The 42,825-nt window shown below is 69.3% G+C and carries 36 protein-coding genes and 1 pseudogene (1 of these 37 only partly in view); 20 read left to right on the top strand and 17 right to left on the bottom strand.

Translation table 11 applies throughout. The annotated features are described in order from the left end of the window. A protein-coding gene (locus E5K04_RS06140; RefSeq protein WP_136552019.1) for a YqgE/AlgH family protein crosses the window boundary here: on the bottom strand, positions 1 to 522 show its 5' portion. It extends 39 nt beyond the left edge of the window; 522 of the gene's 561 nt are visible here — the first part of the coding sequence; it begins with the start codon at positions 520 to 522; its stop codon lies beyond the left edge, outside the window. Between E5K04_RS06140 and smc the strand changes: the two genes are divergently transcribed. From smc to E5K04_RS06175, 7 genes are all read left to right on the top strand, one after another. After that, entirely contained in the window at positions 521 to 4,141 is a 3,621-nt protein-coding gene (gene smc / locus E5K04_RS06145; RefSeq protein WP_407920073.1) for a chromosome segregation protein SMC, read from the top strand. The two genes, E5K04_RS06140 and smc, sit on opposite strands and share 2 nt — an antisense overlap. A gap of 95 nt (positions 4,142 to 4,236) precedes the next feature. Next, the gene (locus E5K04_RS06150; RefSeq protein WP_136552021.1) at positions 4,237 to 5,607 is read left to right on the top strand and encodes an MFS transporter; all 1,371 of its coding nucleotides are present in this window, start codon (positions 4,237 to 4,239) and stop codon (positions 5,605 to 5,607) included. Then, on the top strand, positions 5,607 to 6,344 hold the full coding sequence (locus tag E5K04_RS06155) for an energy transducer TonB (protein ID WP_136552023.1): 738 nt from the start codon (positions 5,607 to 5,609) through the stop codon (positions 6,342 to 6,344). Before E5K04_RS06150 ends, E5K04_RS06155 begins: the two co-directional genes overlap by 1 nt. A 93-nt stretch (positions 6,345 to 6,437) precedes the next feature. Further along, complete coding sequence (locus tag E5K04_RS06160) at positions 6,438 to 7,595, top strand: cell division protein ZipA C-terminal FtsZ-binding domain-containing protein (protein WP_136552025.1); 1,158 nt, start codon at positions 6,438 to 6,440, stop codon at positions 7,593 to 7,595. 60 nt (positions 7,596 to 7,655) lie between these two features. Beyond that, positions 7,656 to 10,097: an NAD-dependent DNA ligase LigA gene (ligA, locus tag E5K04_RS06165; RefSeq protein ID WP_136552027.1), complete on the top strand. Its 2,442-nt coding sequence runs from the start codon at positions 7,656 to 7,658 to the stop codon at positions 10,095 to 10,097. An 89-nt stretch (positions 10,098 to 10,186) separates the two neighbouring features. Next, complete coding sequence (gene galU, locus E5K04_RS06170) at positions 10,187 to 11,062, top strand: UTP--glucose-1-phosphate uridylyltransferase GalU (RefSeq protein WP_136552029.1); 876 nt, start codon at positions 10,187 to 10,189, stop codon at positions 11,060 to 11,062. A 53-nt stretch (positions 11,063 to 11,115) separates the two neighbouring features. Further along, positions 11,116 to 11,658, top strand: a complete 543-nt coding sequence (locus E5K04_RS06175) for a hypoxanthine-guanine phosphoribosyltransferase (RefSeq protein ID WP_136552031.1) — start codon at positions 11,116 to 11,118, stop codon at positions 11,656 to 11,658. A gap of 70 nt (positions 11,659 to 11,728) precedes the next feature. Here E5K04_RS06175 and E5K04_RS06180 read toward each other — a convergent pair whose 3' ends face one another. The 8 genes from E5K04_RS06180 to E5K04_RS06215 all read right to left on the bottom strand — a co-directional run bounded on the left by E5K04_RS06180 (position 11,729) and on the right by E5K04_RS06215 (position 18,901). After that, a complete protein-coding gene (locus tag E5K04_RS06180) occupies positions 11,729 to 12,190 on the bottom strand; it encodes a DUF3592 domain-containing protein (RefSeq protein ID WP_136552033.1) in 462 nt (153 codons plus the stop codon). A gap of 1 nt (position 12,191) precedes the next feature. Continuing rightward, entirely contained in the window at positions 12,192 to 13,127 is a 936-nt protein-coding gene (ylqF, locus tag E5K04_RS06185) for a ribosome biogenesis GTPase YlqF (protein WP_136552035.1), read from the bottom strand. 2 nt (positions 13,128 to 13,129) lie between these two features. After that, positions 13,130 to 13,342, bottom strand: coding sequence for a DUF3820 family protein (locus E5K04_RS06190; RefSeq protein WP_136552037.1), 213 nt, complete (start codon positions 13,340 to 13,342; stop codon positions 13,130 to 13,132). A 219-nt stretch (positions 13,343 to 13,561) separates the two neighbouring features. After that, positions 13,562 to 13,900, bottom strand: coding sequence for a DUF4870 family protein (locus tag E5K04_RS06195; protein WP_136552039.1), 339 nt, complete (start codon positions 13,898 to 13,900; stop codon positions 13,562 to 13,564). Positions 13,901 to 13,920: 20 nt separating this feature from the next. After that, the gene (locus tag E5K04_RS06200) at positions 13,921 to 14,463 is read right to left on the bottom strand and encodes a hypothetical protein (protein ID WP_136552041.1); all 543 of its coding nucleotides are present in this window, start codon (positions 14,461 to 14,463) and stop codon (positions 13,921 to 13,923) included. Positions 14,464 to 14,766: 303 nt separating this feature from the next. Continuing rightward, complete coding sequence (locus E5K04_RS06205; protein WP_136552095.1) at positions 14,767 to 16,389, bottom strand: electron transfer flavoprotein-ubiquinone oxidoreductase; 1,623 nt, start codon at positions 16,387 to 16,389, stop codon at positions 14,767 to 14,769. A gap of 123 nt (positions 16,390 to 16,512) precedes the next feature. Beyond that, positions 16,513 to 17,703, bottom strand: coding sequence for a CaiB/BaiF CoA transferase family protein (locus E5K04_RS06210; protein WP_136552043.1), 1,191 nt, complete (start codon positions 17,701 to 17,703; stop codon positions 16,513 to 16,515). Between the two features lie 10 nt (positions 17,704 to 17,713). Beyond that, positions 17,714 to 18,901: an acyl-CoA dehydrogenase gene (locus E5K04_RS06215; RefSeq protein ID WP_136552045.1), complete on the bottom strand. Its 1,188-nt coding sequence runs from the start codon at positions 18,899 to 18,901 to the stop codon at positions 17,714 to 17,716. Between the two features lie 115 nt (positions 18,902 to 19,016). Here E5K04_RS06215 and E5K04_RS06220 point away from each other — a divergent pair, with 115 nt between their 5' ends. Further along, a complete protein-coding gene (locus tag E5K04_RS06220; protein ID WP_235844285.1) occupies positions 19,017 to 19,799 on the top strand; it encodes an IclR family transcriptional regulator in 783 nt (260 codons plus the stop codon). Between the two features lie 4 nt (positions 19,800 to 19,803). Here the strand turns inward: E5K04_RS06220 and E5K04_RS06225 are convergent, their stop codons facing one another. Continuing rightward, positions 19,804 to 20,253: a CBS domain-containing protein gene (locus tag E5K04_RS06225; protein WP_136552047.1), complete on the bottom strand. Its 450-nt coding sequence runs from the start codon at positions 20,251 to 20,253 to the stop codon at positions 19,804 to 19,806. Between the two features lie 88 nt (positions 20,254 to 20,341). Beyond that, a complete protein-coding gene (argB, locus tag E5K04_RS06230; protein WP_136552049.1) occupies positions 20,342 to 21,214 on the bottom strand; it encodes an acetylglutamate kinase in 873 nt (290 codons plus the stop codon). A gap of 134 nt (positions 21,215 to 21,348) precedes the next feature. Between argB and E5K04_RS06235 the strand changes: the two genes are divergently transcribed. The 7 genes from E5K04_RS06235 to E5K04_RS06265 all read left to right on the top strand — a co-directional run bounded on the left by E5K04_RS06235 (position 21,349) and on the right by E5K04_RS06265 (position 31,902). Beyond that, a complete protein-coding gene (locus E5K04_RS06235) occupies positions 21,349 to 22,017 on the top strand; it encodes a TetR/AcrR family transcriptional regulator (RefSeq protein ID WP_168929166.1) in 669 nt (222 codons plus the stop codon). Beyond that, positions 22,014 to 23,081, top strand: a complete 1,068-nt coding sequence (locus E5K04_RS06240; RefSeq protein ID WP_136552053.1) for an efflux RND transporter periplasmic adaptor subunit — start codon at positions 22,014 to 22,016, stop codon at positions 23,079 to 23,081. The genes E5K04_RS06235 and E5K04_RS06240 overlap by 4 nt, the downstream gene beginning before the upstream one ends. Before the next feature lie 9 nt (positions 23,082 to 23,090). Then, entirely contained in the window at positions 23,091 to 26,147 is a 3,057-nt protein-coding gene (locus E5K04_RS06245) for an efflux RND transporter permease subunit (RefSeq protein WP_136552055.1), read from the top strand. Positions 26,148 to 26,172: 25 nt separating this feature from the next. Further along, complete coding sequence (locus tag E5K04_RS06250; protein ID WP_136552057.1) at positions 26,173 to 27,489, top strand: TolC family outer membrane protein; 1,317 nt, start codon at positions 26,173 to 26,175, stop codon at positions 27,487 to 27,489. A 288-nt stretch (positions 27,490 to 27,777) separates the two neighbouring features. Beyond that, entirely contained in the window at positions 27,778 to 29,046 is a 1,269-nt protein-coding gene (gabT, locus tag E5K04_RS06255; protein WP_136552059.1) for a 4-aminobutyrate--2-oxoglutarate transaminase, read from the top strand. 25 nt (positions 29,047 to 29,071) lie between these two features. Continuing rightward, a complete protein-coding gene (gene gabD / locus E5K04_RS06260) occupies positions 29,072 to 30,532 on the top strand; it encodes an NADP-dependent succinate-semialdehyde dehydrogenase (protein ID WP_136552061.1) in 1,461 nt (486 codons plus the stop codon). A gap of 77 nt (positions 30,533 to 30,609) precedes the next feature. Beyond that, positions 30,610 to 31,902, top strand: coding sequence for an NAD(P)/FAD-dependent oxidoreductase (locus E5K04_RS06265; RefSeq protein WP_136552063.1), 1,293 nt, complete (start codon positions 30,610 to 30,612; stop codon positions 31,900 to 31,902). 1 nt (position 31,903) lies between these two features. Here E5K04_RS06265 and E5K04_RS06270 read toward each other — a convergent pair whose 3' ends face one another. The 5 genes from E5K04_RS06270 to E5K04_RS06290 all read right to left on the bottom strand — a co-directional run bounded on the left by E5K04_RS06270 (position 31,904) and on the right by E5K04_RS06290 (position 37,276). Next, the gene (locus E5K04_RS06270) at positions 31,904 to 34,219 is read right to left on the bottom strand and encodes a sensor domain-containing diguanylate cyclase (protein WP_136552065.1); all 2,316 of its coding nucleotides are present in this window, start codon (positions 34,217 to 34,219) and stop codon (positions 31,904 to 31,906) included. A 70-nt stretch (positions 34,220 to 34,289) separates the two neighbouring features. After that, complete coding sequence (locus E5K04_RS06275; protein ID WP_136552067.1) at positions 34,290 to 35,726, bottom strand: hypothetical protein; 1,437 nt, start codon at positions 35,724 to 35,726, stop codon at positions 34,290 to 34,292. A 67-nt stretch (positions 35,727 to 35,793) separates the two neighbouring features. Further along, the gene (locus E5K04_RS06280) at positions 35,794 to 36,249 is read right to left on the bottom strand and encodes a GNAT family N-acetyltransferase (protein ID WP_235844287.1); all 456 of its coding nucleotides are present in this window, start codon (positions 36,247 to 36,249) and stop codon (positions 35,794 to 35,796) included. Next, positions 36,243 to 36,641, bottom strand: a complete 399-nt coding sequence (locus tag E5K04_RS06285; protein WP_136552069.1) for a rhodanese-like domain-containing protein — start codon at positions 36,639 to 36,641, stop codon at positions 36,243 to 36,245. The genes E5K04_RS06280 and E5K04_RS06285 overlap by 7 nt, the downstream gene beginning before the upstream one ends. Next, the gene (locus tag E5K04_RS06290) at positions 36,638 to 37,276 is read right to left on the bottom strand and encodes an FMN-binding negative transcriptional regulator (RefSeq protein WP_136552071.1); all 639 of its coding nucleotides are present in this window, start codon (positions 37,274 to 37,276) and stop codon (positions 36,638 to 36,640) included. The genes E5K04_RS06285 and E5K04_RS06290 overlap by 4 nt, the downstream gene beginning before the upstream one ends. 81 nt (positions 37,277 to 37,357) lie before the next feature. Here E5K04_RS06290 and pdxR point away from each other — a divergent pair, with 81 nt between their 5' ends. The 5 genes from pdxR (at position 37,358) to E5K04_RS06315 (ending at position 42,148) form a co-directional block, all read left to right on the top strand. Further along, positions 37,358 to 38,824 (top strand): MocR-like pyridoxine biosynthesis transcription factor PdxR, encoded by a 1,467-nt coding sequence (pdxR, locus tag E5K04_RS06295; protein WP_136552073.1) that lies wholly within the window; start codon positions 37,358 to 37,360, stop codon positions 38,822 to 38,824. Between the two features lie 111 nt (positions 38,825 to 38,935). Beyond that, positions 38,936 to 39,769 (top strand): phosphate ABC transporter substrate-binding protein, encoded by an 834-nt coding sequence (locus E5K04_RS06300; RefSeq protein ID WP_136552075.1) that lies wholly within the window; start codon positions 38,936 to 38,938, stop codon positions 39,767 to 39,769. Then, complete coding sequence (locus tag E5K04_RS06305) at positions 39,769 to 40,605, top strand: PstC family ABC transporter permease (RefSeq protein ID WP_136552077.1); 837 nt, start codon at positions 39,769 to 39,771, stop codon at positions 40,603 to 40,605. Before E5K04_RS06300 ends, E5K04_RS06305 begins: the two co-directional genes overlap by 1 nt. Next, positions 40,602 to 41,462 (top strand): ABC transporter permease subunit, encoded by an 861-nt coding sequence (locus E5K04_RS06310; protein ID WP_136552079.1) that lies wholly within the window; start codon positions 40,602 to 40,604, stop codon positions 41,460 to 41,462. Before E5K04_RS06305 ends, E5K04_RS06310 begins: the two co-directional genes overlap by 4 nt. Then, positions 41,459 to 42,148 carry a phosphate ABC transporter ATP-binding protein gene (locus E5K04_RS06315; protein WP_168929167.1) on the top strand — a complete coding sequence of 230 codons (690 nt, stop codon included), beginning with the start codon at positions 41,459 to 41,461 and terminating at the stop codon, positions 42,146 to 42,148. The genes E5K04_RS06310 and E5K04_RS06315 overlap by 4 nt, the downstream gene beginning before the upstream one ends. Before the next feature lie 566 nt (positions 42,149 to 42,714). On the opposite strand, the pseudogene E5K04_RS06320 reads toward E5K04_RS06315, so the two are convergent. Further along, a pseudogene (locus E5K04_RS06320) lies at positions 42,715 to 42,825 on the bottom strand (IS110 family transposase); the annotation flags it as partial.

The following is a 42,825-nucleotide window of genomic DNA, read 5'->3' on the forward strand; positions in this document are numbered from 1 at the left end:
GAATCCCAACAGCGCGATGGCCGCGTCGTAGCGCGCGTCCGCCGGCAAGGAAAACAGCACCGCCGGGTCGGCGGCGACGGTCAGCCAGGCGTTGGCGGCCAGCTCTTCCTCGAGCTGACCCTTCTCCCACCCCGAGTAGCCAAGCGACACCAGCATGCGCTCGGGGCCGTTCGCTTCGGAGACGGCGACCAGCACGTCTTTCGAGGTGGTCAGCGCGAGTTCGTCGTCGACGACCAGGCTCGACTGCCACGAGCCGATCGGGCTGTGCAGCACGAAGCCGCGTTCGGTCTGCACCGGCCCGCCGAACAGCACCGGCTCGGCGGCGAGGCGGGTGTCGGGCAGCGGCAGTTCGAGCTGTTCGAACAGCTGCGCCATCAGCACGCCGGAGGGTTTGTTGACGATCACCCCCATCGCGCCGTGTTCGCCGTGGTCGCACAGGTAGATCAGCGAACGGGCAAACAGCGGGTCGACCATATTGGGCATGGCGATCAGGAAGTGGTGGGCAAGGTTTAGCGCGCTCATGTGCGCATTATGGGTACGCGGCGCACGCAAGGGCAAGGCCGGCCGGGCGGCGTCAGCCGCTTGCGTCCAAGTTCGGCGCGCGCACGCGCTTGCCGTTAGAATCGGCGTTTTGACTCGCCGCCGCGAAAGAAACACCTTGCGCCTCACCCATATCAAGCTTGCCGGCTTCAAATCCTTCGTCGACCCGACCACCATCCCGGTGCCCGGCCAGCTGGTCGCGGTGATCGGCCCCAACGGGTGCGGCAAGTCGAACGTGATCGACGCGGTGCGCTGGGTGCTCGGCGAGTCGAGCGCCAGGCAGCTGCGCGGCGAGTCGATGCAGGACGTGATCTTCAACGGTGCGACCACCCGCAAGCCGGTCAGCCGCGCGTCGGTCGAGCTGGTGTTCGACAACGCCGACCACGCCCTCGCCGGCAGCTGGGGGCAGTACGCCGAGGTCGCGATCAAGCGGGTGCTGACCCGCCAGGGCGAGTCGAGCTACTACATCAACGGCCAGCAGGTGCGCCGGCGCGACATCACCGACCTCTTCCTCGGCACCGGCGTCGGCGCGCGCGGCTACGCTGTGATCGAACAGGGCATGATCTCGCGCATCATCGAGGCGCGCCCGGAGGAGCTGCGCGCCTACCTGGAGGAAGCCGCCGGCGTGTCGCGCTACAAGGAGCGCCGCCGCGAGACCGAACACCGCCTGCGCGACACCCGCGACAACCTCGAGCGCATCGCCGACCTCGAGCAGGAACTCGCCCGCCAGGTCGAACACCTGTCGGCGCAGGCCGAGGTCGCCGGCCGCTACCACGACCTCAGGCACGCGCTGACCGACAAGCAGAACCTGCTCGCGCTCGCCCGCCGCGAGGAGGCCGCCGCGCAGGAAGCCGCCGCGCGCGCCGAACTTGCGCGCATCGAGACCGAGGAAGCCGCGCAGGAAGCCGAGCAGACGCATCTGGAGACCGCGCTCGACAGCAACCGCGAGGCGCACTTTTCCGCCGGCGAGGCGGTGCACGTCGCGCAGCAGGCGCTGTATGAGGCGAGCGCCCTGCTCTCCCGCCTGGAGGAACAGCAACGCCACCAGGGCGAGCAGCGCGCACGCGTCGAGCGCGAGACGCTAAAGCTGCAGGCCGAGCGCCAGCAACTGGCCGAAACGCGGGCCGAGCTCGCCGCAGGGCAGGACGAATGGCAGCACCGGCTGGAGGAGGCGCAGCTCGCCGAGGAAGAGGCGCAGCTCGCCGCGGAATCCGGCGCCGACGCCCTGCCCGACGCCGAGGCGCACTTTGCCGCGGCCGACGCCGCGCTCACCCAGCTTGCCAGCCGTGAAGCGGCGCTCACCCGCGCGCGCGACCTGGCCGGGCAAAGCCAGCGCCACCACGCCGACACGCTCACGCGCCTGGCGGCACGCCGCCGCGCGCTCGACGAGGAACACGCGGCGCTCGCGCTGCCCGAGCCCGAGGCGGTCGGCGCCGCGCAGGCCGCTGCCGACGCCGCGCGCGCGCATCTGGCGACCCAGCGCGCGCGGCTGGCCACCGAAGAAGAGAAGCTCGCCGCGCTCGCCCGCGAAGCCGAACAGCTCGCGCACGCGCTCGCCGACGCCAGCGCCCGCCACGCGCGCGCCGACGCCGAGGCCGGCGCGCTCGCAGCACTGATCGCACGCGAGGCGGCGGGCGACGCGCTGGAAGCGGCGCTCTCCCGGCACCCGCTGGGGGCGGCGCCGCAGCTGTGGCAGTCGCTGGAGGTCACCCCAAACTGGCAGCGCTCGGTGGAAGGGGCGCTGGGGCCGGCCAGGCTCGCTGCGCGCGTGGGCGCCTTGCCCGACTTCACCCCGCCGGCGCCGCTCGCCGTCGTCGACACCACCGCCGGCGCGCCAGGCACAGCGCCGGCCACCGCACTCGCCGCGCACGCGCGCGCCGACGCGCCGTTCGGGCCGGCGCTCGCCGCGTGGCTCACCGGCCTTTACTGCGCCGAGTCGCTTGATGACGCGCTGGCGCGCCGCGGCGAGCTCGCGCCGGGCGCCGCGTGGGTCACCCCGGAAGGGCACCGCGTCGACGCCCTGAGCGTGCATTACCACGGCAGCGACGCCGGCGGTTCGCTGCTCGAACGCAAGGCGGAACTTGCGGATGCGCGCGCGCGCGCCGACACCTGCCTGCCGGAAATGGCGTCGCTCACCCGCCGGCGCGACGCGCTCGCGGCCGAACAATCGCTGCGCGCCGAGGCGCTGCGTGCGCTCAAGGGCGCGCTGACCCGGCAGGAAGAGGCGCTCGCCAGTGCCAGCCTGGAAGCGGTACGCCTCGAACAGATGGCGCGTCAGGGCGCAGCGCGCGGCGACGCGATCGCGGCCGAGCGCGCGCGCATCCTGGACGAGACGCAGCACGCGCAAGGCGCGATCGACGAGGCGGCCATCGAAGCCGAAGAGGCCGCGCTCGCGCTGGAAGACGTGCTACTTGCGCTCTCCGCCGCGCGCGAGGCGCGCGAGGCGGCCGCCCGCGCGCAGGAAGCGGTGCGGGGCCGCGCGCGCGAAGACGAGCGGCGGCTGCACGCGTGCGCGCTCGCGCTGCAGGACGCCCGCCAGCGCTCGGCGGAACTGGCACGCCGCGCCGAAGAGGCGGCCGCGCGCGAAGAAGCACTCGCCGAGCGGCTGCAGACGCTGCTGGAAGAGGCCGAAACCGTCGAGGAGACCGTCGCGCCGGACGCGCTGTACGCGGCGCTCGCCGAACGCGAGGCGCGCGAGGCGGCGCTCGCCACCTGCCGCGACGCGCAGAACGCGCTGGCCACCCAGCAGCGTGAACTGGTCGCCGCCAGCCACGCACTCGCCACCCGTCTGCCCGAACTGCGCGAGGCGCGCAGCCAGTGGCTGCTCAGGCACCAGGAAGCAAGGCTCAACGTCGAGCGCTACGCCGGGGAGCTTCTTGAGGCCGGCGCCAACGAGGCGGCGCTGCGCGAAGCGCTCAGCGACGCGGTCAAGCCCGCCGCGCTCGCCGCCGAGATCGCCCGCCTCGCCCGCGCCATCGAGGCGCTGGGCGCGGTCAACCTCGCCGCGCTCGAGGAGCTGTCCGAGGCGCGTACCCGCGGCGACTATCTGGCCGCGCAGCGCGCGGACCTCACAGAGGCGATGGCGACGCTGGAAGAGGCGATCGCGCGCATCGACGAGGAGACGCGCGGCCTGCTCTCCACCACCTACGCGGCGGTCAACGCCAAGATGAGCGAGTTCTTCCCAACCCTGTTCGGCGGCGGCCGCGCCGAGCTGGTCCTCACCGGCGACGACCTCTTGGACGCCGGCCTGCAGATCATCGCGCAGCCGCCGGGCAAGAAGAACAGCACCATTCATCTCTTGTCCGGCGGCGAGAAGGCGCTGACCGCGATGAGCCTGGTGTTCGCGCTGTTCTCGCTGAACCCGGCGCCGTTCTGCCTGCTCGACGAGGTCGACGCGCCGCTGGACGACGCGAACACCGGCCGCTTCTGCGAGCTGGTCAAGCATATGTCGGCCAACACGCAATTCCTCTATATCAGCCATAACCGGCTGACCATGGAGATGGCCGAACAGCTGGTCGGCGTGACCATGCAGGAGAAGGGCGTCAGCCGCATCGTCGCCGTCGACATCGTCGAGGCGCTCCGGCTGCGCGAAACCTCCTGACGCGCAAGGCATACTTGATCTGCCGCAAGGCGGCCGCGCGGGCGATGGCCGGATAATCCGCCGCCCCGCTTCATGACATGGAGTAACAGACAGCAATGCCCGTCAGTATCCGGCGCTGGGAGCCGGAAAACATCGTCTTCTGGCGCGCGCGCGGCGAACCGATCGCGCGGCGCAACCTCGTGCTGTCCATCCTCGCGCTACACCTGAACTTCAACGTGTGGATGATGTGGAGCATGGTGGTCGTCAACCTGCCGGCGGTCGGCTTCGTGCTCTCCTCGCAGCAGCAGTTCCTGCTGGTCGCGATCCCGCCGTTGACCGGCGCACTGATGCGCATCGTCTATTCGTCGGTGTGGAGCTGGGTCGGCGGCGGCCGCTGGCTCGGCATCTCGACGCTGCTGCTGCTGATCCCGGCCGTCGGCGTCGCGCAGGTGGTGCAGGATTTGACCACCCCGTTCTGGCTGCTGCTCGCCATCGGCGCCAGTTGCGGCATCGGCGGCGGCGCGTCGAGCTCACATCTCTCCAACACCGCGCTGTTCTTCCCGAAGTCGGTCAAGGGGCTGGCGATGGGGCTGAACGCCGGCATCGGCAACCTCGGCGTGTCGGTCGCCCAGCTGCTGATCCCGCTGGCGATCTCGCTGCCGCTGTTCGGCGCGCTCGCAGGCGCGCCGCAGATCTGGGGCCAGGGCGCCGAAGTGCGCGAAGTGTGGTTGCAGAACGCGGGCTACCTGTGGGTGCTGCCCGTCATCGCGGTCGCCGTCCTCTGCTTCCTGTTCAGCCACGACCTGCCCAAGCTCAGGCTGACCCCGCTTGACCAGTGGCGGATGATGAAGGACGTCGACACCTGGCGGATCTGCCTGCTCTACATGGGCGCGTACGGCACCTTCCTCGGCTTCGCCGCGGCGTTCCCGCTGTTGGCGCGCACGCTGTTCCCGCTGGAGGACGCGACCCCCTACCTGTTCGTCGGCCCGATGCTGGCGGCGCTGGTGCGCCCGTTCGGCGGCTGGCTGGGCGACCGCGTCGGCGGCGGCGTCACCGCGATCGCCTGCTTTGTAGCGATGATCGTGGCCACCCTGGGCCTCTTCGCCTGTTTGCCGACCGAAGAAAGCGTCGGTTCGTTCTGGGGCTTTCTCGCGCTGTGCCAGGTGCTGTTCATCGCCGCCGGCGTCGGCAATGGCGCGACCTACCAGCTCTCGCCCAAGGTGTTCCTGCTCAAGGCCGGCCGCAGCGCGGGCGATGACGTCGCCGAGGCGTACCGGCGCGGCACCCGCGACGGCACCGCGGCGATGAGCGTGAGCTCGATCTTCGCCGCGGCCGCCGGCTTCGCGATCCCCGAGACCTTCGGCACCATGCTGCACCTGACCGGCAGCTTCCTGCCCGCCTTCGGCGTGTTCCTGCTGTTCTACGCCGCGTGCACCTGGGTCGCGTGGCGCCACTACGCGCGCGCTGGGGCGCCGCTGCGTTGCTGATGAAACGCCTCGCCCGACGCTGGCCGCTGGCCGCCTCGCTGACCCTGCACGCACTGGCAGCCGCGGCGCTCGCAGGCGCCTTCGCCGTGGGCGCCCCCACGCCGCGCGCCCTGAGCGTCAGCCTGCTGCCCGTGTCGGCCGCCCAGAGCCCCCCAACTGCCCAGACGCCCGCGTCCCCAGCCGCCCGCCCCGCCCCGTCGGCAAAGGCGCTCCCGGCCCGGCCGCAGCCTGCCACGCCCGCCGCGCAGCCTGCCACGCCAAAACCGCGCGCGGTGACGCCGGCACCGGCGCCCAAGGCGCAGGCGGCCATCACACCACCTACCCCCGCCGCAGAACGCCCGCCTGCGCCGGCCGCCGGCAGCGCGGCAGCTGCGCCGGCGGATGCGGGCAAGCCCCCCGCCGCCGCAGGCAGCAGTGGGGCGGCCAGTGCCGCAGAGGGCACGGGCCTGGCACGCCAGGGCGTCGACTGGCGTGCCGCGCTCGCCGCCAACCCCAAGCCCGTCTACCCGGAGCGCTCGCGCGCGCTCGGCGAGCAGGGGCGTGTCGTGTTGCGCGTACGCGTCGGTGCCGACGGGCGCGCGCTCGAAGTCAGCGTGCTGCAAGGCAGCGGCCACCCCCGGCTGGACCGCGCGGCGCGCGAGGCGGTCGGGCGCTGGCGCTTCGTGCCGGCAAGGCAGGGCGGCGTCGCCGTCGAGGACAGCGTGGACGTGCCGATCCGCTTCGAGCAGGCCGATTGAGTTGCATTGCGGTAAAAGGCACGCGGATTGCGTGCCCTGCTTTGGTATACTGGCGGACAATGTTTAATTTTCCGCATTGCGGAGTGGGCTGGCATGAGCGAATTACAGATCGGCTTGCTGGTGCTGGGCGCCGCGTTCATCGCGCTGGTGCTGGGCTTCAACTTTTACCAGGAATGGCGCTTCAAGCAGAAGACACGCCAGTCCTTCGCGCGCGAGCACGACGACGTGCTGCTTGACGTGCCGAAGAACAACGTCCGCGACGGTGCGCGCCATGACAGGCTCGAGCCGGTGATCGACGACGACCCCCTGTCCCTGCCCGACCTCGACGAGCCGCTGGACATGCCGGTGGTACAAACGGAGCAGGCGGCGGCGCCGGTCGAATTCGACGCGCCGGAAGCGGACGCGGAGGCCGAACTGGACGCGTTCGACCACGACGACCACCAGGCGCTGGTCACCGCGATGCTCGACCCCTCGCTCGACTTCATCGCCGAGATCGTGTTCGAGCGCCCGTACGAGCTGGCCGCGCTGCCGCGCTTCGCGGTCGCCAAGCGCGTGCAGCTGATCGGCCGCACCGAACGCGGCCTGTGGAAGCCGGCCGAGGCGCTGCCCGGCGTGCGCTACCGCCAGCTCAACGTCGGCCTGCAACTGGTCGACCGCAGCGGCGCGCTGTCCGAGGACGATTTGGCGAACTTCTGCGCGCAGGTGAACGAATACGCCACCGCGCACGGCGCCAGGGCAAGCTTCCCGCAGCACCAGCAGAAACTGGCGTGCGCGCGCGAGCTCGACGCCTTCTGCGCCAACGTCGACATCCTGATCGGCATCAATATCGTCCCGTCCAGCCCGATCGACGGCGCGCGCCTGAGGAGCTTCGCCGAGGCCTACGGCCTCGAGCTCGAACCGGACGGCGCCTTCCACTACCTGTCCGATTCGGGCAACACGCTCTACTCGCTGACCGCGGCCGACCAGCAGCCGTTCACCTACCATAACCTGATCGACCAGCGTTTCGCCGGACTCACCCTGCTCTACGACGTGCCACGCGTCGCCGGCGCGGTCGACGTGTTCGACCGCGCGGTCGACTTCTGCCGCCAGCTTGCCGCCGAGTTCGACGCAGAGCTGGTCGACGACAACCGCCGGCCGCTGACCGCGCAGAGCCTCGCGCGCATCCGCGCGCAGCTGGTGCAGATCTACGGCAGCATGGACGACCGCGGCATCGCGCCGGGCAGCGTCGCCGCGCTGCGGCTGTTCGCCTGAGCCCTGTCGACCCACTACCCGACAGCCGGCAAGACGCCGGCTGTTTTTCTTGGAGACGCGATGACGCCCGACCGGAAAATTGCAGAACTCTCGGCGCTGATCGAACGCTACAACCGCGAGTATTACGTCGAGGACGCGCCGACCGTCCCCGACGCCGAGTACGACCGCCTGCTGCGCGAACTCGAGGCGCTCGAGGCCGCGCATCCGGCGCTGCGCGCGCCCGACTCGCCGACGCTCAGGGTCGGCGGCGCGCCGCTGGCCGCCTTCGAGCAGGTCGAGCACCAGGTGCCGATGCTCTCGCTCTCCAACCTGTTCTCCGACATGGACGCGGCAGAGTTCGCCGCTCGCCACGCGGAGCTCATCGCCTTCGACGAGCGCGTGCGCCGCGAACTGGAAGTGCCGCACGTGGGCTACGCGGTAATGCCGAAGTTCGACGGCCTCGCGGTCAGCCTCGTCTACGAGAACGGCGTGCTGGTACGCGCGGCGACCCGCGGCGACGGCGCGACAGGCGAGAACGTCACCGAGAACATCCGCACCATCCGCTCGCTGCCCTTGCGCTTGACGGGCACGCCGCCTGCCCGGCTTGAGGTGCGTGGCGAAGTGCTGATGCTCAAGAAGGACTTCGAGCGGCTGAACGCCGCGCAGCTTGCCGCCGGCGACAAGCCCTTCGCCAACCCGCGCAACGCCGCCGCCGGCAGCCTGCGCCAGCTCGACGCGCGGGTGACCGCGACGCGCCGGCTGTCGTTCTTCGCGTACGCGATCGCCGAAGTGACAGGCGCGCAGTGGCCCGCCACCCACCAGGGCGAGATCGACTACCTGGTCAGCCTCGGCATCCCGGCGGTGCCGCCCGCGCTGCGCCCGGTGGTCGACGACGCGGCGGGGCTCGCCGCCTACTACGAGGTGGTCCTCGCGCAGCGCGCGGCTCTACCCTACGAGATCGACGGCGTGGTGTACAAGGTCAACCAGCGCGCGCAGCAGGACAGGCTAGGCTTTGTCGCGCGCGCGCCGCGCTTCGCCGCCGCACACAAGTTCCCCGCCGAGGAGGCGCTGACCACCATCGAGGCGATCGACGTGCAGGTCGGACGCACCGGCGCGCTGACGCCGGTCGCCCGCCTCGCACCGGTCTTCGTCGGCGGCGTCACCGTCACCAACGCGACGCTGCACAACGAGGACGAGGTGCAGCGCAAGGACGTGCGCGTCGGCGACACCGTCGTTGTGCGCCGCGCCGGCGACGTGATCCCCGAGGTAGTGTCGGTGGTGCTCGCGCGCCGGCCGATGCGTGCGGAGCCCGGCGCCGACCTCTTTTCGCCGGTCGAAGTGCCGCTTGCCGACGCATGGCGCCTGCCTACGCAGTGCCCGGTGTGCGGCTCGCACGTGATGCGCGAGGAAGGCGAGGCCATCGCACGCTGCTCGGGCGGCTTCGCCTGCCAAGCCCAGCGCGCGCAGGCAATTCGCCACTTCGCCGGGCGGCGCATGATGGACATCGACGGCTTAGGCGAGCGCTATGTCGAGAAGCTGGTCGACTACGGCTACGTGCACCGCGTCGCCGATCTATACCGGCTAACCCTCGCCGACCTCGTCGCGATGAAGCGCCGCGCCGACGCCGAAGAGAGCGGCGGCGACCCCCAGAGCGACGGCGCGCCGCCGGAAGACCTGTTCGCAGCGATCGACGACAAGACGCCGACGCGCTGGGCCGAGAACCTGCTTGCTGGCATCGCGGCGAGCCGCCGACCGCCGCTCGCGCGGCTCTTGTTCGCGCTGGGCATCCGCCACGTCGGCGAGGCGACTGCCAAGACGCTCGCCGACTATCTGGGCCGCCTCGACTACGTGCGCCGCGCGCCGGCCGCGCTCCTGGCCGCGCTGCCCGATATCGGCGCGGTGGTCGCATCCTCGCTCGCCGACTTCTTCGCCGAGCCGAACAACGAGGTGGCGATCGACGCGCTTTTGGACGCCGGAGTCGCGCCGGCCGACGAGCACGCGCCCGCAGCCGCGCTGCTGCCCTTGCTCGCGCCCGAGCGCCTGCTCGCCCGCCTTGGCGTGCCGCGGCTGACCGAGACGCGTGCAGCACAGCTAGCAAGTCAGGTCGGCACGCTGGCGGCGCTCGCAACGCTGGACCGCCGCGAGGTGATCGCCCTGCAACTGCCGGCCGAGGTGGTCAACGCCCTGGCAGACTATCTTGATGTAGCGGCCAACCGTGCCGGTCTCTCCGCGCTCGCCGCACTCGCCGGCGAACTTGCCAGCGCAGCGCCAGCACAGACCGACAGCGCGGCGCAGCCGTTCGCCGGCCTCACCTTCGTGCTAACCGGCACCTTGCCGACGCTGACCCGCGACCAAGCCAAGACGATGATCGAGGCTGCCGGCGGTAAGGTCGCAGGCAGCGTGTCGAAGAAGACCGACTATTTGGTCGCCGGCGAGGCGGCGGGCAGCAAGCTCGACAAAGCCCAGTCGCTGGGCGTCAAGGTGCTCGACGAGGACGGTCTCAAGGCGCTGTTGCCGACCTGATCAGACCGCGCCGCGCGGGCGAGCCCTCCCGGCCGCGCGGCAAAACCACTACAATGCGCAGCTTCTGCTGCCCCGCTTGAGGACATTTGATGAAGAAGATCACCAAAGCCGTGTTCCCGGTTGCCGGGATGGGCACCCGCTTCCTACCCGCGACCAAGGCCAGTCCAAAGGAAATGCTGCCGATCGTCGACAAGCCGCTGATCCAGTACGCGGTCGAGGAAGCGGTCGCCGCCGGCATCACCGAGCTGATCTTCATCACCGGCCGCAACAAACGCTCGATCGAGGACCACTTCGACAAGGCGTACGAGCTGGAAACCGAGCTGGAAAACCGCAGCAAGCAGAAACTGCTCGACATCGTGCAGGGCATCCTGCCGCCGACGGTCAGCTGCATCTACATCCGCCAGGCCGAGGCGCTGGGCCTGGGCCACGCCGTGCTGTGCGCGCGCCCGGCGGTCGGCAACGAGCCGTTCGCGGTGATCCTCGCCGACGACTTGATGCACGGCGAACCCGGCGCGCTCGAACAGATGGTCAAGGTGTTCGACGAGACGCACAGTTCGGTGCTCGGCGTCGAAGAGGTGCCGCGCGCGCAGACCGGCTCGTACGGCATCGTCGAAGTCAGCGAAGAGCGCGGCCACCAGCGGGTGACCAGCATCGTCGAGAAGCCTCACCCGGACGTCGCGCCGTCGACGCTCGCCGTAGTCGGCCGCTACATCCTGACCCCGCGCGTGTTCGACAAGCTGGTCGCGACGCAGCCGGGCGCCGGCGGCGAGATCCAGCTCACCGACGGCATCGCCGCGCTGATGAAGGACGAGGCGGTACTCGCGCTGCCGCTGCGCGGCACCCGCTACGACTGCGGATCCAAGCTGGGCTACCTGAAGGCGACCGTCGACCTCGCGCTCGAACACCCCGAGGTCGGCGCGGCGTTCGCGGCCTTCCTCGCCCAGCGCAGCGCCGAAGCCAAATAAACGAAGGGCGCCGCGCGTGCGCCCGTAACCCCTTCCCCCAAGGAGCCATCCCCATGCCCAATCTTGCCGAAGCGCAAGCCATCATCGAAAACTCCGACGTGCTGTTCAGCGCCGAGGAAGTCAGCGCCGCGGCCGACCGCATGGCCGCCGCGATCACCGAGAAGCTCGGCGGCGAATACCCGCTGGTGCTGTCGGTGATGGGCGGTGCCGTCGTGTTCACCGGCCAGCTGTTGCCGCGCCTGATGTTCCCGCTCGACTTCGACTACGTGCACGTCTCCCGCTACGGCGACAAGACGCACGGCGGCGAACTCGTCTGGCGCACCGCGCCGAAGGAAGACGTGAAGGACCGCGTGGTGCTGGTGCTGGACGACATCCTCGACGAGGGCCACACCATGGCCGCCATCCGCGACAAGGTGATGGAGATGGGTGCCAAGGCCTTCTACAGCGGCGTGTTCGCCAACAAGCTGATCGACCAGGCCAAGCCGATCGCCGCCGACTTCGTCGGCATCGATGTGCCCAACCGCTACGTGTTCGGCTACGGCATGGACGTGCGCGGCATCTGGCGCAACCTGCCGGAAATCCGCGCGCTCAAGTAAGCCGCGCGACGCCGCCGACAAAAAAGCCGCCTGTTGGTAACAGGCGGCTTTTTCATGGGCTGCTTGTGCGCTACAGCAGTCCGGTCAGCAGGCCGACGCCGGCGCCGACAAAGGCAAGACACAGCGCGAGCCCCGCCCACACCGTCCAGTGGCGGCCGGCCTCCAGGCAGGCCTGCGCCGGGTTGGCCGGGTTCACGTAGACGCGCACCTGGCTACCCACCGGGTAGCGCGCGGCGCGCGCCTGGGCCTGTTGCAGGCTCTGCCCGTAGCCCGGGTCGGGGAAGGCGACGGTAGCGCCCTGGTAGTCGCGTCCGCCGTAACGGTAGGTGTAACGGATCTCGGCCTTGTACTGCTCACGCTGGCTCGCGTCGCCGCCGCCGGCGCGCAGCCGGGTGTCGACGCGGCTCCCGGTGATCTCGCCCACCGCTTGCGCCCAAGCCTCGGCCGCGCGGCCGGTCTCGCCCAGCCGCCAAAGATAGGCGAAGGCGGCGATGCCGACGGCGATCAGCAGCAAGGGCATCAGCTTGAACACCTCAACGCCCCTTGTTCTTCTTCGCCTCGTACTCGGCGATGCGCGCCTGCTTCTCGGCGGCGCGCTGCGCGGCCAGTTCCTTGGCCTTCTTCACCCACGCCGTCCATTCGTCCGGACGCTCGAGCGTGATGCGGCCGATCACGCCGTCGCGGAACTCGGTGAGCACGATCTCGGACGCCTTCTGCATGTTCGGGCGGCCACCGCCGAACATCGCGCCGCGTTTCTTCGCGACCATCTCCAGCACCTCGTAGTCCTGCAGCACCGAGATGTCGTCGAGCCGGTAGCGCGCGGTCAACGCGTCCGCATAGTGGCGCATCAGGTAGGCGATCAGCTCGAGCGCGACCTCTTCCTCGTCCATCGCGTTGCGGCCGACCGCGCCGCTGGCGGCGAGGTTGTAGCCGCCCTCTTCGACCTCGATCTTCGGCCACAGCATGCCCGGCGTGTCGTAGAGCTCGACGTCGTCGGCCAACAGGATGCGCTGCTCGCCCTTGGTCACCCCCGGCATATTGCCGGTCTTGGCGATCTTGCGCCCGGTCATGGTGTTGATCAGCGTCGACTTGCCGACGTTGGGGATGCCGCAGATCATCACGCGGATCGGCTTTTCCAGGCCTCCGCGGTTGGGGACCAGTTCGCGGCAGGCGGCGACCAGCCGCTGCGCGGGCGAGCGCTCGGACGCGTCCAGCCCCAGCGCGCGGGTGCCCGGCTTGGCGTTGTACCAGTCCAGCCACAGGCGGGTGACGTTAGGGTCGGCCAGGTCCTGCTTGTTGAGCACCTTCAGCGTCGGCTTGCCGCGCGAGAGGGCCTTGATCATCGGGTTGGCGCTGGACGCCGGCAGGCGGGCGTCGAGCATCTCGATCACCACGTCGATGCCCTTGAGGCGGGCGGCGACGTCCTTCTTGGCCTTGTTCATGTGGCCGGGGAACCATTGGATGGCCATATTCAGTGCTTTCTCAGCGGCCGCAGCAAGTCAGCGAGGCCGTTGTGTTTGATTTCTAGGGTCAGCGCCAGCAGGCGGCCGATCTCGCCCGGCGGGAAGCCCTTGCGGGCAAACCATACAAGGTACGCCAGCGGCAGGTCGGCAATCACCATCCCCTTGTACTTGCCGTAAGGCATGGTACGGGTGGCGATCAGGGAGAGCAGTTCGGGGTCCATGGCGGCCGGGGCAGGTGAGAGCCGCGATTGTGCCCGTGCGGGGAGCGGCTGTCACGCCGTCCTCTGTTGACCGGCGTCAAGCCTGGCGGGAACAGTGCGCCGCGCCTAGTCACAATCCCGTAAAATCATGAGTGAATTCCTCGGTTATTTACCGAGTCACGCTTACAGGTTCGCGCAGAGCCCGCTCGGGCACCGTCTACGACGGTGCCCGTTTTTTTTTTACGGCATCGCGCGGCCGTCGTTCAGCGCGATAAAGCCGCGCAGCACGCGGTAGGCAAACCACAGCCAGACGGCGCCGAGCACCAGGTAGCCGACCAGGATCAGGCTGAGCACGCCGCCCAGCACCGACCACACCAGCGCCCACCAGAACGAGCGGATCTGCCAACGGAAATGGCTCTCGTAGCGGGTGCCGCGCATCTCGGAGAGCTTCAGGTAGTTGATGATCAGGCCGATCACCGCCGGCAGGCCGGTGAACAGGCTGATCGCCTGGATCGCGTACACCAGCAGCACCAGGTTGTTGAAACGCCGGTCATCCGGCGATACCACTTCGTAATCCATCGTTTTCCTTCGTCGGGGGTTTACAGGCCCAGCCGGGCGAACAGCGGCTGCGCGCGCAGGCGCACCAGCGAACGCACAAGCGTGCAGCGCTCGATTAGCGGCCGCGAAAGCGCGTCGGGCAATAGCGGCAAGCGGCTGTAGACGAGCAGCACGCCTCGCGCATCGGACAAGGGCGCGAGCTGCGCGGTCGGCAGGGAGAGGCCCAGCGCCTGGCCCAGTGCACGGATGCGCGCGTTGGCCTCGGCCAACAGCGGCAGCTCGGCGGCCGGCAGCGCGAGCGAGGCAAGTTCGAACAGCACGATGCGCGCGGCCAGCCAGTCGGCGGCGTCGGTCAGCCTATCGGGCGTCCTCGCGCACGGCACCTGCCGGCGCGCGGCCAACAGGATGGCCAGCTGGCGCACTTCAGGCAGCAGCGACTCCGCCACGTCTACGCCGTGCGGCAGGCAAGCTTGCGGTACGCCACGGGACAGCGACTCGGCGTCGGCGAGCACGTGCAGCGCCAACAGTGCTGCCGGTGCCGGTGCGGTTACGACCGATGCGCGGATATTCAGGACCTGCTCCATGCTCATGTTCTCCCTGGCCCCACTTTGCCTGGGCGGTCCGTGTGCCGGAGAGGACTGAAAGCACAAATGCCGCCTGGCTGCGGCGGCATTTGTCTGGATTTGGTGTTTTTCGGTCACGCAAGTCCGCAGGCGCCGCCATGATTGGAGCGGTACCAGTAATAGTAAGCGGCGTTGCTGAGGATCCGGGTAGTCATGCGTGTCATCCTGACAAGGCGGGTGCGCCTTGTCAAGCGCGGCGCGGGCAAGTTGTTGGCAGAAAACAAAAACCCGGCACCAGGCCGGGTTCCTTGAGGCTGCCAACTCTTACATGTTCGGGTAGTTCGGCCCGCCACCGCCTTCCGGCGTCGTCCAGTTGATGTTCTGCGTCGGGTCCTTGATGTCGCAGGTCTTGCAGTGCACGCAGTTCTGCGCGTTGATCTGCAGGCGCGGCTCAGCCTCGTCAAGGCCGACGATCTCGTACACGCCGGCCGGGCAGTAACGCTGCTCGGGCGCCGCGTACCTGGCCAGGTTGACCTCGATCGGCACTGCGGCGTTCTTCAGCTTCAGGTGCGGCGGCTGGTCTTCGCCGTGGTTGACGTTCGAGATGAACACCGAGCTCAGACGGTCGAAGGTCAGCTTGCCGTCCGGCTTCGGGTAACTGATCGGGCTGAACTCGTCGGCCGGGCGCAGGCATTCGTGGTCGCTGTGCTTGTGGCGCATTGTCCACGGCGCCTTGCCGCGGAACAGATAGGTGTCGAGCGCCGCGTACGCCATCGCGCCCCACAGCCCCCAGCGGAACGACGGGCGGATGTTGCGCGCGCGGTGCAGCTCGTCGAACAGCCAGCTCTTCTCGAACTTGCCCTGGTAGGCCTTCGCCTCCTTGCCCTCCTGCCCTTCGCAGCAGAGCAGCTCGAACACCGACTCGGCGGCCAGCATGCCCGACTTCATCGCGGTGTGCGTGCCCTTGATCTTCGGCATGTTGAGGAAACCCGCGGTGTCGCCGACCAGCACGCCGCCCGGGAAGGTCAGCTTGGGCAGGCTCTGCAGGCCGCCTTCGGACAGCGCGCGCGCGCCGTACGACAGCCGGCGCCCCCCCTCGAAGGTCTTGCGGATCGCCGGGTGGGTCTTGAAGCGCTGGAACTCCTCGAACGGCGACAGGTAGGGGTTCTGGTAGTCGAGGCCGAGCACGAAACCGACCACCACCTGGTTGTTCTCCAGGTGGTAGAGGAAGGTGCCGCCGTAGGTGTCGTTCTTCAGCGGCCAGCCGACGGTGTGCACGATCTTGCCTGCCTCGTGCTGCTCGGGCGCGACTTCCCACAGCTCCTTGATGCCGATGCCGTAGGTCTGCACGTCGCAGTCGCGGCGCAGCTCGAAACGGTCGAACAGCGTCTTGGTCAGCGAGCCGCGGCAGCCCTCGGCGAACACGGTCTGCTTCGCCCACAGCTCCATGCCCGGCTGCCAGGCGTCGGTCTTCTCGCCATCCTTGCCGATGCCCATGTCGCCGGTGGCCACGCCCTTGACCGCGCCGTCCTCGTCGTACAGCACTTCGGCCGCGGCAAAGCCCGGGTAGATCTCGACGCCGAGCTCTTCGGCCTGCTGGGCGAGCCAGCGGCAGACGTTGCCGAGGCTGACGATGTAGTTGCCCGCATTGTGCATCTGCGGCGGCGTCGGCAACTGAACCGACTCGGTCTCGGTCAGCAGCAGGAACTGGTCCTTCTTCGCCTCGGTATTCAGCGGCGCGCCGCGTTCCTTCCAGTCCGGGAACAGCTCCTCGAGCGCACGGGGCTCGATCACCGCGCCGGACAGGATATGCGCGCCGACCTCGGAGCCCTTCTCCAGCAGGCAGACGCTCAGGTCCTGCCCGGTCTGCGCCGAGAGCTGCTTCAGACGGATGGCCGCGGCGAGGCCGGAAGGCCCGCCGCCGACGACCACCACGTCGTATTCCATATATTCGCGTTCCACCGCTTCTCCTTAACGCCCGCACAGGCTTTTTGCTTATTGCATAGCATTCTGCAATTTTTGATGCTGTGCGTCAAAATCAAACGAGCGTTTTACCGACAACCTGCCGCCTCAGATCACGCCGTCCTCCCGCAGCCGTGCGATGTCGCCCTCGCCGTAGCCGAGCGCGGCAAGCACCTCGTCGCAGTGCTCGCCAAGCCTGGGCGGGTGGCGGCTGGCCCGCACGCGCTCGCCGTCGAGCACCAGCGGGCACGCGATCTGCGGCAGCGTGCTGCCGGTGCCGTCGTCGAACGCGAAGGACATGCCGCGCGCAACCGCCTGCGGGTCGTCGAACGCCTCGGCTACCGTATTGATCGGTCCGCACGGCACGCCGGCCGCGTCGAAGCGCGCCAGCCACTCGTCGCGGCCGTGCGCGGCGAAGGCTTCCGCCAGCAGGGGAACCAGGGTGTCCCGGTGCGCGACCCTATCCGGGTTGCGCGCGAAACGCGGATCAGACGCGAGTTCGGGCCGGCCGATCTCTTGGCAGACCGCCGCGAACTGGCGGTCGTTGCCGCAGGCGAGGATGAAGTGGCCGTCGGCTGTCGCGAACACCTGGTAGGGCACGATGTTCGGGTGCCCGTTACCCAGGCGCGGCGGCACGGTGCGGCCGACCAGCCAGTTCATGCCGACGTTGGCGAGCATGGCGAGCGAGCAGTCGAACAGCGCCATGTCGACATGCGCGCCCCGCCCGCTTGTCGCGCGCTCGATAAGCGCAGCCTGCACCGCGTTGGCCGCGTAAAGCCCGGTGAAGAGGTCGGTGACCGCGACGCCGACCTTGTGCGGCTCGCCGTCTGCCGGGCCGGTGATGCTCATCAGCCCGCTCATCCCCTGCACGATGTAGTCGTAGCCGGGCGCATCGGCGTACGGGCCGTCCTGGCCGAAGCCGGTGACCGAGCAGTAGACGAGGCGCGGGTTGACCGCCGACAGGCTGGCGTAGTCGAGGCCGTACTTGGCGAGCCCGCCGACCTTGTAGTTCTCGATCAGCACGTCGGCCTCGGCGACCAGCGCCCGCACGATGGCCTGCCCCTCGGCCCGGGTGATGTCGAGCGTCAGCGAGCGCTTGCCGCGGTTGGTCGCGAGGAAATACGCGGCGGTGCCGTTGTCGCTCGCCGGCGGCGCCCACTGGCGCGTGTCGTCGCCCTGCCCCGGACGCTCGATCTTCACCACGTCGGCGCCCAGGTCCGCCAGCAGCTGGCTGGCCCAAGGACCAGCCAGCACCCGGCTCAGGTCGACGACGCGGATTCCCTGCAAAGGTGCACGCATCGCCGCCCCCTTACGCGAACGCGGCGATGCCGGTGATCGCACGGCCGAGGATCAGCGCGTGCACATCGTGCGTGCCCTCGTAGGTGTTGACCGCCTCGAGGTTCATCGCGTGGCGGATCACGTGGAACTCGTCCGATATGCCGTTGCCGCCGTGCATGTCGCGCGCGACACGGGCGATGTCCAGCGCCTTGCCGCAGTTGTTGCGCTTGATCAGCGAGATCATCTCCGGCGCGGCGCGCCCCTCGTCCATCAGGCGGCCGACCTGCAGCGCGGCCTGCAGGCCCAGCGCGATCTCGGTCTGCATATTGGCGAGCTTGAGCTGCGGGATCTGGTTGGCGGCGAGCGGACGGCCGAACTGCTGGCGGTCGAGCTGGTAGTTGCGCGCGGCGTGGAAACAGAACTCGGCCGCGCCCATCGCGCCCCATGCGATGCCGTAGCGCGCCTTGTTCAGGCAACCGAACGGCCCCTTCAGGCCGGTCACGCCCGGCAGCAGGTTCTCGTCCGGCACGAACACGTCGTCCATCACGATTTCGCCGGTGATCGACGCGCGCAGGCTGAACTTGCCCTCGATCTTCGGTGCACAGAGGCCCGGCATGCCCTTTTCCAGTACGAAGCCGCGGATCTCGCCCGCGTCGTCCTTCGCCCACACCACCAGCACGTCGGCGATCGGGCTGTTGGTGATCCACAGCTTGCTGCCCTTGAGCAGATAACCGCCATCGACCTTCCTGGCGCGGGTGCGCATCGAGCCCGGGTCGGAGCCCGCGTCCGGCTCGGTCAACCCGAAGCAGCCGACCCACTCGCCGCTGGCAAGCCTGGGCAGGTACTTGTCCTTCTGCGCGTCCGAGCCGTACGCCCAGATCGGGTGCATCACCAGGGAGGACTGCACGCTCATCGCCGAGCGGTAGCCGGAGTCGACCCGCTCGACTTCGCGGGCGATCAGCCCGTAGGCGACGCTGGAGAGGCCGGCACAGCCGTAGCCTTCGATGGTGCAACCGAGCAGGCCCAGTTCACCCATCTCGCTGAGGATCTCGCGGTCGAAGCGCTCCTCGCGGTTGGCGGTCAAGACGCGCGGCATCAGCTGCTCCTGGCAGTACGCGTGCGCGGCGTCGCGCACCATGCGTTCCTCTTCGGTCAGCAGCGCGTCGAGCAGCAGCGGGTCTTCCCAATTGAACGGGGCACGAACGGTATTGGCAGCCATGATGGTTTCTCCGGGTCGAGTTGTTCCGCATTGCGGAATTTAGTTTTACATTGCAAAATAGACTAACAACTCGACCACGGCGTGTAAAGCGCCCTGCTGCCTGACGGAGACATAAATGGAAGACAAGGACATGGAACACGACAAGGACAGGCTGTTCGTGACCGCGCTCGCGCGCGGCCTGGCGGTGCTCGCGGCATTCAGGCCGGGCGAGGCCGCGCTCTCCAACCAGACGCTGGCGCAGCGTACCGGCCTGCCCAAGTCGACGGTGTCGCGGCTGACCTACACCCTGCTGCAACTGGGTTACCTGCAGCAGGACGGCGACAGCGGTTTTTACCGGCTGGGGCTCGCGGTGCTCGCGCTGGGTTCGGCAGTGTTGTCCGGCTACGACATCCGCGCGCGCGCGGCGCCCTTGATGCGCGCGTTGGCCAACGAACAGGGGGTGTCGGTCAGTCTCGCGCTGCGCGACGGCACCGACATGGTGTACCTGGAGACCTGCCGCAGCCAGGCCAGGGTCAGCGTGCAACTGACGGTCGGCTCGCGCGTGCCGCTGGCGACCACCGCGATCGGACGCGCCTGCTACGCGGGGCTCTCCGACGCAGAGCGCGCGCAAGCGGACCGTGAACTGGCCGAGCGCTACAAGGAAGCATGGCCGGAGCTGGCGCGCTCGCTGGCGAGCGCGCGCGGGCAATACCTGGCCAAAGGCTTTTGCGAGTCGTTCGGAGACTTCGAAGTGGAGGTGATGGCGGTGGCGGTGCCGCTGCCTGCGCTGGCAGGCCAGGGCAGCGGCCTGAGCGTGAACGCGAGCGGCCCCAGCTTCAGCTGGGACGCCGAAAAGATGCGCATGGAAGTGGCGCCGGCCCTCTCCGCGCTGCGCGCGGCGCTGGTACCCGGCGCCTAGGTGCTTACGCCGCCTGCGGCGGCACGTTGTTGATGTAGTGGACCAGCTGTTCGATCACGAACTGCTGCTCGGCGATGGTCGCGCGCACCACGTCGCCGATCGAGATCACGCCCTCGACCTCGCCGCCGTCGATCACCGGCAGGTGGCGGATGCGCTTGTCGGTCATCAAGGCCATGCATTCGTCCAGCCGCTGGTCGGGGCTCACGCAGATCACCTTGCGGGTCATCACCTCGCTGACCTGCGTCGACGCGGACGAACGGCCCTCGAGGATGATGCGCCGCGCGTAGTCGCGTTCGGAGAAGATGCCCTCGACGTGGCCGTCCCCCATCACCAGCACCGCGCCGACGTTCTCCTCGGCCATCACCCGCAAGGCCTGCAACACCGACACCTGCGGCGCGACGTACACCAGCTTGCCGCCTGCCTTGGCGGCTAGCAATTGCCTGACTGTCTGCATCTGACCCTCCCCTGTGGCACGCGCCGCCCCGGCGCATGTCGTGAGTATAGACAGGCGCCGGCCAGCGCAAAGGGCGGGCCATCCGCCGCTACGCGGCGAGGATCATGGTGCCGACACCGGCGGCCGTCATGATCTCGAGCAGCAGCGCGTGCGGCACCCGCCCGTCGATGATGTGTACCGCGCCGACGCCGGACTTGGCTGCTTCGAGCGCCGAGGCGATCTTGGGCAGCATGCCGCCGTGGATGGTGCCGTCGGCGAACAATTCGTCCACCCGCTGCGCGGTCAGCTTGGTCAGCAGCTGCCCCTCCTTGTCCAGCACGCCCGGCGTGTTGGTCATCAGGATCAGCTTCTCGGCGCCGAGCGTCTCGGCGAGCCGGCCGGCCACCAGGTCCGCGTTGATGTTGTACGCCTCGCCGTCCGGGCCGACGCCGATCGGCGCGATCACCGGGATGAAGTCGCGGGTGTCGAGCAGCGACACCAGCGACGGGTCGATCGCCTCGATCTCGCCGACCTGGCCGATGTCGATGGGCTCGTCGTCGGCCGAGCTGAGGTAGAGCTTCTTGGCGCGGATGAAGTGGCCGTCCTTGCCGGTGAGGCCGACCGCCTTGCCGCCGTGCTTGTTGATCAGCGACACGATCTCCTTGTTGACGAGGCCGCCCAGCACCATCTCGACGACGTCCATCGTCTCGGCGTCGGTCACCCGCATGCCCTGGATAAACTCGCCCTGCTTGCCGACGCGCTCGAGCAGCTGGTTGATCTGCGGGCCGCCGCCGTGCACGACCACCGGGTTCATGCCGACCAGCTTGAGCATCACCACGTCGCGCGCGAAATCTTCCTTCAGCTTCTCGTCGGTCATCGCGTTGCCGCCGTACTTGATCACCAGCGTCTTGCCCGCAAAACGGCGGATGTACGGCAGCGCTTCGGACAGGATGGACGCCTTGTCGGCGGCTTCGATGGTCATTTTCTTCTCCAGTGAGGTGGGCGGATTTCCGCCATTTTAACCACTCGATTTAGTGAAATGACATTTATTAATTGCCAAGCAATTTTGTCTGGATTAAATTGCAGCGCACATTAATGAATACAGGTTCAGGAAGCATGGAAGCGCCCTCCCCACGCCGCTGGCAGCGCCGCAAGGACGAACGCACCGGCGAGATCATCGAGGCCGCGCTCGGGCTCTTTTGCGAAAAGGGCTTCAGCGCGACCAAGCTCGACGACATCGCGCGCGCCGCCGGCGTCACCAAGGGCACGCCCTACCTGTACTTCGACGGCAAGGAAGCGATCCTCAAGGCGGTGGTGCGCGCGACGCTGATCGACCGGCTGGGCGAAATCGAGGCCGAGTGCCGCGACTACCGCGGCAGCCGCACCGTGCTGATCCGGCGCCTGATGCTCAAGTGGTGGGACGAGGTCGGCAGCACCGAGCTTGCCGGCCTGTGCAAGCTGATGGTCGCCGAGGCGGCCAACTTCCCCGAGCTTGCGCGCTTCTACCACGACGAGGTGATCGTGCGCAGCCGCGCGCTGATGCGCGCGGTATTGCTGGACGGCGTACGCGAAGGCGAGTTCAGGCCGATGCCCGACACCGACGCCGTGATCGACGCACTGCAGGCGCCGCTGTTGATGAACATGATCTGGCAGCACTCGTTCGCCCGCTTCGACGAAAGCGCCACGGGCAGCTACACCAAGCAGCGCCTGGAAACCACGCTGGACCTGGTCCTCGCCGCCCTGACCGCGGCAGGCACGACACGACAAGGGAACCCCACCACATGAAGACCCCATGGACCGGCCTGATCGCCGTCTCGCTCGCGCTCGCCACCAGCGCATGCAACAAGCCCCCCGCCCCCAGCGAAGCGGTGCGCCCGGTGAAGACGGTGCAGGCAGGCAGCGCCGCCGCAGGCGCCGGCACGAGCTACCCGGGTGAGGTACGCGCCCGCCACGAGACCCGCCTCGCCTTCCGGGTGCCGGGCAAGGTCGTCGAGCGCCTGGTGAGCGCCGGCGAGCGCGTGAAGAAGGGGCAGGTGCTGGCGCGGCTGGACGCGACCGACTACGCGCTGGACGCCGGCGCCAAGGCCGCGCAGCTGGGCGCCGCGCGCGCGCAGCTCGCGCAGCAGGAGGCCGACCTCAGGCGCGCGCGCGAACTGCTCGCGCAGTCCTTCATCAGCCAGGCGCAATACGACCGTCAGGCGGCCGCGCTCGACACCGCGCGCGCGCAGGCGAAATCCGCCCAGGCGCAGGCAAGCTTCGCCGGCAACCAGCAGGACTACGCGGTGCTGCGCGCCGACGCCGACGGCGTCGTCAGCGAGATCAGCGCCGAGCCGGGGCTGGTGGTCGCCGCCGGCACCCCCGTCGCGCGGCTCGCCGCCGACGGCACGCGCGAGGTCGCCATCCAGTTGCCCGAGGACGCGATCGCAGGCCTGCGCGCGGCCAAGGCGCTTTCCGTGGTGCTGTGGAGCGGCAACGCGCGCTACCCGGCCACGCTTCGCGAGATCGCCGGCGACGCCGACCCGGCGACGCGCACCTACGCCGCGCGCGTCAGCGTCGACGCGCCCGCCGGGCAGCTGACGCTGGGGCAGACCGCCCGCGTCGAATTGCCCGCGCCGGTTTCCAGCGCCATCGCGCTGCCGCTCACGGCCATCCTCGACACCGGCGGGCGCCACTACGTGTGGCTGGTCGACGCGAAGACGCACACCGTCAAGCGGCGCGAGGTCGGCATTGCCGGGCTGGACAGCCAGCAGGCGACGGTCTCGCGCGGGCTCGCCGGCGGCGAGACCGTCGTCACCGCCGGCGTGCACCTGCTGCGCGAAGGCCAGCAAGTCACCCTGCTCAAGCCCTAAGGGAACACGATGCGACTGAACCTTTCGGAATGGGCGCTGAAGAACCAGCCCCTGGTGCGCTACCTGCTGGTGGTGCTGCTGCTGGCCGGCGCGTGGGCGTACGCGCAGCTCGGGCAGAAGGAAGACCCCGAATTCACCTTCAAGGCGATGATGGTGCGCGTGGCCTGGCCCGGCGCGACCGCGCAGCAGGTCGAGGAGCAGGTCACCGACAAGCTCGAGCGCAAGCTGCAGGAGATGGGCGAGCTCGAGTACGTGAAGAGCTACAGCAAGCCCGGCGAGGCGCTGTTCATCCTCAACCTGCGCGAGGGCGTCGACCCGAAGAAGGTCAAGGACTACTGGTACCAGGTCAGGAAGAAGCTCGGCGACATCCGCCACACGCTCCCCGCCGACGTACGCGGCCCCTACTTCAACGACGAGTTCGGCGACACCTTCGGCAATATGTACGCGTTCACCGGCGACGGCTTCAGTTACGAGGAGCTGAGGCGCGAAGTCGACAAGGCGCGCCGCGAGGTGCTGCGCGTGCCCGACGTGGGCAAGGCCGAGTTCGTCGGCGAGCAGGAGGAGCGGATCTGGGTCGACCTCGACAACGCGCGCCTCGCCACGCTCGGGCTCGACGCCCGCCTGATCTGGGCGGCGCTCGCAGAGCAGAACGCGACGGCCGGCGCCGGCGTGTTCCACACCGCCGACGAGCGGGTGTGGGTGCGCCCAAGCGGCGCCTACGACACGGTCACCGAGATCGAGAACACGCCTGTCGCCGCCGGCGGCCGCGTGTTCCGCCTGGGCGACATCGCGACGGTTTCCCGCGGCTACGCCGACCCGCCGGTCATGCGCATGCGCTTTAACGGCAAGCCGGCGATCGGCCTCGCGGTGAGCATGAAGGAAGGCGGCGACGTGCTGAAGTTCGGCGCCGCGCTGGCGAGCCAGATGGACGCGGTCGAGGCCGCGCTGCCGGTCGGCATCGCGGTCGACGCGATCTCCGACCAGCCCAAGGTGGTGAAAAGCGCCGTCGGCGAATTCATGAAGGCGCTGATCGAGGCGGTGGTCATCGTGCTCGCGGTCAGCTTCTTCAGCCTGGGCTGGCGCACCGGCATCGTCGTCGCGCTGTCTATCCCGCTGGTGCTGGCGATGACCTTCATCGCGATGTACTTCTTCAAGATCGACCTGCAGCGCATTTCGCTGGGCTCGCTGATCATCGCGCTGGGCCTGCTGGTCGACGACGCGATCATCGCGGTCGAGATGATGGCGCTCAAGCTCGAGCAAGGCTGGAACCGCTTCCAGGCGGCGACCTTCGCGTACACCAGCACCGCGTTCCCGATGCTCACCGGCACGCTGATCACCGCCGCGACCTTCCTGCCGGTCGGCTTCGCCAAGTCGAACGCCGGCGAGTACGTATTCAGCCTGTTCTCGGTGGTCACCATCGCGCTCGTCCTGTCGTGGATCGTCGCCGTGGTGTTCACGCCTTACCTGGGCTACCTGTTGCTGCCCGAGCGCGCGCACGCGCACGGCCACGACGACGTCTACCAGAAGCCCTTCTACCGCAGGTTCCGCCAGGCGGTCGTCTGGTGCCTCGACCACCGCAAGCTGGTGATCGCGGCCACCTTCGGCGCCTTCGTGCTGTCGGTCGGCGCGTTCAAGCTGTTTGTCGCGCAGCAGTTCTTCCCGGCGTCCAACCGCGTCGAGCTGATGGTCGACATGTGGCTGCCGCAGGGCGCGAGCTACGCGGCGACCGAGCGCGAGGCGAAGAAGCTCGAGGCGAAGCTCGCCGGCGACCCCGGCATCGCCAGCTTGACCACCTACGTCGGCGCCGGCAGCCCGCGCTTCTTCCTGTCGCTCGACCAGCAGCAGCAGCACCCGAACTTCGCGCAGCTGATGATCATGACGCGCGACCAGGAGAGCCGCGAGGCGGTGCGCGCCAGGATCCGCACGCTGTTCGACACCGACTTCCCGCTGGTGCGCGGCCGCGTCACCCGGCTGGAGAACGGCCCGCCGGTCGGCTACCCGGTGCAGTTCCGCGTGATGGGGCCGGACCATGACGAGGTGCGCGCCATCGCGAGCAGGGTGGAAGATACCCTGCGCGCCCATCCCGGCACGCGCCAGGTCAACAACGACTGGGGCGAGCAGATCAAGTCGCTGAGGGTGAGCATCGACCAGGACAAGGCGCGCGTGCTCGGCGTCTCCAGCCAGAACCTCGCCCGCCAGCTGCAACTGCTGATCTCGGGCGCGCAGCTTACCGAGTTGCGCGAAGGCGACCGCACCGTCGCGGTGATGGCCAGACTTAACAAAGGTGAACAACTGGACGTCGGCAAGCTCGGCCAATTGATGGTACAAACGGCCAGTGGCCGCTACGTGCCGGTCTCCCAGCTGGGCAAGGTCGAATATGTGCCCGAGGAGAGCATCGTGTGGCGGCGCAACCGGCTGCCGACCGTCACCGTGCGCGCCGACGCCGTCGACGGCGTACAGGCGTCCGACATCGCGCGCGCGCTGTGGCCCAAGCTGCAGGAAATGCAGAAGACGCTGCCGCTGGGCTACCACATCGAGGTGGGCGGTTCGCTCGAGGCGAGCCAGAAATCGCAGGAGGCGATCAATAAGGTCGCGCCGCTGATGGTGGTGGTGGTGCTCACCTTGCTGATGCTGCAGCTCAAGAGCTTCCAGCGCACGCTGATGGTGGTGCTGACCGCGCCTTTGGGGCTGATCGGGGTGACCATGGCGCTGATCGCGTTTTCCGCGCCGTTCGGCTTCGTCGCCATGCTCGGCGTGATCGCGCTCTCCGGCATGATCATGCGCAACTCGGTGATCCTGGTCGACCAGATCGAGAGCGACATCGGCGACGGCATCGACCCGTACGAGGCGGTGGTCGGCTCGACGGTGCGCCGTTTCCGGCCGATCATGCTGACCGCGCTGGCGGCGATCCTGGCGATGATCCCGCTGACCCGCAGCACGTTCTGGGGGCCGATGGCGGTGGCGATCATGGGTGGCCTCTTGGTCGCGACCGTGCTGACCCTGCTGTTTTTGCCGGCGCTCTACGCGCAGTGGTTCCGCGTGCGCCGACCGGCGGCCGCGGCCTGAACCTGACAGACATGAAAGACCAAGCATGAACCGCATCGCACCAACGCTCGCCGTCCTTGCCGCCGCCTGCCTGGCCCCCGCCGCGCACGCGTTCGACCTGTACGAGGCGTGGGCCGCCGCCCGCCAGTACGACGCGAACTTCGCCGCGCAAAAGGCCGAACGCGACGCCGGCCTGCAAAAGCGCGAACAGGGCCTGGCCGGGCTGCTGCCGCAGGTCGGCGTCGGCGCCAGCTACACCCGCAGCAACGACATCGAACCGGTGAAGACCTCGCCCTCGGGCAGCTACGGCAGCCACGGCTGGCAGGCGTCGCTCAGCCAGCCGCTGTTCGACGTCGGCGCGTGGACCGGCTACCAGAAAGGCAAGCTCGCCAGCCGCCTGGCCGACACCCGCTTTGACGCGGCCACCCAGACGCTGATCCTCGACGTTGCCCGCGCCTACTTCGGCGTGCTGCTCTCGCAGGACACCGTCGCGTCGGTGCAGGCGGCCAAGAAGGCGTTCGCCAAGCAGCTCGAGCAGGCGAAGAAGTCGTTCGACGTCGGCACCTCGACCATCCTCGACACCTACGAGGCGCAGGCCCGCTTCAACGCGGCGTCCGCGCGCGAGATCGCCGCGCTCTCCGAGCTCGAGGTGCGGCGCAACGCGCTCAAGACCCTGACCGGACTCGACGCGCAGGCCATCGCGCCGCTCAAGGGCAAGGTCGCGCTCGCGCCGCCGACGCCGGACAAGGTCGAACCGTGGATAGAACGCGCGCTCGCGCAGAACCCGGCCGTCGCCGCCGCGGCGCAGCAGCTTGCGCTGGCCGAGCAGGATCTGACTGCCTCGCGCGGCCAGCACCTGCCCAAGCTTTCGCTGTCGGCCGCCTACCAGGACCGCACGACCAATAACCCGAATGCGGTGCTGCAGCAGGTCAACGACAGCCGCGGCAGCTCGGTCGGCGTGACGCTGAGCATGCCGATCTACGCCGGCGGCGGCATCAACTCAAGAGTCGCCGAGTCGGTCGCGCTGCGCGAACAGGCCAGCGAGACGCTGGAGGCGACCCGCCGCAAGGTACGCGAGAACGTGCGCGCGGCCTTCCTCGGCGTCGCCAACGGCGCCGCGCTGGTCGACGCCAACGAGCGGCTGCTGGTCTCGGCGAAGAACCAGCTGGACGCAACCCGTCTGGGCAGAGAAGTCGGCGTGCGCACCATCCTTGACCTGCTCTCCGCCGAGCAGGCGTACTACGAGGCCGAGCGCACGCTGGCCGAGTCGCGCTACAACTACCTGACCGCCCAGCTGCAACTGGCGCTCGCCGCCGGCGAACTCTCCGAGACCACGCTGCGCGGCGTCAACCGCTACTTCTGAACAGGCCGGCGGCGCTTCGCGCGCCGCCCGCCTCCCCCTCGGCCCAGACGCCGCCCTCACCCTCTACCGGAACGACGCGCCTGCGCCGCTCACGTCAACCTTGCAAGCCACCAATGCCCACGGCATTTCCTCGCCTTTCTGTCGCCATTTCGCCAACGCCCGCGAGCGGGGTGTTTAATTTATCGATATGCCTGTAGCAAGTCGCTAAACAGCCGATTAGAATGATCCGGCGGACTGTCCGACAATCCGGACGCTCACAGCGACAGAACAACGAAGACGAGGCAAACCATGACCGACAGCAAAGACCTTCTCGAACGCAAGGCCCAGGCCACCCCGCGCGGCGTGGGCGTGATGTGCAACTTCTTCGCCGAGCGCGCGAAGAACGCCGAGCTGTGGGACAGCGAGGGCCGCCGCTACATCGACTTTGCCGGCGGCATCGGCGTACTCAACACCGGCCACCTGCACGACAAGGTGCAGCGCGCGGTCGCCGAGCAACTGAACAAGTTCAGCCACACCTGCTACCAGGTCGTGCCGTACGAGAGCTATATCCGCGTCGCCGAGAAGATCAACGCGCACGCGCCGGGCGACTTCGCCAAGAAGACCGCCTTCTTCACCACCGGCGCCGAAGCCGTCGAGAACGCGATCAAGATCGCGCGCGCGGCGACCGGCCGCTCGGGCGTGATCGCCTTCGGCGGCGGCTTCCACGGCCGCACCATGATGGGCATGGCGCTGACCGGCAAGGTCGCGCCGTACAAGATCGGCTTCGGCCCGTTCCCGGCCGAGGTTTTCCACGCGGCCTTCCCGAACGCGCTGTACGGCGTGTCCATTGAGGATTCGATCGCCAGCATCGAGAAGCTGTTCAAGTGCGACATCGAGCCCTCCCGCGTCGCCGCGATCATTTACGAGCCGGTACAGGGTGAAGGCGGCTTCTACACCGCGCCGGCCGAGTGGGTCGCCGCGATCCGCAAGCTGTGCGACGCCCACGGCATCCTGATGATCGCCGACGAAGTGCAGGCAGGCTTCGCGCGCACCGGCAAGTTCTTCGCCAGCGAACACTACGGCGTTGCCCCCGACCTGATCACCACCGCCAAGTCGCTGGCCGGCGGTTTCCCGCTCTCCGCGGTGGTCGGCCGTGCCGACGTGATGGACGCGCCGGCGCCGGGTGGCCTGGGCGGCACCTACGCCGGTAGCCCGCTCGCGCTGGCCGCCGCCGACGCGGTGATCGACGCGATCGAGGAAGAGAAGCTGCTCGAGCGCGCCGAGCGCCTGGGCGCGGCGCTGAAAGAAAAGCTCACCGCCATGAAGAAGGTCGTGCCGCAGATCGCCGACGTGCGCGGCCCGGGCGCGATGGTCGCCGTCGAGTTCAACAAGGCCGACGGCAGCGGCCCGGACGCCGACTTCGCCAAGAAGGTGCAGGCGCACGCGCTGGCTAACGGGCTGATCCTGCTCACCTGCGGCGTCAACTACAACGTGGTGCGTTTCCTGTTCCCGCTGACCATCGAAGACGCAATCTTCGCCGAGGCGCTGTCCAAGCTGGAAGCCGCCCTCATCGCCTGAGCCCACGCCGACAAGGAAGCCTGACATGTTGCAACTGAAAGACCCGACGCTGCTGCGCGAGCAATGCTACCTGGCCGGCCAGTGGGTCGATGCCGACAACGGCGAGACGATCCCGGTGCACAACCCGGCCACCGGCGAGCTGATCGGCACCGTGCCCAAGATGGGCCGCGCCGAGGCCGAGCGTTCCGTCGCCGCGGCGGCCGACGCGTTCAAGCTGTGGAAGAAGAAGACCGCCAAGGAACGCGCGCAGGTGCTGCGCCGCTGGTTCGACCTGATGATGGCCAACCAGGAAGACCTCGCCGTCATCCTGACCGCCGAACAGGGCAAGCCGCTGGCCGAGGCGCGCGGTGAGATCGCCTACGGCGCGTCCTACATCGAGTGGTACGGCGAGGAAGCCAAGCGCGTCTACGGCGACACCATCCCCGGCCCCGGTCTTGATCGCCGCATCCTGGTCACCCGCGAGCCGATCGGCGTCACCGCCGCGATCACGCCGTGGAACTTCCCCAACGCGATGATCACCCGCAAGGCCGCACCGGCACTGGCCGCCGGCTGCCCGATGGTGGTGCGCCCGGCCTCGCAGACGCCGTTCTCGGCGCTGGCGATCGCCGTGCTCGCCGAGCGTGCCGGCGTACCCGCCGGCGTGTTCTCGGTGATCACCGGCGGCTCGACCGAAATCGGCGGCGTGCTCACCGGCTCGGACACCGTCAAGAAGTTCAGCTTCACCGGTTCGACCGAGGTCGGCCGCATGCTGACCGCGCAGTGCGCGGCGACCATCAAGAAGGTGTCGATGGAACTGGGCGGCAACGCGCCCTTCATCGTGTTCGACGACGCCGACCTCGACGCGGCGGTCGAGGGCGCGATGATTTCCAAGTACCGCAACGCGGGCCAGACCTGCGTGTGCGCGAACCGCATCCTGGTGCAGGACGGCGTGTACGACGCCTTCGTCGAGAAGTTCGCCGCCGCGGTCGCCAGACTCAAGGTCGGCAACGGCATGGACGACGGCGTCAACCAGGGGCCGATGATCGACAGCAAGGCGGTCGCCAAGGTCGAGGAGCATATCGCCGACGCGCTCGAAAAGGGCGGCACGCTGGTGAGCGGCGGGCGCCGCCACGCGCTGGGCGGTTCCTTCTTCGAGCCGACCATCATCCGCGACGTCACCCCGGCGATGAAGGTCGCCCGCGAGGAGACCTTCGGCCCGCTGGCGCCGGTGTTCCGCTTCAAGAGCGAAGAAGAGGCGCTCTCGATGGCCAACGACACCGAGTTCGGCCTCGCCTCGTACTTCTACGCACGCGACATCGGCCGCATCTTCCGCGTCAGCGAAGGGCTCGAGTACGGCATGGTCGCCGCCAACACCGGCATCCTGTCCAACGAGATGGCGCCCTTTGGCGGGGTCAAGCAGTCCGGCCTCGGCCGCGAGGGCTCCAAGTACGGCATCGAGGACTACCTCGAGATCAAGTACGTGCTGATCGGCGGCGTCGACCGCTAAACGCCCGTCCGGGCGCAAGCGAGGGGCCGCCCGCGGGCGGCCCTTTGCACACCATAACAACAAGCAAGGAAACAGCCATGCACAAGGAAGACTTCAGCCACCACGCGCCGTCCTACTACGCCGCCAGCGCCAACCAAAGCCCCGGGCGTCCCGCCCTCGCGGGCAAGGTCCGGGCCGACGTCTGCGTGATCGGCGCAGGGTTCACCGGCATCTCGACCGCGCTGCACCTGGCCGAGGCTGGCTACAAGGTCATCGTGCTCGAGGCCGCTCGGGTCGGCTGGGGCGCATCGGGGCGCAACGGCGGGCAGATCGTCAACAGTTACAGCCGCGACATCGACGTGATCGAGGCGCGCCACGGCAAGGAAGCCGCCGCGCGGCTGGGCGCGATGGCGTTCGAGGGCGGCCGCATCATCCGCGAGCGGATCAAGCAATATGGCATCCAGTGCGACCTGAAAGACGGCAACGTGTTCGCCGCGTTCACCCAGAAGCAGCTGGACGAACTGTCCGCGAAAAAGGCGCTGTGGGAGCGTTACGGCCACACCGGCATCCGGATGGTCGACAAGGCCGGCATGCGCGGCATCGTCGACAGCGACGCTTACTGCGGCGCGCTGCTCGACACCTGGGGCGGCCACCTGCACCCGCTGAACCTGGTGCTGGGCGAGGCGGCGGCGTTCGAGTCGCTGGGCGGCGTGATCTGCGAAATGAGCCCGGTGACCGCCTTGGTCGAAGGCGAACCGGCACGCGTACGCACCGCCAGCGGTGAAGTCGAGGCCGACTTCGTGGTGGTGGCCGGCAACGCCTACCTCGGCAACCTGATCCCCAGGCTCGCCGAGAAGACGCTACCTTGCGGCACGCAGGTGGTCACCACCGCGCCGCTGGATGCCGCGCTTGCGCGCAGCCTGCTGCCGGGCGACAACTGCGTCGAGGACTGCAACTTCCTGCTCGACTACTACCGGCTGACTGCTGACCACCGCCTGCTGTACGGCGGCGGCACCGTGTACGGCGCGCGCGACCCGGGCGAAATCGAGTCGCTGATCCGCCCCAAGCTGGAAAAGACCTTCCCGCAGCTTGCGGGCGTCAAGATCGACTACACCTGGACCGGCAACTTCTCGCTGACGCTCAGCCGCCTGCCGCAGGCCGGCCGCATCGGCCGCAACGTCTACTACTCGCAGGGCTGCTCGGGGCACGGCGTCACCTACACCCATCTGGCCGGCCGCCTGCTGTCCGAGGCGATCCGCGGCCAGAACGGGCGCTTCGACGCCTTCGCCGCGCTGCCGCACTACCCGTTCCCGGGCGGGCGCTTACTGCGCGTGCCGATGCTGACGCTGGGCGCGTGGTGGTACGGCGTGCGCGACAAGGTCGGCGTCTGAGTCAGACCGCCAGTTCGACGCGGTCGCGGCCGGCGCGTTTGGCGCGGTAGCACGCCGCGTCGGCCCGCGCGAGGGCGGTGGCCGCGTCGTCGTCCCCCGACAGCGAAGTCACCCCGGTGCTCGCGCTCAGGCCGAGCGCCAAACCGTCGGCCGCCGCCACCCGCAGGCGGGCAATCTCGACACCGACCCGCTCGAGCAGTTGCTGCGCGGCGTCCGGCGGGCAGCCGGGCAACAGCAGGGCAAACTCGTCCCCACCCAGCCGGGCGACGGTGTCGCCCTCGCGCACCCGCTGCGCCAGCACGCGGGCGACCTGCTGCAACATCAGGTCGCCCGCCGCGTGCCCGCCCCGGTCGTTGACCGCCTTGAAGCCGTCCAGGTCGAGCACCGCCAGCGCGGCACGGACACCGTCAGCCTGCAGCGCCTGATGCAGCGCCGTCTCCAGCCCTCGGCGGTTGAAAAGCCCGGTCAGCGGGTCGTGCAGCGCCTGGTAGCGGTGGCTGGCCTCGCGTGCGCGCCGCTCGGTGTCGTCGTGCAGCACGTAGACGCGGTAACCCTGCATCGCCCCTTGCGCGCATACCGACGACAGCGTCAGCGTCACCGCACGCCGGCTGCCGGTCGCCGCCTCCAGGTCCAGCTCCAGCGTCTTGCGCCCTTCGGCTTCGAGCACGCGGGCGCCGACCGGCAAGCCGCTCCCCGGCTCAAGCAGGCCGACCACGGCCCCCAGCCGCCGCCCGAGCGCGCCGGCGCCGCGCACGCCGAGCATGCGCTGGGCCGGCGCGTTCAGGTATTCGACCTCGTCGCGGTGATTGGTCAGCACCACCGCGTCGGCGATCGACTCCAGAATGGCCGCCTGCCGCTCGCGTTCGCCCTGCAGCGCCTGGAATTCGGCATCCTGCCGGGTGATGTCGAGCAGCACGACCAGGCAGCACGCACTGTCCAGCGCGACGATGCTCGCCTCGAGCAGCCGCTCGCCACCCGGGGTGCGAAATCGCGCGCGCAACTGGGTGACGCCGGCACTTTCGCCCGCGTCGGCGAGCGCGCGCAGGATGCGCGCGCAATCGTCGCCGTGCGCGTTGTGCAGCCAGCGCCCGTCAGCGGCGCCAAGCAGGGTGTTCGCCATCTGGTTGACGTAGCGCGGTACCCCCGAACGGCTGCACACCAGCACCCCCAGCGGCGAGGCTTCGTTGAGCGCCTTAAAGAAGGCCTCGCGCTCGGCCGCGTCCGCTTCGCTCGCCTCGCGCGCGGCCAGCGCGCGGTTGTACGCGCGGGCCAGGTGGGCCAGTTCGCGTACGCCGTCCTCGGCCAGCGGCACATGGTCTTCTCCCGCCTGCGCACGCTCAAGCTGCGTCTCGATCGCGTCCAGCGGGCGCAGCAGGCGGCGCATCAGCCACCACGCCAAGGGCGGTACCAGCAAGAGCCAGACCAGGCCCAGCCCCAGCAGGGTACGCGTCAGCGCAAGCAGCGGCGCGTCCGCTTCGCCGGCAGGCAAGGCGCCGCCGAGCACCCAGCCAGCGGCCTGCAGCGGACGGTAGGCGACGATCCCCTCGCCGCCGTCGGGCAGCCCTTCGCGGCCGACGCTGGCCACGCCCTCTGCGAGGGCACGCGCGAGCGACGGCAATTCGCCGGCCAGCTGGAACGGGCGGTCGATCAGCGTCGGCGCCGGATGGTAGATGAAACGCCCGCCCTGCTTCGACAGCAGCACGATATAGCCGTGCTCGCCGATGCGGATCCCGGCCAGTTCGCCGAACATTTCCTGCGAGAAAAGCTCGAGCGTGCCCGCGAGCATGCCGGAGAACTCGCCATCCGGCCCGAGGATGGGCGCGGTGACGACCAGCAGGCGCCGCCCAGTCTTGGCGAGGAAGGGGTCGGAGACCTGTGGCCTGAGGGTGTCGCGGGTCTGCCGGAAGTAGTCGCGCTCGGCGACGCTGACGCCGACCCGGCCGGGCTGGCTCGGGTAGTCGGCGATGATGGTGCCGTGGCGGTCGTAGAGGATGGCCGCCGAAAACGGCCCCTTGAAATGGCTGAAGCGCGTGACCAGCGATGCCGCGTCGCGCGTAAGCTGCTCCGCTCCCACCGTCAGTTGCGCCGCGCCGTCGGACACCAGGCGCTGGCGCTGGCGCAGGCGGTCGTCGAAGTCGGTCGCCGTGCGCTCGACCAGCGCCGCGACCTGCGCGCGCCGCATCGCTTCGAGCGCGCCGCGCGACTCAAGGTAATAGACGCCGATCAGCACCGCGCTGAGCAGCCAGCCGAAGGCCGCGCAAAACAGCGCCGCCCTGAACTTGAGCGAATGCGTGTCGAAAAGCCGCAGGACGCGCACCTGGCAATCCTCTATAAATAGATTCGCCAGAGAAAATATACCAAATTAATAGAATTGCCCAGCGGCAGGCTCAATGCCAGCGCGTCTGCTGCTCGGTCAGCGCGATGCCCGCCTCCTGCATGCACTCGACGAGGTCCTGCCAGCAGGCCTGGCGGTCGGACGCGACGTCGGGCACCACCAGCCACGGCGTGCGCGCGATCGCCTCGCCGCCGCGCGCCTTGAGCGCGACCTCGTAGCCCTGCAGTTCGGGCTGGTACTCGGCGACGGCCTCGAGGTCGCGCAGGTGCGCGAGCCCCGCCGCGGCGACGGCAACACTCAGCCCCAGCCGCTTGCGGTTCCACGCACGCACGCCGGCCTCCAGCGCCTCCCAGATCGGCAAGGGCGCGAACAGCTCGGCCTCGCCGTACTCCATCTCGTTGCTGATCGCCTGCTGCACCAGCGGCATGGTCGCGTCGAGCGCCTTGCGCGCCTTCTGGCGCACCTGCTGCGCGTCGAGCACGCCGCGCTCGACGATGAACGGGATCCACGCGATCACCAGCTGCGCGTCGCCCGTCTGGTTGGCCGCCTCGAAGGTCGCGCGCGCGGCCTCCGGGTCTTCCGGCGCGATGTCGCAGCCGGCGTCCATGATGGGCGCGAGGTGGATCAGGCTCTGGCACGCGCGCTCGTTGAGCATGTCCAGGGTGAACAGCGTCGGCGACATCCACAGGATGGCCTTCTCCGGCACCTCTAGCGCGTCGGCCAGCGCGACCTCGACCCGCTCCATCAGCGGGAAGTGCCACCACACGCCGCCCTTGGCGCGCGAGAACGCGATCGGCATCGCCCACAGCTCGAACGACGCGAAGCTGCCGTCCTTGCGGATCACCTCGGGGTTGGCGATCAACTTGCGCGCGGTGTCGACCAGTTGCGCGCGCGCGGCGGCCTCGCCCTGCAGCGCGAGCTGCGCCTCGGTGAACACCGCCTGGTCACCGCCTTGCAGCGCGAGCTGCACGCTGGCGGCCAGCTGCACGCGCGCCATCGGCTGCGCCGCCGCCTCGCGCGCCTTCGCCATCAGGTCCTGGATCGCCGCCTGGCGCTCGGCCGGCGGCAGGGGCTCGGTCGGCACCACGCGCATCTCGCGCGCCGGCGGGTTGGTGTCGCGCTCCTGGTACGCCAGGTTCAGGCGGTCGTACACGGTGATCGCCTCGTCGCAGATGCGCTGCAGTTGCGCGGCGGTCGGCGGCTCGTCCCAGAAGTTGAAGTCGAACAGCCTGAAGCCCTTGTTGCACACGTAGACGGTGATGTTCTCTTCGTCGTCGAACAGCACCGCGCTCGCGTACGCTTCGCTGTCGCGGCCGGCAAACGGCGTGTCGTCGTGGCCGACCAAGCGGCAGATGAACGCCGGCTCCTCGGTATGCACGATGTACTCGCAGGGCTCGAGCCCCTTGTCGTCCACCGCGTCGCCAAAGATGAAGCGGCTGGGGATGAAGGGGTCGCCCTTGATGCGTGCGTTGCGGGGATGCGGTTTCATGGCGTTCCGGATAATGGCTGGCGTCGTTGCTGAGCCGGTCATTGTACCGCGCACGCACGCACCGGTGTTAACCGAGCGGCCGCACGAAGTGGAACGACTGGATGGTGAAGCCCTCGCGGAAGTAGAAACGGTGCGCGTCGGTGCGCCAGGTGCCCGAGTCGAGCGCGAAGAACGCGCAGCCCTGTCGCGCGGCCTCGGCGTCGCACGCGGCGAGCAAGGCCTTGCCCACCCCTTGCGAGCGGTACGCCTCGCCCGTCACCAGGTCGTCCAGGTACAGCCGCCGCCCCTGGTAGGTGTTCTCGTAGATTCGCCACAGCGCGACGCCCTGCACCTGGCCTGCGTCATCCAGCGCGACAAACATCCGCGCGCCGCCGGCAAACACCCGCGCCATCGTCGTCCGGTAGCCCGCTGCGTCTTCGGGCAGGGCGGGGCGCAACTGGCGGTGTACCGGCAAGGCGCGCGCGAGCAGGTCTTCGCGCAGCAGCACTCCCGCTTCGTCCTGCAAAGCCACGACCGTCAGCATGTGGCCTCCCCCGCGCAGCCGCACGAGGCGGCGCCGGCACTGCCTTGGCTCGTCGCGTAGCCGTCGCGTTTCCACCAGTCGAGCCCGCCTAGCAGCTCCTTGACCCTGAAGCCGAGCCGGGAGAGCGCGAGCGCGGTCTTGGTCGACGCGTTGCAGCCTATGCCGTCGCAGAAGGCGACCAGCAGCACGTCCTGCGGCAAGTGCCCGGTCGAGGCGGCGTCTATCGTGCGGTGCGGCAGGTTGACCGCGCCGGGGATGGTCTCGGCGGCGAACGCCGCCGCCGAGCGGCCGTCAACAAGCAACAGCGGCTCGCCGCGCGCAAGCGCGCTGTATACGTCGAAACTGTCGGTCTCGTACTCGAGTTTGGCGAGGTAAAAGTCTTCCGCCTTCATGATCTCTCTCCCTGGTCTGCTTCGATCCTGTCCATGGCCGCCGCGACGGCGGCCGACGCGGCGTCGCCGCGCGCGGCGAGCCCCTGCCGGATGCCCGCCCGCTCGGCCGCGCCGCGGTTCTGGCTCAATTTGTCCTTGCCTTCAAGCGTGCTGATCGCGATTTCGACGCCGACCACCGCCTTCAGCATCGCGGCGATGAAGTCGGCCGGCGCATCACCCACCTGCCAGTTGGCGCCAAGCGCGCCCTCCTGCGCTTCGGTCAACGCCGCCATCTGCGCGCGCAACCACGCGGCGTCGTCGACGACGCGCAGGCGGCCGTGTGCGTGCACGACCCGATAATTCCAGGTCGGCACCACCCGCCCGTGCTCGGCCTTGCCGGGCAACCAGCCCGGCGAGACATAGGCGTCGTCCGCGCCGAAGATCGCCAGCACCTCGGCGCCATCGCAGGTGGACAGCGGGTTGGCCCGCGCGACATGGCCGCGCAGCACGCCTTCTTCCGCGTCCGGCCACAACACGACGGCGTCGGCGGCGAGACTGCCGCCTTGCAGCCGCACCAGGTGGGCGAGCGGGTGCGCGCGCATCAGCGCGTAACACTCGGCGGGGTCGTTGGCAGCAAACAAGGGTGGGCAATACACGCGGGGCACCTCGGCAAGGAATTAACGCTTATCATAGGGCGGCAAGTGGCCCATGATCAGGGCCACTTGAGCAGACAAGGGATGGACCACTTGCACAAGGACTGGCTGACCGAGGCGCTGCTTGCCGAACACTGCCGCGGCGCGCAGACGCTCGCGCACGCGCTGCGCCGCTGGATCGCCGCCGGCCGTCTGCCCAGCGGCGCACGGTTGCCGTCGAGCCGCGCGCTCGCGGCCGAACTGGGCATCGCCCGCGGCAGCGTCAGCGCGGCGTACGAGCAACTGGTCGCCGAGGGCTACCTCGCCGCCCGCCACGGCAGCGGCACCTACGTCAGCGCACCGGTGCGACCGGCCACGCCGGATGCGCCGCCCGCCGCCCACCCGCGCGGCCTGTCCGCACGCGGCCACGCGCTGGTTCAGGCAAGCCGGCTGCCGGCCGGGCTGACCGGCGCCTTCGCGCCGGGCATGCCGGAAATCGCGCGTTTTCCGCACGCGACCTGGCAGCGGCTGCTGGGGCAAGCGCAGCGCCAGGCCAGCCTCGAGCTGTTCGGCTACCGGCAGGGCGGCGGCCACCCGCTGCTGTGCGAGGCACTCGCCGACTACCTGACGCTGTCGCGCGGCGTGCGCTGCGACGCCGCGCAAATCCTGATCGTTCCCGGCGCGCAGGCCGCGCTCGAACTGACCGCGCGCCTGCTGGCCGAGCCCGGCGACACCGCGTGGGTCGAGGAGCCCGGCTACGGCGGCGCGCACGCGGCGTTCGACGCGGCCGCGCTGTCCATGCACCCCATGCCGGTCGACGAACACGGCCTGGCACCCAAGGGCGCAGCAGCCGCCCCCGCGCCGCGGCTGATCTACCTGACCCCGTCGCACCAGTACCCGGGCGGCATGGTGATGCCCGTCACCCGCCGCCTCGAGCTACTGGAGACCGCCGCGCGCCACGACGCGTGGCTGGTCGAGGACGACTACGACAGCGAATTCCGCTACAGCTCGGCACCGATCCCGGCGCTGCAGGGGCTGGACCGGCAGGGGCGCGTGATCTACGTCGGCACCTTCAGCAAGGTGCTGTACCCAGCGCTGCGACTGGGCTACCTGGTGCTGCCTGACGCGCTGGTCGACCCGTTCCGGCGCGCCGCCGCGCGCCTCTACCGCGAAGGGCACTACCCCGCGCAGGCCGCGCTCGCCCACTTCATCGCCGACGGCCACTTCGCCCGCCATATCCGCGCGATGCGCGAACTCTACCGGCAACGCCAGGCGCTGCTGCGCGCGGTGCTCGCGCGCGAACTGGGCGACGCGCTGCCGCTGTCCGCCGGCGAAGCCGGCCTGCACCTGATCGCCCGCCTGCCCGACGCCTTCGACGAAGACGCGCTCTCCCGCCGCGCCGCCGATGAAGGTCTGTGGCTGCGCACCTGGCAGCGCCACTGCCTGGCGCCGACCGATACGCGGGCGTTGGTGCTCGGCTACGCGGGGGTCGAGGAGCAGGCGCTCGCTCACGCCGCCACGCACCTCGCCCGCCTGCTGCAGGCCTCCGACGGCTTCGCCGGCCGGCGCTGATCCTTGTCAAATCCCATGCGATCAGTGCGGCCATGCCGGAACGCGCACGCTATAATCCGCCGCTTTTGCGCCGCCTTTAGCCGGTGCGCCACCCCAGACGAGGTTTTCCCCATGAACAAGCACCGCATCGCGGCCGCCTTTGCCGGCCTGGTCACCCTCCTTGCAGCCGCCCACGCCGGCGCCGCCGACATCGACGCCTTCAAGGGCCTGTCCGGCAAGCTCGACGTCGCCGGTGGCACCGCGCATATCCCGGTCGTCGAAGACGTCGCCCGCCACGTCTCGCGCGCCAACCCCAACGTCCGCATCTCGGTCAGCGGCGGCGGCAGCGGCGTCGGCATCCAGAAGGTCGGCGCCGGCCTCGTCGACATCGGCAGCACCGGCCGCGCGCCGAGCGCCGAAGAAGTCGCCAAGTACAACCTCAAGCCGTTCCAGTTCGCGCTCGACGGCGTCGCCGTCGCCGTCCACCCCGGCAACCCGGTGAAGAACCTCAGCCGCGCGCAACTGGCCGACATCTTCAGCGGCCGCGTCGACAACTGGAAAGCCGTCGGCGGGGCCGACCAGCGCATCCACCTGTACAGCCGCGACGAGGCGAGCGCGACCCGCGAAGTGTTCGTCGACAAGGTGCTCGGCAAGGGCCAGTCGCCGGCGGCGAACGCGACGGTGGTCGCGTCCAACGGCGCGATCAAGACGGCGATCGCCCGCGACAAGGGCGCGATCGGTTACCTGGGCCTGGGTTACGTCGACGCCAGCGTGAAGCCGGTCGCGATCGACGGCCACGCGCCCAGCCAGGAAAACGCCAAGTCGGGCGCCTACCCCATCGTGCGCGGCCTCTACTTCAACACCCGCGGCGAACCCAACGCGCTCGCGTCCGCCTTCTACCGCTACCTGAAGACCGGCGAAGGCCAGTCGGTGATCCGCGCGCACGGCTACATCCCGGCCTTCTGATGCACGCGCGCCTGACCGGGGCGCTGCTGCGTGCCGCGGCCCAGGTCTCGACGCTGTGGGTCGTGCTCACCCTGCTGCTCTTCGCGTGGCTGGGCCGCCCGCTGTGGCAGGACCCGGCCGCGCTCGCCTCGCTCGCGGGGTTCAGCTGGAACCCGGCCGCCGGCCAGTACGGGCTGGGCGCGATGTTCGCCGGCACCCTGCTGCTGTCGAGCGGCGCCCTCGTGCTCGCCTTCCCGCTCGGCCTCTTGTGCACGCTGTTCGTGCTCGCGCTGGGGCCGCGCGCGCTCGCCCGCCCGCTACGCCAGGTCCTCACGCTGATGGCCGGCGTGCCGACCATCGTCTACGCCTTCGTCGCCGTCTGGCTGCTGGTGCCGTGGCTGCGCGACAGCGCCGGCGTCGGCATGGGCTTCTCGTGGCTGGCGGCGTCGCTCACCTTGGGGCTGATGCTGGTGCCGACCGTCGCGCTGCCGCTGATCGGCGTGCTTGCGCCCGCCGACGCTGCACTCGCTCCAAGCTGCGACGCGCTGGGGCTTCGCCGCGTGCAACGCCTGCTCTGGGTCACCCTGCCCGCGCATAAGCCGCTGATGCTGTCGGTGCTGCTGGTCGCGGCCGGCCGCGCCGCCGGCGATACCCTGATCGCGCTGATGCTCTCGGGCAACGCGCCGTGGCTGCCGCAGTCGCCGGCCGACCCCTTGCGCGTGCTCAGCGCGCATATCGCGCTGTCGCTGGCGACCGATACCGAGAGCACCGCGTACGCGGCAATCTACGCGAGCAGCCTGCTGCTGCTCGCCTGGGTCGGCTTCAGCCACGCCCTCTCGCGCAGGCTCATGCGATGACGCGCCGCCTGATCGAACGCGTGGTGATCGCCGCCGCCTGGTGTGCGGCGTTGCTGATCCTCGCCCTGTTCGCAACCATGCTGGCCTTCCTCGTCGCGCACGCGGCGCCGGCGCTGGACGGCCACCTGCTGTTCGGCGACGCCGACCCTTGGCGGGCGATAATAGGCGCCGAGATGGTGTGGGACGGGTTGTGGCCTGCGCTGGTCGGCAGCGCGCTGTTGACGCTGATCGCCCTCGCCATCGCGTTGCCGCTGGGCGTCGCCGCCGGCGTCGCCCAAGCCGAGTTCGATTCGCCGGCGCTACGCGCCTCGCGCGCGATGACCGACCTGCTCTCGGGCATGCCGTCCATCGTGCTGGGCCTGAGCGGCTTCATGCTGATCGTGCTGTTGCGTGGCGTGTTGCCCACCGCCAACGTCTCCCTGCTGCTCGCCGCCTGTTGCGTCGCCCTGCTGATCCTGCCCTACCCGACCGTCGCCACACGCCAGGCGCTGCTGCGCGTGCCCGCCGCGCTCAGGCTAGCCTGTGACGCGCTGGGGATGACGCGGCTGCAGGCAATCCGCCACGTCTACCTGCCCGAATGCCGGCAGGGCATCGTCGCTGGCGCCGTGCTCGCGTGCGGGCGGGCGCTGGAAGACGTCGCTGTCATCCTGCTCACCGGCGCGGTCGCGAGCTTCGGCGTGCCGCGCAGCGTGTTCGACCCGTTCGAGGCGCTGCCGTTTTTCATCATGGTGACCGCCAGCGAGTACCGCGACGAGCAGCAGCTCGCGCGCGCTTTCGCCGCCGCGCTGCTGCTGCTTTGCCTCTCCGCCTTGCTGTTCACCCTCGCCCGCCGCCTGCAAGGAAAATCCGACCAGTGAACGCGATCGAATGCGAAAAGCTGTCGCTCAGCGTGGCCCGGCACACGCTGCTCGACAACATCAGCCTGAACCTGCCCGCCCACCGGCTGACCGTGCTGCTCGGCCCGTCCGGCTCGGGCAAGACCAGCTTCCTGCGCTGCCTGAACCGCCTGCACGACCCGGTGCCCGGCGCCCGGGTCAGCGGCCGTGTGCGCGTGCACGTGGACGGCCGCTGGCTCGATCCGTACGCGCCTGCCACCGACCCGGTGGCGCTGCGCCGCCGTATCGGCATGGTGTTCCAGCACCCGCAACTGCTGCCCGGCTCGATCCGCCGCAACCTCGAGTTGCCGCTCGCGCTGGTTCACGCGCTGCCGCGCGCGGCGCTGGCGCAACGCGTCGAAACCGCGCTGCGCGACGCCTGCCTGTGGGACGAGGTGCACGCCCGGCTGGACGCCCCGGCAAGCACACTGTCCGGCGGCCAGCAGCAGCGGCTGTGCCTCGCGCGCGCGCTCGCCCTGCAGCCGCAAATCCTGCTGCTCGACGAGCCGACCGCGTCGCTCGACGGTGAGGCCGGCGGCAAGCTCGAGGCTGCGCTGATCGAACTCAAGACGCGCCATACCCTGGTGATGGTCAGCCACAACCCGGCGCAGGCCGAGCGCATCGCCGACCATATCGTCCGCTTCGAAGCGGGTCGGCTGGTCGCATAAAGCATCGCACGCACATGCGCAAAAGCCCTGACCAGAAAACGGTCAGGGCTTTTCTTTGGCGATGCCCTAATTAAAAGTTGGTGGTACTGTTGCTGACATCGCGGACTGTTCTTGCGGCAGCCACCCTTCCGCGTAGGCTCGCGCCGGCAACAAAGGTGCTGGCGAAGTCTTAAGCTGGCCAACTCGCGATTCGACGGTAGCGAATCGCGAGTTGGCCAGCGCCTCGCCTGCGTCTTTGTTGACGGGGAAGTCGCAAGCCTTCGGGGGCGTTTGGGATGCAAGGGGCTTGTCGCTACAATCTATGGTCAGCCTGAACTTTGCAAGGACAGAATCGTGATGAACAATGACAGGGAACGCTTGCTCTAATCTATCCGGATTCCTGATGGGCAGCTAAGCCCGATCCATGATGTGAGCCGCGCCTGACGGTCCTCAAAAGCCCCCCAGTCTAGAAGACTGTTGTAGATATCAGGTTGTCCGTCAGGCCGTGGGCCGGTTGTCGTCATCAGTGTCTGTCATCGCAATAGCAGGCTTTCACTCACCGCCGGGGTCCTCCCGGCGGTTTTTTTTCAATTCACGGCACGGGGCTGGGGGCGATAATCGCCGCCTTTGGCGATAATCGCCCACACGACCCGTGCCAGCTTGTTGGCCAGCGCACAGGCCACGATATTGCCGTGGCG

Source organism: Crenobacter intestini, assembly GCF_004919095.1.
GTDB classification, from domain to species: Bacteria; Pseudomonadota; Gammaproteobacteria; order Burkholderiales; family Chromobacteriaceae; genus Craterilacuibacter; species Craterilacuibacter intestini.

Bases quoted from the DNA above. Each gene is read 5' to 3' on its own strand.
- smc (WP_407920073.1), top strand. From the start codon at position 521: ATGTGCGCATTATGGGTACGCGGCGCACGCAAGGGCAAGGCCGGCCGG.
- E5K04_RS06150 (WP_136552021.1), top strand. From the start codon at position 4,237: ATGCCCGTCAGTATCCGGCGCTGGGAGCCGGAAAACATCGTCTTCTGG.
- E5K04_RS06155 (WP_136552023.1), top strand. From the start codon at position 5,607: ATGAAACGCCTCGCCCGACGCTGGCCGCTGGCCGCCTCGCTGACCCTG.
- E5K04_RS06160 (WP_136552025.1), top strand. From the start codon at position 6,438: ATGAGCGAATTACAGATCGGCTTGCTGGTGCTGGGCGCCGCGTTCATC.
- ligA (WP_136552027.1), top strand. From the start codon at position 7,656: ATGACGCCCGACCGGAAAATTGCAGAACTCTCGGCGCTGATCGAACGC.
- galU (WP_136552029.1), top strand. From the start codon at position 10,187: ATGAAGAAGATCACCAAAGCCGTGTTCCCGGTTGCCGGGATGGGCACC.
- E5K04_RS06175 (WP_136552031.1), top strand. From the start codon at position 11,116: ATGCCCAATCTTGCCGAAGCGCAAGCCATCATCGAAAACTCCGACGTG.
- ylqF (WP_136552035.1), bottom strand. From the start codon at position 13,127: ATGGCCATCCAATGGTTCCCCGGCCACATGAACAAGGCCAAGAAGGAC.
- E5K04_RS06190 (WP_136552037.1), bottom strand. From the start codon at position 13,342: ATGGACCCCGAACTGCTCTCCCTGATCGCCACCCGTACCATGCCTTAC.
- E5K04_RS06195 (WP_136552039.1), bottom strand. From the start codon at position 13,900: ATGGATTACGAAGTGGTATCGCCGGATGACCGGCGTTTCAACAACCTG.
- E5K04_RS06200 (WP_136552041.1), bottom strand. From the start codon at position 14,463: ATGGAGCAGGTCCTGAATATCCGCGCATCGGTCGTAACCGCACCGGCA.
- E5K04_RS06205 (WP_136552095.1), bottom strand. From the start codon at position 16,389: ATGGAATACGACGTGGTGGTCGTCGGCGGCGGGCCTTCCGGCCTCGCC.
- E5K04_RS06210 (WP_136552043.1), bottom strand. From the start codon at position 17,703: ATGCGTGCACCTTTGCAGGGAATCCGCGTCGTCGACCTGAGCCGGGTG.
- E5K04_RS06215 (WP_136552045.1), bottom strand. From the start codon at position 18,901: ATGGCTGCCAATACCGTTCGTGCCCCGTTCAATTGGGAAGACCCGCTG.
- E5K04_RS06220 (WP_235844285.1), top strand. From the start codon at position 19,017: ATGGAAGACAAGGACATGGAACACGACAAGGACAGGCTGTTCGTGACC.
- E5K04_RS06225 (WP_136552047.1), bottom strand. From the start codon at position 20,253: ATGCAGACAGTCAGGCAATTGCTAGCCGCCAAGGCAGGCGGCAAGCTG.
- argB (WP_136552049.1), bottom strand. From the start codon at position 21,214: ATGACCATCGAAGCCGCCGACAAGGCGTCCATCCTGTCCGAAGCGCTG.
- E5K04_RS06235 (WP_168929166.1), top strand. From the start codon at position 21,349: ATGGAAGCGCCCTCCCCACGCCGCTGGCAGCGCCGCAAGGACGAACGC.
- E5K04_RS06240 (WP_136552053.1), top strand. From the start codon at position 22,014: ATGAAGACCCCATGGACCGGCCTGATCGCCGTCTCGCTCGCGCTCGCC.
- E5K04_RS06245 (WP_136552055.1), top strand. From the start codon at position 23,091: ATGCGACTGAACCTTTCGGAATGGGCGCTGAAGAACCAGCCCCTGGTG.
- E5K04_RS06250 (WP_136552057.1), top strand. From the start codon at position 26,173: ATGAACCGCATCGCACCAACGCTCGCCGTCCTTGCCGCCGCCTGCCTG.
- gabT (WP_136552059.1), top strand. From the start codon at position 27,778: ATGACCGACAGCAAAGACCTTCTCGAACGCAAGGCCCAGGCCACCCCG.
- gabD (WP_136552061.1), top strand. From the start codon at position 29,072: ATGTTGCAACTGAAAGACCCGACGCTGCTGCGCGAGCAATGCTACCTG.
- E5K04_RS06265 (WP_136552063.1), top strand. From the start codon at position 30,610: ATGCACAAGGAAGACTTCAGCCACCACGCGCCGTCCTACTACGCCGCC.
- E5K04_RS06275 (WP_136552067.1), bottom strand. From the start codon at position 35,726: ATGAAACCGCATCCCCGCAACGCACGCATCAAGGGCGACCCCTTCATC.
- E5K04_RS06280 (WP_235844287.1), bottom strand. From the start codon at position 36,249: ATGCTGACGGTCGTGGCTTTGCAGGACGAAGCGGGAGTGCTGCTGCGC.
- E5K04_RS06285 (WP_136552069.1), bottom strand. From the start codon at position 36,641: ATGAAGGCGGAAGACTTTTACCTCGCCAAACTCGAGTACGAGACCGAC.
- pdxR (WP_136552073.1), top strand. From the start codon at position 37,358: ATGGACCACTTGCACAAGGACTGGCTGACCGAGGCGCTGCTTGCCGAA.
- E5K04_RS06300 (WP_136552075.1), top strand. From the start codon at position 38,936: ATGAACAAGCACCGCATCGCGGCCGCCTTTGCCGGCCTGGTCACCCTC.
- E5K04_RS06305 (WP_136552077.1), top strand. From the start codon at position 39,769: ATGCACGCGCGCCTGACCGGGGCGCTGCTGCGTGCCGCGGCCCAGGTC.
- E5K04_RS06310 (WP_136552079.1), top strand. From the start codon at position 40,602: ATGACGCGCCGCCTGATCGAACGCGTGGTGATCGCCGCCGCCTGGTGT.